The 57,671-nt window shown below is 38.9% G+C and carries 45 protein-coding genes and 4 pseudogenes (1 of these 49 running past the window's edge); 10 read left to right on the forward strand and 39 right to left on the reverse strand.

What is annotated here, in order from left to right:
• From FIM66_RS01200 to hopE, 5 genes and pseudogenes are all read right to left on the reverse strand, one after another.
• A pseudogene (locus tag FIM66_RS01200) lies at positions 1-732 on the reverse strand (hypothetical protein); the annotation flags it as partial.
• Positions 733-959: 227 nt separating this feature from the next.
• Positions 960-1,862 carry an SAM hydrolase/SAM-dependent halogenase family protein gene (locus tag FIM66_RS01205; protein WP_140492347.1) on the reverse strand — a complete coding sequence of 301 codons (903 nt, stop codon included), beginning with the start codon at positions 1,860-1,862 and terminating at the stop codon, positions 960-962.
• A gap of 202 nt (positions 1,863-2,064) precedes the next feature.
• Positions 2,065-2,409 carry a hypothetical protein gene (locus FIM66_RS01210; RefSeq protein ID WP_140548465.1) on the reverse strand — a complete coding sequence of 115 codons (345 nt, stop codon included), beginning with the start codon at positions 2,407-2,409 and terminating at the stop codon, positions 2,065-2,067.
• 21 nt (positions 2,410-2,430) lie between these two features.
• Positions 2,431-3,357, reverse strand: coding sequence for a 16S rRNA (cytosine(1402)-N(4))-methyltransferase RsmH (gene rsmH / locus FIM66_RS01215; protein WP_140479489.1), 927 nt, complete (start codon positions 3,355-3,357; stop codon positions 2,431-2,433).
• A 174-nt stretch (positions 3,358-3,531) separates the two neighbouring features.
• Complete coding sequence (gene hopE / locus FIM66_RS01225; protein WP_000395382.1) at positions 3,532-4,353, reverse strand: Hop family outer membrane protein HopE; 822 nt, start codon at positions 4,351-4,353, stop codon at positions 3,532-3,534.
• Positions 4,354-4,517: 164 nt separating this feature from the next.
• On the opposite strand from hopE, the gene uvrA reads away from it, so the two are divergent.
• On the forward strand, positions 4,518-7,343 hold the full coding sequence (uvrA, locus tag FIM66_RS01230; RefSeq protein WP_194149230.1) for an excinuclease ABC subunit UvrA: 2,826 nt from the start codon (positions 4,518-4,520) through the stop codon (positions 7,341-7,343).
• Between the two features lie 264 nt (positions 7,344-7,607).
• Here uvrA and FIM66_RS08365 read toward each other — a convergent pair.
• The 17 genes and pseudogenes from FIM66_RS08365 to FIM66_RS01320 all read right to left on the reverse strand — a co-directional run bounded on the left by FIM66_RS08365 (position 7,608) and on the right by FIM66_RS01320 (position 25,740).
• Positions 7,608-7,985: pseudogene (locus tag FIM66_RS08365) on the reverse strand (hypothetical protein).
• Positions 7,964-8,254: a hypothetical protein gene (locus tag FIM66_RS08370; RefSeq protein WP_423752420.1), complete on the reverse strand. Its 291-nt coding sequence runs from the start codon at positions 8,252-8,254 to the stop codon at positions 7,964-7,966. The pseudogene FIM66_RS08365 and the gene FIM66_RS08370 overlap by 22 nt, the downstream one beginning before the upstream one ends.
• Before the next feature lie 171 nt (positions 8,255-8,425).
• Positions 8,426-9,571: a transcriptional activator FlgR gene (flgR, locus tag FIM66_RS01245; RefSeq protein WP_140599821.1), complete on the reverse strand. Its 1,146-nt coding sequence runs from the start codon at positions 9,569-9,571 to the stop codon at positions 8,426-8,428.
• Complete coding sequence (locus FIM66_RS01250; RefSeq protein WP_194147136.1) at positions 9,568-10,041, reverse strand: hypothetical protein; 474 nt, start codon at positions 10,039-10,041, stop codon at positions 9,568-9,570. Before FIM66_RS01250 ends, flgR begins: the two co-directional genes overlap by 4 nt.
• Entirely contained in the window at positions 10,041-12,518 is a 2,478-nt protein-coding gene (gene gyrA, locus FIM66_RS01255) for a DNA topoisomerase (ATP-hydrolyzing) subunit A (protein ID WP_140599822.1), read from the reverse strand. Before gyrA ends, FIM66_RS01250 begins: the two co-directional genes overlap by 1 nt.
• Positions 12,519-12,537: 19 nt before the next feature.
• Positions 12,538-12,924: a diacylglycerol kinase gene (locus FIM66_RS01260; protein WP_140479478.1), complete on the reverse strand. Its 387-nt coding sequence runs from the start codon at positions 12,922-12,924 to the stop codon at positions 12,538-12,540.
• Positions 12,917-13,945: a hypothetical protein gene (locus FIM66_RS01265; protein ID WP_140599823.1), complete on the reverse strand. Its 1,029-nt coding sequence runs from the start codon at positions 13,943-13,945 to the stop codon at positions 12,917-12,919. The genes FIM66_RS01260 and FIM66_RS01265 overlap by 8 nt, the downstream gene beginning before the upstream one ends.
• A gap of 9 nt (positions 13,946-13,954) precedes the next feature.
• A complete protein-coding gene (locus FIM66_RS01270; protein ID WP_140479472.1) occupies positions 13,955-14,146 on the reverse strand; it encodes a DUF262 domain-containing protein in 192 nt (63 codons plus the stop codon).
• A 186-nt stretch (positions 14,147-14,332) separates the two neighbouring features.
• Positions 14,333-14,833 (reverse strand): acetone carboxylase subunit gamma, encoded by a 501-nt coding sequence (locus FIM66_RS01280; RefSeq protein ID WP_025275921.1) that lies wholly within the window; start codon positions 14,831-14,833, stop codon positions 14,333-14,335.
• Positions 14,834-14,849: 16 nt separating this feature from the next.
• A complete protein-coding gene (locus FIM66_RS01285) occupies positions 14,850-17,147 on the reverse strand; it encodes a hydantoinase B/oxoprolinase family protein (RefSeq protein ID WP_001285066.1) in 2,298 nt (765 codons plus the stop codon).
• Positions 17,148-17,158: 11 nt separating this feature from the next.
• Entirely contained in the window at positions 17,159-19,300 is a 2,142-nt protein-coding gene (locus FIM66_RS01290) for a hydantoinase/oxoprolinase family protein (protein WP_140599824.1), read from the reverse strand.
• A gap of 210 nt (positions 19,301-19,510) precedes the next feature.
• The gene (locus FIM66_RS01295) at positions 19,511-20,512 is read right to left on the reverse strand and encodes a lipid A deacylase LpxR family protein (protein ID WP_140599825.1); all 1,002 of its coding nucleotides are present in this window, start codon (positions 20,510-20,512) and stop codon (positions 19,511-19,513) included.
• 119 nt (positions 20,513-20,631) lie between these two features.
• Positions 20,632-21,996, reverse strand: a complete 1,365-nt coding sequence (locus FIM66_RS01300; RefSeq protein ID WP_140599826.1) for a TIGR00366 family protein — start codon at positions 21,994-21,996, stop codon at positions 20,632-20,634.
• A gap of 18 nt (positions 21,997-22,014) precedes the next feature.
• Positions 22,015-22,638 (reverse strand): 3-oxoacid CoA-transferase subunit B, encoded by a 624-nt coding sequence (locus FIM66_RS01305; RefSeq protein ID WP_140594084.1) that lies wholly within the window; start codon positions 22,636-22,638, stop codon positions 22,015-22,017.
• The gene (locus tag FIM66_RS01310) at positions 22,635-23,333 is read right to left on the reverse strand and encodes a CoA transferase subunit A (RefSeq protein ID WP_140599827.1); all 699 of its coding nucleotides are present in this window, start codon (positions 23,331-23,333) and stop codon (positions 22,635-22,637) included. The genes FIM66_RS01305 and FIM66_RS01310 overlap by 4 nt, the downstream gene beginning before the upstream one ends.
• A gap of 10 nt (positions 23,334-23,343) precedes the next feature.
• The gene (locus tag FIM66_RS01315) at positions 23,344-24,519 is read right to left on the reverse strand and encodes an acetyl-CoA C-acetyltransferase (RefSeq protein ID WP_140599828.1); all 1,176 of its coding nucleotides are present in this window, start codon (positions 24,517-24,519) and stop codon (positions 23,344-23,346) included.
• 408 nt (positions 24,520-24,927) lie between these two features.
• Entirely contained in the window at positions 24,928-25,740 is an 813-nt protein-coding gene (locus FIM66_RS01320) for a 3'-5' exonuclease (protein ID WP_140548447.1), read from the reverse strand.
• Positions 25,741-25,882: 142 nt separating this feature from the next.
• On the opposite strand from FIM66_RS01320, the gene feoB reads away from it, so the two are divergent.
• Entirely contained in the window at positions 25,883-27,811 is a 1,929-nt protein-coding gene (gene feoB, locus FIM66_RS01325) for a ferrous iron transport protein B (RefSeq protein WP_140599870.1), read from the forward strand.
• A gap of 247 nt (positions 27,812-28,058) precedes the next feature.
• Positions 28,059-30,362, forward strand: coding sequence for a TonB-dependent receptor family protein (locus FIM66_RS01330; RefSeq protein ID WP_140599829.1), 2,304 nt, complete (start codon positions 28,059-28,061; stop codon positions 30,360-30,362).
• Positions 30,363-30,400: 38 nt separating this feature from the next.
• Here FIM66_RS01330 and fliP read toward each other — a convergent pair whose 3' ends face one another.
• Both fliP and FIM66_RS08300 read right to left on the reverse strand, forming a co-directional pair.
• Positions 30,401-31,147, reverse strand: a complete 747-nt coding sequence (fliP, locus tag FIM66_RS01335) for a flagellar type III secretion system pore protein FliP (protein ID WP_001210273.1) — start codon at positions 31,145-31,147, stop codon at positions 30,401-30,403.
• Positions 31,148-31,182: 35 nt separating this feature from the next.
• Positions 31,183-31,278 (reverse strand): annotated as a pseudogene (locus FIM66_RS08300) (flagellar biosynthesis protein flip); the annotation flags it as partial.
• Here FIM66_RS08300 and glmU point away from each other — a divergent pair.
• The 7 genes from glmU to FIM66_RS01375 all read left to right on the forward strand — a co-directional run bounded on the left by glmU (position 31,235) and on the right by FIM66_RS01375 (position 38,440).
• On the forward strand, positions 31,235-32,536 hold the full coding sequence (gene glmU / locus FIM66_RS01345; protein WP_140599830.1) for a bifunctional UDP-N-acetylglucosamine diphosphorylase/glucosamine-1-phosphate N-acetyltransferase GlmU: 1,302 nt from the start codon (positions 31,235-31,237) through the stop codon (positions 32,534-32,536). The pseudogene FIM66_RS08300 and the gene glmU overlap by 44 nt on opposite strands.
• 219 nt (positions 32,537-32,755) lie before the next feature.
• Positions 32,756-32,995, forward strand: coding sequence for a pantothenate kinase (locus FIM66_RS01350; protein WP_140484362.1), 240 nt, complete (start codon positions 32,756-32,758; stop codon positions 32,993-32,995).
• 23 nt (positions 32,996-33,018) lie between these two features.
• Positions 33,019-33,501, forward strand: a complete 483-nt coding sequence (locus FIM66_RS01355; RefSeq protein ID WP_140499718.1) for a hypothetical protein — start codon at positions 33,019-33,021, stop codon at positions 33,499-33,501.
• Positions 33,502-33,675: 174 nt separating this feature from the next.
• Positions 33,676-36,042 carry a ribonucleoside-diphosphate reductase subunit alpha gene (locus tag FIM66_RS01360; protein ID WP_140479346.1) on the forward strand — a complete coding sequence of 789 codons (2,367 nt, stop codon included), beginning with the start codon at positions 33,676-33,678 and terminating at the stop codon, positions 36,040-36,042.
• A 61-nt stretch (positions 36,043-36,103) separates the two neighbouring features.
• Positions 36,104-37,051: a Gfo/Idh/MocA family protein gene (locus FIM66_RS01365; protein WP_140446425.1), complete on the forward strand. Its 948-nt coding sequence runs from the start codon at positions 36,104-36,106 to the stop codon at positions 37,049-37,051.
• Between the two features lie 111 nt (positions 37,052-37,162).
• Positions 37,163-37,930 (forward strand): sulfite exporter TauE/SafE family protein, encoded by a 768-nt coding sequence (locus FIM66_RS01370; RefSeq protein ID WP_140599831.1) that lies wholly within the window; start codon positions 37,163-37,165, stop codon positions 37,928-37,930.
• Between the two features lie 3 nt (positions 37,931-37,933).
• A complete protein-coding gene (locus FIM66_RS01375) occupies positions 37,934-38,440 on the forward strand; it encodes a methylated-DNA--[protein]-cysteine S-methyltransferase (RefSeq protein ID WP_140446427.1) in 507 nt (168 codons plus the stop codon).
• Positions 38,441-38,503: 63 nt separating this feature from the next.
• Here the strand turns inward: FIM66_RS01375 and xerH are convergent, their stop codons facing one another.
• From xerH to FIM66_RS01450, 15 genes and pseudogenes are all read right to left on the reverse strand, one after another.
• Positions 38,504-39,571, reverse strand: coding sequence for a tyrosine recombinase XerH (gene xerH / locus FIM66_RS01380; protein WP_140599832.1), 1,068 nt, complete (start codon positions 39,569-39,571; stop codon positions 38,504-38,506).
• A 7-nt stretch (positions 39,572-39,578) separates the two neighbouring features.
• The gene (locus FIM66_RS01385; RefSeq protein WP_140548437.1) at positions 39,579-41,519 is read right to left on the reverse strand and encodes a hypothetical protein; all 1,941 of its coding nucleotides are present in this window, start codon (positions 41,517-41,519) and stop codon (positions 39,579-39,581) included.
• A 158-nt stretch (positions 41,520-41,677) separates the two neighbouring features.
• Positions 41,678-42,850, reverse strand: a complete 1,173-nt coding sequence (locus FIM66_RS01390) for a pyridoxal phosphate-dependent aminotransferase (RefSeq protein ID WP_140490477.1) — start codon at positions 42,848-42,850, stop codon at positions 41,678-41,680.
• A 158-nt stretch (positions 42,851-43,008) separates the two neighbouring features.
• Positions 43,009-43,821: an outer membrane protein gene (locus FIM66_RS01395; protein ID WP_140479334.1), complete on the reverse strand. Its 813-nt coding sequence runs from the start codon at positions 43,819-43,821 to the stop codon at positions 43,009-43,011.
• Between the two features lie 53 nt (positions 43,822-43,874).
• A complete protein-coding gene (locus FIM66_RS08110) occupies positions 43,875-44,084 on the reverse strand; it encodes a hypothetical protein (RefSeq protein WP_140479332.1) in 210 nt (69 codons plus the stop codon).
• On the reverse strand, positions 44,041-45,843 hold the full coding sequence (locus FIM66_RS01405) for an SIR2 family protein (protein ID WP_140599833.1): 1,803 nt from the start codon (positions 45,841-45,843) through the stop codon (positions 44,041-44,043). Before FIM66_RS01405 ends, FIM66_RS08110 begins: the two co-directional genes overlap by 44 nt.
• A complete protein-coding gene (locus FIM66_RS01410; RefSeq protein ID WP_140599834.1) occupies positions 45,840-50,678 on the reverse strand; it encodes a DEAD/DEAH box helicase in 4,839 nt (1,612 codons plus the stop codon). The genes FIM66_RS01405 and FIM66_RS01410 overlap by 4 nt, the downstream gene beginning before the upstream one ends.
• A gap of 76 nt (positions 50,679-50,754) precedes the next feature.
• Positions 50,755-52,047, reverse strand: coding sequence for a (Fe-S)-binding protein (locus tag FIM66_RS01415; RefSeq protein ID WP_140599835.1), 1,293 nt, complete (start codon positions 52,045-52,047; stop codon positions 50,755-50,757).
• The gene (gene hemN / locus FIM66_RS01420) at positions 52,044-53,417 is read right to left on the reverse strand and encodes an oxygen-independent coproporphyrinogen III oxidase (protein ID WP_140499736.1); all 1,374 of its coding nucleotides are present in this window, start codon (positions 53,415-53,417) and stop codon (positions 52,044-52,046) included. Before hemN ends, FIM66_RS01415 begins: the two co-directional genes overlap by 4 nt.
• Entirely contained in the window at positions 53,417-53,932 is a 516-nt protein-coding gene (locus FIM66_RS01425; protein WP_101003056.1) for a DUF2603 domain-containing protein, read from the reverse strand. The genes hemN and FIM66_RS01425 overlap by 1 nt, the downstream gene beginning before the upstream one ends.
• 37 nt (positions 53,933-53,969) lie before the next feature.
• The gene (aroC, locus tag FIM66_RS01430; RefSeq protein WP_140599836.1) at positions 53,970-55,067 is read right to left on the reverse strand and encodes a chorismate synthase; all 1,098 of its coding nucleotides are present in this window, start codon (positions 55,065-55,067) and stop codon (positions 53,970-53,972) included.
• Complete coding sequence (rnc, locus tag FIM66_RS01435) at positions 55,064-55,783, reverse strand: ribonuclease III (RefSeq protein WP_194149231.1); 720 nt, start codon at positions 55,781-55,783, stop codon at positions 55,064-55,066. Before rnc ends, aroC begins: the two co-directional genes overlap by 4 nt.
• A pseudogene (rnhA, locus tag FIM66_RS01440) lies at positions 55,740-56,226 on the reverse strand (ribonuclease HI). The gene rnc and the pseudogene rnhA overlap by 44 nt, the downstream one beginning before the upstream one ends.
• Positions 56,213-57,229, reverse strand: coding sequence for a tetratricopeptide repeat protein (locus tag FIM66_RS01445; RefSeq protein ID WP_140599839.1), 1,017 nt, complete (start codon positions 57,227-57,229; stop codon positions 56,213-56,215). The pseudogene rnhA and the gene FIM66_RS01445 overlap by 14 nt, the downstream one beginning before the upstream one ends.
• 10 nt (positions 57,230-57,239) lie before the next feature.
• Positions 57,240-57,671 carry the end of a SurA N-terminal domain-containing protein gene (locus tag FIM66_RS01450; protein ID WP_140599840.1) on the reverse strand. 861 nt of this gene lie beyond the right edge of the window, so the window shows 432 of its 1,293 coding nt (coding positions 862-1,293); the start codon falls outside the window, past its right edge; the stop codon is at positions 57,240-57,242.

Here is a 57,671-nt window from a genome sequence, read left to right on the forward strand (position 1 = left end):
CCCTCCGCCTTTGTTAGTGAATTCAAAAGGAGCGTTTAAGATCGCATCGCCCCAAGATTGGGAGTCTAAGACAGCGATCATGTTCAACATTAAATTAGTGAATTCTTCTGCGGTTTGTGGGGTGAAAGCTTCCCAGTGGTTTTCGTGATCTTTAAATTTGTTTTCATTCCTATAATTTACGACCAAATTTGTTTTAATCTTATTGAGCGTTTCAAAGACCCTTTGCGTGTTAGCGTCAGAAACAGAAGTGCTAGTGGCTTCAATTTTTGGAAGAAATAAAGTATAAGGGTCAATTTTTAGACCATCAAACGCCTCCCCAGGTAAAACAATCTTAGAGTGTTTGGGGATAGTCTCTATCACGCCTAGATCGATCACATTGCCTTGAGCGTCTGTAAAACTGAGCTTAACATTGCTTAGATTGTAAGGTAGGAAGTTTTCTATAGTTAATTGACCATTATACATATACAGCACTCTAACAGGGGATAAAGATGAGAATTTTAATTTTGAAATCGCTTCAGCATTGGTGAATAAATTAGCTGCTCTTTTTAAAACGGCGTCTGTGGGTAAATAATTATAAGTCGCGTAAGTGTTTTTTGTGGTGGTGTGTCTTTTTTCTTGCGTTTGCACGCCTTCTAACAGCCCGGTTTCAAACCCGGCTTCTACGAAAAAGCCGTTTTTCTCATTAGCTTCTAAAGCGCTGAACAATAAAAGCGGGATGAATAGTTTTCTCATGGTTATCTCTTTTTATTTTATAGTGTCTTTATTATACAATTTAAGGGGATTGTTTGCTGTTTTTTTGAAATTTAAAGCTTTTACAAAGAATTGGTATTTCAAATGGAAACAAAATTTTAAAAACAAGCGTTTGTTTTAGGGATTATTTAAAAATTAATCAGGCTGTGTTAATGAAAGTTTGGTAGTGGGAATCTTTAACTCCCCCCTTAATTTTTCTCAAAAGCGCTTTACTTAGCGCACTTCTTTATATCAATATTCCAGTCAGCACCGGATTTAATTTGATATTTTTGCGCGAAATTACCCATATTCAGCGCCACGGAAACATTCAACAAGCTGTTTAGATAGACCAACGGCTGGCCTTTTAAAACACCGCCAAAGCTCGCAACATACGGCATTTTCCCTTCGTATTTTTTCTTAGAACCTTTAGAAATCGTTACACACAGCGTGTCATTGAGTTTGATTTTTGCTTGATTGAGTAATTTATCGCTGATATTGCTCCAAACATTGCCATATTGAATATCCAAAATCGGGATATTACCCTTTACTTCCCCTTTTGTGGCTTTCGCTTTTTGGTAAGGAATTTCAACGACTTTTGGGGGAAGCTCTGGCCCGACCTGCTCAAATGTGATCGCCCCAGAAGCTAGGCGTGCACCGGTGTAAGCATACACATCACGACCATGGAAAGTATAGGATTTTTCAGAACCTTTCAAGCGGTTAGTTTTTTCATCAATTTCACGCACGCTATCAATCCCAAAAGTTTGCACCACCAAAGTCAGCGTGCCGTTATCCGGCGAGACGAAATACTGGCCGTTTTTAGTTTTCAATACCACCGATTTACGATTAGTGCCTACACCCGGATCAACTACGCTTACAAATACCGAACCTTTTGGCCAATAACTAGCACTCTGATACAAGCGGTAAGCGCCTTCCCAGATGTTATACGGAGGGATTTCGTGCGTTAAATCAAAGATTTTAAGATTAGAATCAACGCTGAAAGCGACGCCTTTCATCGCCGAGACGGCCCCATCTTTTAGGCTAAAATCGGTTTGTAAAATCAAAGCGTTATCTGCATAAACAGACGATAACCCTATGCACGCTGATAAAAACAACGCTGAAATCGTTTTTTTCATCTATATTATTTCCTGAATAACAAAAGTGGAGTGAATCGTTTTCTCATGGTTACCCTTTGTTGGCTTAAAGTGTTTTTATTATACAATTTAAGGGGGTTGTTTGTTTGTTTTTCACAATTTAAAGTTTTTACAAGAGATTAAAATTTCGTATTGAAACAAAATTTTAACGCTAATTAGGCTCTCTTAAGATAGGGGGTTTTATTTAAAACGCAATATCGCCAATATTTTCACTATTCTCTATATAGTATTTAAAACGCTCTTTTTCTAATTCGTTTTTCAGGATTTGTTGTTCTTCTAAAAGCAGGCGTTTTTGATCTTCTAGGGTGTTGATTTTACGGCTAATATAATAGATATTATTGCTTAAATAGATTTTAGGCGCTAACAGAGCTAAAAACGCACCCCCAAAAACCAACACGCCTATTAAAGCCATTAAAGAAAGGCCGTGCGGATTTTCATCTGCAGTTCCAGCAAATAATTCTTTCTTTTCGTCCTCTTCTATGTGCACAAAGCGTTCTTTTTCATTTAAAGAATGGTTTTTTATGCTCATGGCTTACTCATAATGACTTGTTCATGGTTTGAATTGAAACACCCTCATTTTAGCGCTTCGTGAACGCCTGTTGTTTTTAATTTCTTCTGGGCTTGGAGTGATGGGCTTTTTGGTTAAAATTTCGCCTAAAGCGTGATTGTTAGAGCAAGCGCATTTGAAACTTAAAGGATCGCAAATGCAATTTTTAGCGTAATCTTTAAAAGCGTTTTTCACTAATTTATCTTCTAAAGAATGAAAAGAAATCACGCACAAAATCGCTCCCTTAAGGTTTCTAGCGTATTGTAAAAACTCTTTTAATTCTTCTAATTCGCTATTGACTTCTATGCGAACGGCTTGAAACACCAAAGTCGCTGGATGGATTTTCTTATTTTTAGAAAGGGAGCTTAAAAAATCGCTCAAATCCTTAGCGTCTTTAAAGGGTTTTTTAGCGCGTCTTTCTGCAATTTTATGGGCGATTTTTTTGTATTCTTTGATCTCGCCATAGTCTCTAAAGATTTTTTCTAATGCGACTACAGAATAAGAGTTGATGACTTTTTGAGCGTTCAAATCGCTCTCTAAATCCATGCGCATATCCAGAGTGTGCGAGTGGAAATTAAACCCTCTGTTATCATCATCAAGCTGCAAAGAGCTCACCCCTAAATCCACTAAAACCCCTTTAATCTCCTTGTTATGCGTTTCTAGGGCTTCTTTAAAGCGTTTGGCAAACCCCCCGCTTAAGAGATGGTAACGCCCTTCAAAGGCTTTCAATCGTTCTTTAGCGATTTCTTGAGCGAACTTATCCTTATCAATGCCAATGAGTTTCAGGTGCGGTTTTTGGGATAAAAGGGCTTTAGAATGCCCTCCTAGCCCTAAAGTGCAATCTATCAAAACCCCTTCTTCTAAAGGCGTGAACGCTTGCAAAACTTCTTGCAACAAAACGCTTTGGTGCAAACTCTCTATTTCTTGCAAACAATCCCCTTAAAACCCCTAGATGAATTTTCCAAATGCCCACTCAATGGTGTTGGTTTTGTTGGTTACGCTCAAAAGTTTCTTTATAATCAATTTCAGCTTTTTAAGATGCGAAAACCCAAACTAAAATCCTTTTTATAAAGACTAAAAAGGGTTGATACCCTTTTAAAGGGTTTAAAAAGTGTAGTTATACCCTAAATAAAGCGAATAATCCCGTTTCAAATGGTAATAAAGATTAGTAGCGTTAGGACCCGCACTCAAAAACTTGTTGATGAGTAGCGGCACTCTCACGCCAAACTCTACGCCATTATGCTTGTAGATATTGGCTCTCACCCCAAAATTCAACCATACCTGAAAAGCGACAGTGGAAGTGTTGGTGCTATAAGGAGCATTAGGGTTGCAATAAGTAGGGGTACAAACATCAGGACCTTTAGCTTCAATGATTTGCTCTTTCCAATAGTTTGCCGCTGAGCTTTTCCAAGTGTTACCGCCGATAGCGACCCCACCAAAAATACCAAAAGAAGCGTTGTCTTTATCAATAATATCGGCTAACAAATCGCTCCCCACACCCCAAGAAACCATATCCAACTGGATTTTATTAGGTGCATAAACCTGCTTACCTAAATCGGCATGCCCATAATCAAAAAGCCCATACACTCTAAAACCAAACCACTTGCTTGTCATATCTAACGACTTGAACTGGAAAAATTTCTTATAACCCACATTCAACCCAAAACCATTCAAAGCCCCATTAGCGTATTTAGAGTGCCAATTGATATTAGTGCCTCCTGGATTATGCTTATTAGCGGTAAGACCTGGGGGGCAACCTACAACACTCCCTGTGCAATCCCCTGTGTTATAAATATTGCTATTCAAACGGGCTTGTCCAAGCTGATAATTAGTCCCTATATAAACACCATCACCTTCGGCTAACAACGAAGAGCTTAAAACTGCGGATAGAAGCCCTAAAGCTACAAACTTTTTCATAAATTCCATTCCTTTACATTCCTATCTTTAAAATTGTCTCATAAAATAATAGCATGTTTATCCTTAATCAAGCAAATATTTTTAACTCTTATGAATAAGAAATGATAATAAAACCATTCTTTTTTGAAGTATAATAGCTCCTTTTAATCCACTTTCTTATTTTAAGGAAACTCTTGCAACATAAAACCATTATGGATAAGATCATTATTCAAGGGGCTAGGGAAAACAATCTCAAAAATATTTTTTTAGAAATCCCTAAAAACCAATTTGTTGTTTTTACCGGATTAAGCGGTTCGGGTAAATCCACTCTGGCGTTTGACACTTTATACGCTGAAGGCCAAAGGCGCTATTTAGAGAGTTTGTCCAGCTATGCTAGGCAATTTTTAGACAAAGTGGGTAAGCCTAATGTAGATAAGATTGAAGGCCTAACCCCAGCGATCGCTATTGATCAAAAAACCACTTCTAAAAATCCTAGATCCACTGTGGGGACAATCACTGAGATTTATGATTATTTAAGGTTACTGTTTGCAAGGGTTGGGGAGCAATTTTGCCCCACATGTTTAGAGCCTATTAGTTCTATGAGCGCGAGCGATATTATTTCTCAAATCTGTCATTTAGAAGAAAATTCTAAAATCATTATTCTAGCCCCCATTATTAAAGATAAAAAAGGTTCGTTTAACGATAAATTAGAGAGCTTGCGTTTAAAGGGGTATGTGAGGGCTTTTGTTGATGGGGTGATGGTGCGTTTAGATGAAGAAATCCATTTGCACAAAACCAAAAAACACACCATTGAAGCGGTGGTGGATAGGGTAGTCATTAATAGCGAAAATGCTTCACGGATCGCTAGTGCGGTAGAAAAAGCCCTTAAAGAGAGCTATGGGGAATTAGAAGTGGAAATCTTGCAAGACAACGCGCCAAGCATCAGGAAGCATTACAGCGAGCATAAGGCATGTTTTAAATGCAAAATGAGTTTTGAAGAATTAGAGCCTTTGAGTTTTTCCTTCAATTCGCCTAAAGGGGCGTGCGAGAGCTGTTTGGGTTTGGGGACAAAATTCAGCTTAGACATTAGTAAGATTTTAGATCCTAACACGCCTTTAAATCAAGGAGCGATTAAAGTGATTTTTGGGTATAACCGCAGTTATTACGCTCAAATGTTTGAAGGCTTTTGCGGATATAATGGCATTGACACCGCACTTTGTTTTAACGAATTGAACAAAGAGCAACAGGACGCTCTTTTGTATGGGAATGGCACTGAAATCAGCTTTCATTTTAAAAACAGCTCTTTAAAACGCCCTTGGAAAGGCATTATCCAAATCGCTTATGACATGTTTAAAGAGCAAAAGGATTTGAGCGATTACATGAGCGAAAAAACCTGTTCTTCGTGCGAGGGGCATCGTTTGAAAGCTTCAAGTTTGAGTGTCCAAGTCGCTGGCTTGAAAATGGCGGATTTTTTAACTAAGCCCATTGAAGAGGTCTATCACTTTTTTAACGATCCCACGCATTTTAGCTATCTTAACGAGCAAGAAAAAAAGATCGCTGAACCCATTTTAAAAGAGATTTTAGAAAGGGTGTTTTTTTTATACGATGTGGGGCTAGGGTATTTGACTTTAGGGAGGGATGCGCGAACGATTAGCGGAGGGGAGAGCCAAAGGATACGAATCGCTAGTCAAATCGGGAGTGGCTTGACAGGGGTTTTGTATGTTTTAGATGAGCCTAGCATTGGCTTGCATGAAAAGGACACGCTCAAACTCATCAACACCCTTAGGAATTTGCAAAGAAAGGGGAACACGCTCATTGTCGTAGAGCATGATAAAGAGACGATTAAGCATGCGGATTTTGTTGTGGATATTGGGCCAAAGGCTGGAAGGCATGGGGGTGAAGTGGTTTTTAGCGGGAGCGTGAAAGATTTATTGCAAAATAACCATTCTACCGCTTTGTATCTCAACGGCACTAAAAAGATTGAGCGCCCTAAATTTGAACTCCCTAAAGAAAAGCATTTTTTAGAAATTAAAAACGTCAATATCAATAACATTAAGAATTTGAGCGTTCAAATCCCCTTAAAACAATTGGTGTGCATTACTGGGGTGAGCGGGAGCGGTAAAAGCTCGCTGATTTTACAAACCCTTTTACCCACCGCTCAAACCCTTTTAAACCATGCTAAAAAAGCTCAGAGCTTGAATGGGGTGGAGATTGTAGGGTTGGAGCATTTGGATAAAGTGATTTATTTAGATCAAGCCCCCATAGGCAAAACCCCACGAAGCAACCCTGCCACTTACACGGGAGTGATGGATGAAATCAGGATTTTATTTGCCGAGCAAAAAGAAGCTAAAATTTTAGGCTATAGCGCGAGCCGTTTCAGCTTTAATGTTAAAGGGGGGCGGTGCGAGAAATGCCAAGGCGATGGGGATATTAAAATAGAAATGCACTTTTTGCCTGATGTGTTAGTCCAATGCGATAGCTGTAAGGGCGCTAAATACAACCCCCAAACTTTAGAGATCAAGGTGAAAGGCAAATCCATTGCTGATGTGTTGAACATGAGCGTGGAAGAGGCTTATGAATTTTTTGCTAAATTCCCTAAAATCGCTGTGAAGTTAAAGACGCTTATAGATGTGGGCTTAGGCTATATCACTTTAGGGCAAAACGCTACGACTTTAAGTGGGGGGGAGGCTCAAAGGATCAAATTAGCTAAAGAATTGAGTAAAAAAGACACAGGCAAAACCCTTTATATTTTAGATGAGCCTACCACCGGTTTGCATTTTGAAGACGTGAATCACCTTTTACAAGTCTTGCATTCTTTAGTAGCGTTAGGCAATTCCATGCTAGTGATCGAGCATAATTTAGACATTATCAAAAACGCTGACTACATTATAGACATGGGGCCTGATGGGGGGGATAAGGGCGGGAAAGTCATTGCGAGCGGCACGCCTTTAGAGGTGGCAAAAAATTGCGAAAAAACCCAAAGCTATACGGGAAAATTTTTAGCTTTGGAATTGAAATAGCTTGATCATGCAAGAGTTAGCAAAGAAGCCATGCCTTTAAAATCTATCGCATGAAAGCTTGAAAATAACTCAATTACAAGAGGTAGGTTTAAGAACCCCTAAACTCACTATTTTTAGTCCTATGCAAAAATTATTAATAAGGCTTTATAACCAATAGCAAAAGAGCTTGATTTTAATGGAGCGATAATTTTTGTAGTGCGGTCTTAGGGGTTAAAAAATGACTTTTAATTTAAAAAAATAAGAAGATTAAAACCCAACAAGATTTTATTTATTATTGTTTTCCTTCTGCATGATAATCGCCTGAATGGGATCTTTGCCGATGTGGTTGCCAAACAGAGACCCCTTCAACAACTCGTAAAACACCTTGCTTGTCATTCTAACGACTGTCTTCTTTGAGTCTTTAAGATATTTGGGGAATTGCATTTTAACTTCTCTATCAATCATAGATCCCCACTTTTTATAGCGGAATTTGATCACAAATTCCGTTCCTTATATCCGCTCTACCTTGCAACTCCTAAACCCAACCCCCAAATACTTCCTCATCAACCACTCAATGTTGTAAGGCCCTCTATCCAAAAAACGCCTGATATTTGCAGAAAACCCTAAACACTCATCAACCCCTAATTCCTTAACGATAAACAATCTGCAATTGATAAAATCACCATCCCTATCATTAAGAACATCAATGATTTTATAAGAGCTACCATTGCAGAATGTAAAGCGGTTTTGCTATTCAATCTAACCATCGTTTCCTTATTCAACTGAACAATAACTCCGTTAGTTTCTTTATCCACTCCAACACCAATCGCTCTATAGCCAAATTTATCCACTCTTTTACTCAATTTGTTACACAACAAACCATGCAACTCCTTGTTTTTTAATTTCTTAACCATAAAATCATTCGCTAACATAAAAACTCCCCATTAATTGAACCCCAATCTTTAAATCCCTTTTGAGCAAAAATCCCAAATTAAGCGTTTCTGATAAATGCTTTTTTTAATAACTCCATGAAATTATAGCGTGATCACTAAAACCTATTAAACTTATCTGGTTGCAGATGAATGATAAAGAAGTTTTACAAACTACCTTTCTAAAAACAAATCTTTTTCTTGGATTTCTGCTCCTTCGCTTAAAATCGCCGCTCTTTCCACGACGCCTAAAAGCTCTCGCACATTCCCATGCCAAGAGTATTCTAAAAGGCGTTTTGCGGCGTTTTTTGAAAAGGATTTTGTCCCTAAATGATACACATCGCACACTTCTTTAAGCTTGATTTCAGCAATGGGTAAAATCTCTTCAACCCTCTCTCTCAAGGGCGCGATAGTTATAGGCACAATTTGCAAGCGGAAGAACAAATCTTCTCTGAATTCTTTCGCAGCGATTTTTTCTTTCATGTTGGCGTTGGTAGCGGAAATGAAACGAACATCAATTTTAACGCTCTTATTATCCCCAAGGCGCGTGATTTCTTTTTCTTGAACCACTCTTAAAAGCTTGCTTTGCAATTGAAAGGGCATTTCAGCGATTTCATCTAAAAAGATCGTGCCTTTATTAGCGCTTTCAAAAAGCCCCATTTTAGGGGCTGTGGCGTCCGTGAACGCTCCTTTTTGATACCCAAAAAGCTCGCTTTCTAATAAATGCTCTGGGATAGCGGACATGTTGATCGCTATAAAAGGGTGTTTAGAGCGTTGCGAATGCTCGTGGATGAAATGAGCAAAAACCTCCTTACCTACCCCGCTTTCGCCCAATAGCATGACATTAGCGTCCGTGCTTGCGACTTTTAAGGCTTGCCGTTTACTCTCTTCTAACGCTTTTGAAGCGGCTAAAAAGCTGTGTTTGTGTGGTTTTTTTAAAGGTTTTTCTAAAGGGTGTTTTTTTTGAAATTCTAAAACTTTTTTGGTGCGGTAAATAGACTCTAAAAGCAATTCTGGTTTAAAAGGTTTTTGGAAAAAGTCTTTCACGCCTAAACGAATGGAATCAATGGCTTTATTCAAGGTCGCATTACCGGTAATCACAATGGATTCATACTTGCCCTCTAAAAGGCGTAAAAATTCTAAGCCGTCCATATGGGGCATGTTAATATCCGTGATGACTAAATCAAAGCTCTCATCAAGTTTGGCTAAAGCGTCTTTAGGGTTTTTAAAACTCACAATCTCCAAATCGTCTTGAAGCTCAAAAAAAAGCTCCAGACTTTTACGCATGTTAATATCATCTTCTACAATGGCGATTTTCATTCTTCTTCCTTTCTAAAAATATCTAAAAATAACGCATCTCCCACTAAACTCGCTCTAACGCTTAAGGCTTTGAGGTTAAGAATGCTTGTGGTGGTGGTGCCGTTTCTATAGCTGTGATCATAATGCGTGATAGCGACCTGGCTTTTTAAAATGCAGTCTATGACTCGATCTTTTTCTTTTTTCAACGCTATTTCTAAAAGGAAGCGTTCCAACTTTATTGGGAGCGAGGGGTCTTTCAAATTAGGTGGGTTGCGAGTGATGATGGAGCAATGATAGTCTAAGACATAGGGGGCTGTTTTGATGCGGCTAACGATAGGTTTAGAGACAGAATACGCTTCGCCCATCACTCTGGAATCAACGATTTTCAAGCGGTACGAAATTAAAAATTCTTGATCTTCTAGGGGGTTTAGAGCATGCAAAGAAACCCCTAAAAAACACAATAAAAAATAAAAGGATGAAAAGAAACGCATCACTCAAATAATTGTGTAGGAGAGTTTTCTAACTTTTCTGACTCTTCTTTAGGGCAAGAATTGACATACATGACTTTATCGGCGGTGTTTATGAGCTTTACCCCACTAGCGTTTCTTCCGGTTTCTCTAATATCTTTAATAGAAACTCTGATCATTTTCGCGCTTGCAGTAAGGATCATCAAATCCAAATTTTCATCATCCACGCTGATAACGCCCACTAGATTGCCGGTTTTTTGAGTGAGCTTCATGCCAATGATCCCCTTACCTCCACGAGATTGTTCTCTATACGCTTCGGCTAGAGTTTGCTTGCCAAGCCCGTTTTCACTCACGCTCAAAAGCTTGTTGCCATCATCGCTAATAACGACCGCGCCGACAACAAAATCGTTTTCATTCAGCTTGATCCCTATAACCCCACGAGCATTCCTTCCCATTTCGCGCACATCTTCTAAAGGGAATTTGATGAAAATACCTAAATGCGATGCGATGAGCAAATGCTTGGCGTTTTTATCCACAACTTTTGCGCTCACTAATTCATCGCCTTCATCTAAAACAATCGCTCTGACACCACAACTCCTGTTGCTCCCAAATTCGCTCAAATTGGTGCGCTTCACCACGCCATTTTTCGTGAAAAAAGCTAAAGAGCGTTCATCGCTAAAGTCTTTGGTGCTTAGGGTTGCCATGATCTTTTCATCCGGAGCGAGCGAGATTAAATTCACAACGGCTTTACCCATAGCGATCCGGCTCGCTTCTGGGATTTTATAGACTTTTAAATGATACAATTGCCCCTTATTGGTGATAAAGAGCAAAATATCATGCGTGTTAGCCACAAAAAAGTTTTCAATGAAATCTTCTTCATAAGTGCTGCCTGAAAGCTTGCCCTTACCGCCACGATTTTGCTTTTCATAAGCTTTTAAATCCACTCTTTTCACATAGCCTTTATAGCTCATGCTCACCACCATAGGCTCATTAGCGATCAAATCTTCTATGTCAATACTTTCGTAAGATTCTTGAATTTCAGTGCGCCTTGGAGAAGAAAATTGCTCTTTGACTTCTAAAAGCTCTGTTTTGACGACTTCATTCAAGCGTTCTTCACTCTTTAAAATGCCATTGAGATCAGCAATAAGCTCTAATAAGTTTTGGTATTCTTCTTTGATCTTATCCCTTTCAAGGCCTGTTAAGCGTTGTAAACGCATTTCTAAAATGGCTTTACTTTGGATTTCGCTCAAAGTAAAACGCTCCATTAAGGCGTTTTTAGCCGCTTCTGGGCTTTGGCTTGTTTTAATGAGTCGCACGATTTCATCAATATTGTCTAGTGCGATCAAATAGCCCTCTAAAATATGCACTCTAGCCTTAGCCTTTTCCAATTCAAAAATCGTGCGTCTTATAATAATGGTTTTTCTGTGGTTTAAGAAAAGGCGCAACAACTCTAAAAGCGTGAAAATCTTAGGCTCTTTATTGTAAATAGCGAGTAAAATAATGCTAAAAGTGGTCTCCATGGTGGTGAGTTTGTAGAGATGGTTTAAGACAATTTCACTCATCGCGTCTCTTTTTAATTCAATCACCACTCTAATGCCCTCTCTATCGCTCTCATCGCGCACTTCGCTAATGCCTTCAATTTGTTTTTCTCGCGCTAAATCGCTGATTTGTTCCACCAATTTGGCTTTATTGGTTTGAAAAGGCATTTCATCTAAAACGATGATTTCTTTATTTTTCGTCTTTTCCACATGCACTTTGGCCCGCACTTTCACGCGCCCTCGCCCCGTTTTATAGGCTTCAACAATGCCAGTCTTGCCATAGATGATCCCACCAGTAGGAAAATCAGGCCCTTTGACAAATTCCAAAATTTCATCTAATTCAGCGTTAGGGTTTTCTAAGACATGAATTAAAGCGTCTATGATTTCATCAATCCTGTGAGGGGGGATAGAAGTCGCCATGCCTACGGCGATCCCATTAGCCCCATTGACTAAAAGGTTAGGCAGACGGCTTGGTAAAATATCTGGCTCTTTTAAGGTGTCATCGTAATTAGGCACAAAATCAATGGTGTCTTTATCAATATCCCTTAAAATTTCTTCACTCGCCTTAGTCATTCTGGCTTCAGTATAACGCATCGCTGCAGCGTTATCGCCATCAATAGAGCCAAAGTTGCCCTGCCCATCCACTAATTCCAAGCGCATAGAAAAATCTTGCGCCATTCTCACTAACGCATAATAAACCGCGTTATCGCCATGGGGATGGTATTTACCAATCACATCACCCACGATCCTAGCGCTTTTTTTATAAGCGACTTTGGAAGTTAGGCCTAATTCATGCATCGCATACAAAATACGCCTATGCACAGGCTTTAAGCCATCTCTAGCGTCCGGTAAAGCGCGCCCTATGATCACGCTCATTGAATAAGCTAAATAGCTCTCTTCAATAGAAGAATCAATCCCCACTTCTACAATATTTTTTGTTTCATTGACTGAATTATCTTGCATGCGTCTCCCTAAAATTTAATTACTTCAAATAAAGCGTTAAAAGATAACGCCCCCAAATCAAAGCCCAAAAAATAAGCCCTATCAGTTGGGCTGAACTGGCCATGTCTTTAGCCTTTTTGGCTAAAGGGTGGAACTCTGTGCTGGTAAAATCCACAGCCTTTTCAATAGAGCTGTTGATTAGTTCAACCACCACCGATAAAAAACAAGGCAAGATCAATAGCCCCCATTCTAAAAAATCTTTGGCCAAATAGCTCGCTAGAACGATACAAAAAAGAGCCAAGACAATGATTTGTCTGAACGCGCTTTCTTCAGCCCATGCGCATTTAAGCCCATCTTTAGAATAAAAAAGGGCTTTAAAAAGGCGTTTAAACCCTTTAGCTTTGGGGGGGACTTTGAAATCACTCATGGCTTATTTTGTAAGATTGAAAGAAATTCACGCTAAGGCTTTCTAACAAAGCGTTAAAAGTCAGCTTGGCGTTGTCTTTAGCTTGGGCGTTAAGAGCGATCTGAGATCGTTTGTCTTTAGCCATAGAGACAAAGGCTTGCAACAATCCTTTAAAATTCTGTTGGAGCGCGGTATCGTCTTTAAAATGGGACTGGAACAAAGCCATAAAATAGTTTTCTAAAGAAACTAACGCGCTTTCATAAGAAACGCTAGGGGTTTGAGAACGCAAGCTAAAATAAGGGGAAAAAAAGCCCAAACTCTCTTTATTTTGGTGGTAAAAGGACTCTAAAATGTTTTTAAGATGGCGCACTTGGATAGAAACGCTCAACTTTGGCGCTAAGAAACGCAGTTTGTCTTGCAACTCTTCTATGGCTTTAGCGTCTTTAGAACTCAAGGTTTTGAAAATATTTTTAAGGGATAGATTTTCTTGCGCCTCCATTAAACCTTCTTGAAAAAAAGTGTAAGCAAGGATATTCTCTGCATTAGTCAAATCGCATTTTAAGTTGTCGTTTAAGGTTTTTTCATCTAGAGCGTTGAATTTTAAAGAGCAATTCAAGCGCATGGGTTTGAATTTTTCCAATAAGGCATTCAAGTTTTTTAAGGGGATTTGATGGATTTTTTGCTGAATATCTTGTTCTAAAATAGGGGATTGGATTTGAGAATGGACAGAAAGGATAAGAGAGCTTTTATCTAAAGAATGGAGCTTGATATTTAAATCTTTAAAATCCATAATAGGGGAGTTTTGAGAGTCTAAAAAATGAAGCTCCTTAGAAACGCATGCGATTTTAAAAAACCCTTCGCATTCAAAAGGAGCGCCTACAATCCCCATGCCCTTAATATGGGGGCGTTGATCCAAATAAGCGTTAAGATAAGCGGTTAAAGATTTTTTAACCGACATGCTGGTAAAGAAGATAAACACCCCTAAAAGCACGCAAATTAAAGCCCCAATAACCACCATCCAAGACATGAATTTTTTAGTCAAAAAAACCCTTTATTTTATTGAAAGTATAGTGATAGAACTCATAAAATGCGTTTTCTTATTTTTAGAGATATTGACAATATCTTGCAGTAATTTTCCACAATTTTCTTCTTCCCAAGTGTGGTTTCGCTGGTGTACAAGGATAGAAAACATCGTGTTTGTTAGGGCAAAAAAGTCGTTAGCAATGCCTTGTGTTACTTTCATAGCTTTTCCTTTTAGGTGGATTAAGATTATACCGAGTATTAAATCAAAAAAAAAGAAAAAAAGCTTAAATTTTTTAATTTGCAGCCAAATTTGTTAGGATTGAAGAAAATTCGCTTGAGTTAAATTAACCCAAGCTTTTAGCGCCAAGAGGCATAAAGCCTCTTTCATAAAAAGGATTGAGCGATTTTAGCGTCTTTCTGGGGGCTGTATGCCTAGCCAATCTTTATAAAACGCCTCTATATCAGGCTCAAAATCATGGATCACAGGATACCAAGGAGTTGGGGCTTCAACATCTAAAAGGATGCCGCAATCCGGGCAAATATACTCCCGATACACTTGCCAGTGAGTATCACTAGCTAAGAGTTTAGGATACACCTCTTCCATTTTTTCTGCTGTATCGCGCACATAGATGTTTGCATGCAATTTCCAGTTCTCCTCTGGAGCGCAAAATGCATGACCGCATGAACACTTAATCACCCACTTTTTTTGAGCATCTTGCACCACAAACAAATGCGGCCCCAAGGGTAAGACGATTTTGTCATCAAAATCTACCTTATCTTGCAACACCTTCAAATACATTTGGAACCTTTCATGATCTTTAGGCATGCTAAGCATTTTTAAGACAGTGTTCCAATCCAAGTTCCCCTCTACCAAATTTTTAATTTGTTCTTGTGTGTATTTTGACATAACCATTCTCCTTTCTTTATTTCTCATCAACCAACAGAACTGTGCGCACATCAGGCAATTTGCTCAAATCCATCCTGTATTTAGATCCATAGGTGAATACGCCAAGCTCATCTTCTTTCACGCTCCAACTCTTTGGCAAGTTCCAGAATGTTTTAAAATCGTTTAAAAACTTGGGCGAGAGATCAAAGCTAGTCGCATACATGTGCTTAACCTGTTTGGAAGCTTCTTTTTCAAGGATAGCGTTTCTTTCTTGCTCCATCCATTCTTTTACAGGGATGGATCTAGCCTTTCTGTTTTCAAGAATTTCTTTTCTTCTGGCTTTCGTTTTGGCTTCATCTCCTACCCAAATGCCGTCTTTATTCTGGCTCACAATCGCACCATAAACCTTGTAAGCGTATTCTGGCAATAGCTGTTTGCTGTTTAGATCTTCTAAAATCGCGTTCAAATCCCTTTCAATCGGATCGCCAAATCCAGGACCGCCTTTGATGTAGTTCAAATACAAGTCGTAATTGTCAAAGCAGTTCTCGGTGGTGATGCATTGCTTATCCCTTTTGACTTGAGACGCATGAGAAATGTGCTTTTCATAATCTCTATCCGTTGGGTTAAAATCGCCCCCCAAAGGCAAGCTGGCGTTATTTTTAATCCTGTTTTTCAAGTCGGTGTTGTGCGCTTCAAACCTATAGCCACTAGCCGCTGGATAGCCCCCCATCATACCCCAATCGCTATTCATATAGCCATTGCCCATAAAGAACATGGTCCAATCATGTGCACCCCACACCATTCTTAAGGTTTCAAACCCGTTACCGCCTCGATATTTCCCATACCCACCGGTATTGGCTTTGACATTCCTGCCCAAATAAAGAAGAGGCTCTGCCATTTCCCAAATTTCAACATCGCCCATATCGCCCTCTGGATTCCAAATAGCTGCTGCGTGATTCAAGCCGTCTTTTATCGCGCAAGCTCCAGTCCCACAAGAACTTGTCTCAAAGCTATTCACCGCATGGATTTCTCCATCTTGGTTGATACCACCGCCTTGCAGCCAATTGGAAGTGTTAGCGTTCCCGGAATTGACCTCTTCTAAATACCCTCGGCTGTAATACGCTTGAGACAAGCCTCTCCACAAAGCGCTCCAACCTGATACCAAGAAGTGCCACGCATAAGCATGCCCGGTGCGCCTGTCATCTGGATTCATCCAAGTCCCTTTTTTGAGTCTGAATTGAGTCGCAAAATAAGCGCCATCATTGATGCGAGAAGTGGGTATCAGCGTTTGAGTCATCATCACCCAAATACCGCTAGTGAAAGACACTTGGTTGCAATTGAAAGAGTGCCATCCCCACCTGGACGCACCATCAAAATCCAATTTCCATGTAGCGTCTTTATTGATAGTGATTTCCACAGGAGAGTGCATGATTGTGTCTAGCTTAGCAAATTCAGAGCACACGCCAATATCCTTATGTGCATAAGGTACATCCACAAACGCTACCTTTCTATACTTGCCCGGTATGGTCATGGATTTGATCCTAGAGATAAGGCCTCTTCTCCCCTCTTCAATCACCTCGTCAATAAATCGCATGTAAGAATCAATGCCATCTTCTTTAATGACTTCCATCACTAAATCCCTAATCATATGGCACCCTGCAATCCTAGTCCTTTCATCTAGAATCCAATATTTAGGCGTGCGAACCGATCTTTGAGATTCATGCAACCAATCTTTAAAGCTCTCATCATTCGCTCCTGTTTTACGGCAAGTGATCATGTATCCATCCCCAAATCTTTGAACCTGTCCGGTGCTCATTGATCCTGGAGTAACCGATCCGGTATCAATCACATGCGTAACACCGCCTACCCACCCAATCAATTTTTCATCGTGGAAAATAGGCACAAGAGTCATAATATCGCATGGGTGCACATTCCCGATCGCGCAGTCGTTGTTGGTGAAAATATCCTTATCGTTGATACCGGGGTTGTCTTCCCAATTATTCTCTACCATGTATTTGATAGCTGATCCCATAGTGCCTACATGGATAATGATACCCGTAGAAGTCAGCACGCTATCGCCCACAGCGTTATAAAGCGTGAAGCATAATTCCCCCTCTTGCTCAACAATAGGGCTTGCCGCAATCCTTTTAGCTGTTTCTCTGGCATGCACGATACCGCCTCTTAATTTAGAGAACATTTTCTCATAACCGATCGGATCTCTTTCTTTAAACTCTAGTTTTTTGAGACCATTATAATGCCCTGTTTTTTCTGTCCTGGCTAGGATTTCATCTCTAGCTTGTTTTAAAGTTTTGCCGTTTTTCAATAAATTTGCCATTTTGAACTCCTTTATTTAACTTCTTTCAAGTGGAACAATCGGTGTTTGTCTAGTCTTGTCGCAAAGCCCTTGGGTATCACGAAAGTGGTCGCATCTGATTCCACGATCGCAGGCCCTATGACCTCATTTCCAGGCAGTAATTTTTCCATTTGCCACACATCTGCATCCACCCATTTTTTATGCCGATAGAATTTTCTAACGCCTATTTTGGCTTCTTTTGGGGGCGTAGCACCATGCTCTTTTTCAACCGGAATCACAGGTTTTTGCGTAGCCACAACACCACGCATGATCACGCCGGTCACGCTAAAACCAAGCTCTGGAGAACACGCTGATTCAGAATAAACGCGAGCGTAGGTTTTTTCATATTCTTTGACAATCTCTTCCCAATCAGCCACGCTTGCAGCTTTTGATACAGGAGAAGTGATCTCTAAGTCATTCAATTGTCCCATATACTGCATTCTGTATCCAGGTCTTAAGATTACATCTTTTTGAGAAAATCCATTGATCTTGAACTCTTCAATCACTTTGAGAGTCAATTCATCCCATGCGTCTTGAATGATCTTGCATGCTTCTACTTTTGACTTGTCTGAAGAATACTGCGGAATGGCTATATCCACGCTCTTGTCGTATCTGTATTCAAAATCAGCGCAAGCACAACCAAAAGCGCTAAATCCAGCCGCCCACGCAGGCACTACCACATCCTTAAACCCTAATCCTTCTGTGTAGCCATAAGTATGCACAGGCCCCGCGCCACCATACGAAAAGCACACAAAATCAGATGGGCTATACCCTTTAGCGCTAATATTGGATCGCAAGTATTCTTTAAGCTCCAAATCAAGCAACTCAATCACGCCCGCAGCCGCATCTTCTACGCTAATGCCTAGCGGATCAGCGATTTGCTCTTTAATGTGTTTTTTAGCCCTATCCACATCCAATTTAATCAAACCGCCTAAGAAATTATCCGGATTCAAATAGCCTAAAACAATATGGCAATCGGTTACTGAAACCGTGTCTAATCCGCTGTCTTTCCAACAAGTGCCAACTCTATACCCCGCGCTGTCAGGTCCTAGTTTAACCGATTGGCTGTGCGGATCAATGCGTACAAAACTCCCAGCACCCGCGCCAACAGAATCCATAGCCACAAGCGGTAGAGATAAAACAAGGCGTGCCATATCAGGGTCAGAAGCGATGTTGAAATTGCTCTTAACGATAAGTGCCATATCAAAGCTCGTGCCGCCAATATCGCTGCATGCAATATTGTCATAACCAAGCGTTTCGCCTAGCAATTTAGATCCAATCACGCCTCCAATAGGGCCACTCACAATAGTCCTAGCGAGCTCTTTAGCTTTCCAGCTAATGGTGCCTCCATGCGTTGCCATCACACGAAGATCGAATTTAGCGCCATGCTCTTTGAAGCGGTTGCTGACTTTAGAGAGGGTTTGTCTGCTTGGCTCAGCCGCATAAGCTTCTAAAATAGTGGTGTTCATTCTGTGGCTTTCTTTTCTTTGAGGGTAGTAATCCACAGAAGCGAACACAGGAATATTTTTACCCAATTTTTCAATTTCTTTTAACGCTATGTCTCTAACGATCCGCTCGCTTTCAGCGTTTTTATGAGATTGCAACAAGCAAATCACAATGGCCTTTGCGCCTGCTTCTAAAAGTTCCTTAACAGCAACTTTAACCTCTTCTTGGCGCACTGGGATAACCACTTGCCCCTTGACATCGGTTCTTTCTGTAACGCCTCTAATCCTTTTTAAAGGAATCAGCGGATCATCATACTTGTGCGTGTTGATATGCAACCTTTCTTCTAGCGCATACCCCAAGTAGGATTGCAACGCCCTGCCCATAGAATGCATTTGCTCAAAACCCTTATTGCAAATTAGGCCCACTTCCATCCCGCGCCTTTGGACGACCCGATTGAGCATCGCCGTTCCCGAATACACGCAAGTGACCAACTCTGGATAAACCTTACTGACATCTGATTTCCAATGCGATAAAGCGTCCTGTGAGCTATTGTAAATAGCTAAGCTCTCATCTTCTGGGTTGCTTTGGGCTTTACCAACTACGAAACTGCCATTTTCTTTCACAAAAAATGTGTCCGTCATGGTGCCACCGGCATCAATACCCATCACCTGAACTCTTGCGTCTTTCATTTTTTAGACTCCTTGTATTAAAGTGTTGTTTAAGGTAACCTATCAAGGTAACCTGTTTGAATTATAGGACAAATTTTAAAATGGAAATCGTTTTTTTTTTTAAAGCCAATCAGTGAAAATTTAGTGTGTGAAGTGAATAATAGTAATAAGTTCATTCAAAAAAATATCATATAGGGATAAAAGATAAAAAATATTAAACCTAATATTAAATCAAAAGGCAAAATTCAATTCTAAAGTGCCGATTTGGTGGTGTTTAGGCTGGGATTGAAAGGTTTTACTAATATCAGTGATCGTGAAAGCCACCCTAAAGCTGCGCCACATCATAGCCGCTCCTATTTCACTGGCATAAACAAAGTATTCTAAATTAGCAATGCCCCTAGTTTCAGGGCTATTGCCTTGAATGAAGATGTTAAGGGGTTGGAAGCGCCCAAAAGCCCCTACAAAAAAATAGACGGAAAATTTATCGCTATAAGGCATGCCTCCATCAAAAGCGGTATTGACCTTATTGACCCCATAATCAGCGTCCAAGTTATACCCAGCCCTAAAGAGCGAGCCGAGTTGGAAATAATCCCTCGCATTCCCAAGCTCCACATTAAACCCAGGCATTAACTCCATAGAAAAAAAACGAGTCTTTAAAAGGGGGACTTTTTTGAGCAATTGGTAGTGCAATTCAAAGATAAATTCGTTTTTGAGCTGCGTGTTCCAGCCATAAAATTGGGGGTCATGACCCCATTTATGAATGAGACGCTGCGTTTGAGCGGCCAAAGAATCTTGCCCTGTTGTGCCTAAAGAAAGCGTGAACAATTCCATGAAAGTTTGATGGCGGTTATACACATTCAAATTCACCCTCAAATACCCCCCATAAGGGTGGTTGTCATGCAAATGCACCAGTTTTCTGTTTTCAAGTGAAGGGGTATACATGTCTTGGGCGAGAGAAACGCCAAAACGAGTAACCCTAGGGCTTTTATTGAAAAACCCTAAATACGAAGTCCATTTCATCGCTTTATTTTTAGAAAAATCAAACTCTTTAGTAGAAAAACCTATTTGATTGCCTGCGGTATAATACTCATCAATGTAAGGGTTGATATAGCCATCATTTTCAGTCATCAAATTGATAGAATAGCGTTTAGAGGGCGTTAATGGGGTAGGAATATCCTCTTTTGCCCATGCAAACGTTCCTAATAATAAACATAAAATAAATTTGAAAAACAAAACAATTCCTTAGGTTATTATGGGGTTATTGTAACGAAATAAGGCTTAATTACAAGAGCGTTTAAGGGGTAAAAAGAGAAAACTTTACCCCAAAGAGCGTGGTTTTAGGCGTGAAAAACTCACACTAAAAAATAAAACACCCCGCACACGACTAAGCCTACAAAAATTAAAGTCAAAACGCAATAGCCCATAATATCTTTAGCGCCCAAACCCGCAATGGCTAAAGCGGGCAAAGCCCAAAAAGGCTGTATCATATTTGTCCAAGCGTCTCCCCAAGCGATAGCCATAGAAACCACGCCCGGATCCACCCCCAAGCTCTGCCCAGCCGGAAGCATGATAGGAGCTTGAATCGCCCATTGCCCTCCGCCTGATGGAATAAAAATATTGACAACCCCTGCGCTCAAAAAAGTCATGAGCGCGAAAGTTTTTTCATTAGCGATATGCGTGAAAGCCAAAGAAAGCATTTGCGCTAAAGAATGACCTCCCACGCTATGGCTTGCCATCATTCCCATAATCCCGGCATAAAAAGGGAATTGCAATAAAATCCCAGCCACGCTCCTAGCGGAATGATTGATCGCTTTCACATAAGCTAAAGGGGTTTTATGGAGCAAAATCCCTAAAAAAAGGAAAATCGTATTGACAATGTTTAAACTAATCCCTCCCCCTTTAAAAAAATAAATACCAAGATACCCAAAACCCAAAAAAACCAAAAGATAAGAAAGCAAAGCGCTGTTTTCCAAAAAATGCGCGATCGTTTTGTCTTGTTGGTGGTCAATGAGTTCTGTTTCCTTGTATTCGTCTTTTAAAAGCTTTGCGTCAATCTCAATGATTTCTTCCTTCTTAGGGTGGATCATTGCCATTAAAAAGGGTAACCCTATAAGAATGATCCCTATGATGATTAAATTATATGCAGAAAAAATTGTCTGACTGATAGGAATAGCTTTTTCAATCACCCCAGCGCTTATTTTGGACAGATTTTCATTTTGGGTGGCAACGCTTAAAGGGATAGAGCCTGATAAACCCCCATGCCAGATGACAAAACCCGAATAAGCGCTAGCAATAAGCAGCCTGTAATCCACCCCTTTAACATTTTTGGCGATCTCTTTTGCAAAAATCGCACTGATCACTAAGCCAAAACCCCAATTGATCCAATTAGCGATTAATGACAGAAAAGTAACCAACCATAAAGCCGTGTAATACCCTTTAGGTAAAGACGCTAGATATTTTAAAAGTTTTTGGACTAATTTAGCACTAGCCAAAGCCTGACCCAACACCAAGATAAGAGCCATTTGCATAGAAAAACCTAAAAGCGTCCAAGCACCATTCCCCCAACTAGAAATGACAGAAAAAGCGTCTTGCCCTGTCAAACCATAAACAAGAACAAACACGATAAACGATAAAAGAGCGACCAAAACAAAGGAGTCCGGCAAACATTTAGACGCCAAAAACACGCACGCTGAAGTCAAATGCCTTAATAAAAACATAAACACCCCTTTTATAAGCTATAGGTGCACTTCAAATTTGGCTTCTGTTTTTTCTCTCACTTGATCAAGGCTGACTCCCTCTTGCAATTCCACCAATTTCATGGCGTTATGGGAAAACTCAAACACCGCTAAATCCGTTATCAATTGATGCACCACGCCCTTTCCTGTTAAGGGTAAGGAGCATTCTTTTTTCACTTTAGACTCCCCGTATTTGTTGCAATGCTCCATGATGACAATCACTTTTTTAGCGCCATGCACCAAATCCATAGCCCCTCCCATGCCTTTTATGAGCTTTTTAGGGATCATCCAATTAGCCAAATCCCCATTTTGTGAGACTTCCATCCCTCCTAAAATCGCTAAATCAATATGCCCCCCACGAATCATCGCAAACGAATCCGCGCTGTTGAAAAACGAAGCGCCCGGCACCACGGTCACGGTTTCTTTGCCCGCATTAATGAGATCCGCATCAACGCCCTCCTCTAAAGGGTAAGCGCCAATCCCTAACAGCCCGTTCTCGCTTTGGAAAACGATATTCATCCCGCTCACTTCATTAGCCACAAGCGTGGGCAAGCCTATCCCTAAATTCACATACATGCCCTCTTTTAGTTCCTTTGCCGCTCTTTTAATGATAGCCTCTCTCATTTCGCGCTCCTTGTTGTGATTTTTTCTATCCGTTTTTCAAATTTCTCGCCCTTATAGATGTGTTGCACATAGATTCCTGGCAAGTGTATTTCATCTGGGTCTAATTTCCCAGCTGGGACAATTTCTTCCACTTCAGCGACGCATATTTTTGCCGCCATCGCACACAAGGGATTGAAATTTCTGGCTGTTTTTCTAAATACCAAATTCCCAAGAGTGTCGCTTTTATAGGCTTTAATAAGCCCGTAATCGCCTGTGATCGCTCTTTCTAAAATATACTCCTTGCCGTTAAATTCCCTTGATTCCTTGCCTTGAGCGATCAGAGTTCCAACCCCGGTTGGGGTGTAGTAAGCGGGTATCCCAGCCCCTCCAGCACGCAAGTTTTCAGCCAGCGTGCCTTGCGGTGTCAAAACGACTTCAATTTCTCCGTTCAGCATTTGCGATTCAAAAATCTTATTCTCCCCCACATAGGAAGCGATAATCTTTTTAATCTGCTTTTTTTCTAAAAGAATGCCAAGCCCAAAGTCATCAACGCCGCAATTATTGCTCACGACAACCAGATCCTTGATGCCTTTCTTATAAATGTAATCAATGGCGTATTCGGGTATCCCACACAGCCCAAAACCGCCCACTAAAATAGTGTCTCCGTCTTTTAACCCGCTCAATGCTTTGTCTAAATCAGTTATAACCTTGTTCATCTCATTCTCCTTATTTTTGTTCCACTATTACTGATAGCCCTTGACCGCCGCCCACACACAATGACGCACAGCCCACGCCATGACCGCTTCTTTTCATTTCATGCAATAAAGTTACCAAAATCCTAGCGCCGCTTGCGCCAATAGGGTGGCCAATGGCTATTGCGCCTCCATTCACATTCACGATATTAGGGTTTAATTCAAGCTCTTTTAACACGGCTATGCTTTGCGCGGCGAAAGCTTCATTGAGTTCAAAAAGATTGATGTCATTGAGATTCATTTTGACATTTTTAAGATTGTTTTTAATTGCAATACTAGGGCATATCCCCATTATATCCGGACTGCAACCACCCAAACCAAACCCCCTGATAGTGGCCATGGATTTTAACCCCAATTTTTGCGCTTTTTTAGCGTTGCATAAAATGATAATACTCGCGCCATCATTGATCCCTGATGAATTTCCTGCCGTTACCGATCCGTCTTTTTTGAAAGCGGGTTTGAGCTTTGCAAGGGATTCTAGCGTCGTGTCTCTAGGGTATTCGTCTTCTTTAAAAACCACCACGCCTTTTTTATTCGCTATTTCAATAGGCGTGATTTCTTCTTGGAATTTCCCTGCATTAATGGCGGCTCTTGCTTTGAGTTGCGACTGGAGCGCGAAATTATCTTGATCTTCTCGGCTTATGTGGTATGCTTGAGCGACATTATCAGCGGTGATCCCCATGTGGTAATCATTGAAAGCATCCCACAATCCATCATGGATCATGGAGTCTATCATGTTTGCATTCCCCATTCTTTTCCCCTCTCGCATGTCAAACGACAAATAAGGTGCTGCACTCATGTTTTCCACGCCACCGCACACCACCACCTCATCGCACCCAAGCATGATGCTGTCATGCGCTAACTGGATAGCTTTCATTGACGATCCACAAACCATATTGACGCTAAAAGCGTTTTTGTCATTAGGGATGCCGGCGTCTAGTTGGATCTGCCTGGCGATATTTTGACCCAAACCAGCACCTAAAACATTGCCTAAAATGACAGAATCCACATCGCTAGGCTTAAGAGAGCTCGCATTCAAAGCGTCTTTAAGCACGCTAACACCCATTTCTCTAGCACCCACATTCTTTAGAGAGCCTAAAAAACTCCCTACAGCGCTCCGCTTTGCCGCCACTATAACCACTTCATTCATGTCTTTGCCTTTAAGTTGATTTACTCATCATAGTATCACTTTTAAGTGATTGAAACCCTAATAAGTTTTATTCTGTTTTAGGTTTTGTTTTGAATTGAGAGCGATCCGTTTATTTTTTTCACAAAAATATTATTCTTATCGTTCAATGGTTATTGCATAATTTTTGATATTCAACACAGATTAGTTTAAAACTATAATTATTAGTTGTTAGGCTATAGCCTATTTTAATGATAGACTATATTATTTATTAAAAACTAAAAGTTTTATTAGTGCGTAAATTAGTATAAATACCTATATTTTCATCTTTATCTTCTAGTAATAAATTAATGATGGCTTTGCTAACACTTGGTTTTATACTGATTGGTTTTGATTATCCAATAAGGTTTCAATAGGAGTTTAATAGGGTGTTTAAGCAAACTCCCTAATCTCTTTCTCTAAAGCGTTAGTAAAAACGCTTGAATAGGATTTTTCCTTAGGGAATTTGGCTAAAAAATCATTCAATAGCCCAAGGTATTGCTCCTTATTTAAAGCCCCTTTCAGCACTTCGTATTTTAAAAAAAGCCAGTAAGTGTTAAGCGCATCGCTTTGGCAATAGCTATCAATCTTCTCCTTTTTCTCATTTTGGCTTAAATTAGGGTTGTAATAAATCGCATGCACTAAATCCCCGCTCACATCAAATTTACCAGGAATATTTGTCATAGAGCAAACGCCATTGAGATTCAACCCCCTAACAGATCCATAATGGCTCAAGCTATCCATTAAATCCAAATGGAACTGCTCGCTATAACGCGCGCGGTAATTTTCCCATTTGTTTTCTTGGCTGTAAAAAGCGTCTAAAGTTAAATTGTATTTAAGGGCTTTGAGCGTAAGTAGGGGTATATCAAAACCTCTGCCATTGAAGCTTATTAGGCGCGGTTGCTTTTCGTTAAAGTATCTAAAAAAATCTTCTAAAAGCTCTTTTTCGCTTGTAAAATCCTCTTTATTCTCGTGTTTTTGACCAAAATTCCCCACTTTGATAAATTGCCCGTAATCATCGCCAATGACCGCTGCAATAGAGATAATTTCATGCAAATAAAGAGGCAAAAACTCGCTCCCGCTTTTTTCTTTTTGCTTTTCAAAACTCCGTTCACAGATTTTTAGCGCATCATTTTCTTCTAATTGGAAATGCTCTTTACACAAGCTCACGCTAGGAATGGTTTCTATATCAAACACGCACAACATCACACGCTCCTTTCGTATTTTAACATTCTTGTCTCGCTTTTATTATATAACAATTAGTCTTATAGCGCTATAGTGCCAAATTTTAATATCAAAACGATATAACCAAAAATTAAAAGGCTTTAATGTGGAGCATTCAAACCCAATAAAAGAAATCACTATCGCCCTTGTGGGCCAGCCTAATGTGGGGAAATCATCCCTCATCAACGCTTTGAGCAACGCCCATTTGAAAGTGGGGAATTTTGCCGGGGTTACCGTGGATAAAATGGAAGTGGATTTGATCCACAAAGAGCATCAAATCACTATCATTGATTTACCTGGCACTTACGCGCTCAATGACTTCACCACTGAAGAAAAGGTTACTAAAGATTTTTTAGAAAAAGGGCAATACGATCTCATTCTTAATGTGGTGGATTCCACCAATTTAGAGCGTAATTTAGCCTTAAGCGTGCAGCTATTAGACACGAATAAAAAAATGCTTCTTGCGCTCAACATGTGGGATGAGGCACAAAAAGAAGGCATTAAAATTAATACAGAAAAGCTTTCTAAAGAATTAGGGGTTGTGTGCGTGCCTACAAGCGCAAGATCCAAAGAAGATCGCTTGAATACAGAGCTTTTATTAGATGAAATTGTCAGGCTTTATTCTCAAAATACTATAAACAATGAAAGCATAAAAGTCCCGTCTCAAAGCTTTAAGGAGTCTCTAAAATACAGCCAGAGCGCTCAAAGAATCGCTAAATTAGTAATCAGTGAAAACCAACAAAACGCGAGTTTTGAACACACTTATAAGATTGATAAGATTTTAATGCACCCGCGTTATGGGATTTTCATTTTTTTAGGGTTCATGTTTATCATTTTTTCCTTGAGCTTTTTAATAGGGGGGGGAGTGCAAAAAGCGCTTGAAGAGGGGTTCAAGTTTTTGAGCGATAGTATTAAAGAAAATGTGGCTAATGAAGATTTAGCGTCTTTGGTGGGCGATGGCATTATTGGGGGAGTGGGAGCGACGGTTTCATTCTTGCCTTTAATTGTGGTGTTGTATTTTGGGATTTCTTTACTAGAGACAACGGGTTATATGAGTAGGGTAGCGTTTTTATTAGATGGGATCTTGCATAAATTTGGCTTGCATGGGAAGAGTTTTATCCCTTTAATCACCGGTTTTGGCTGCTCAGTGCCCGCTTACATGGCGACAAGAACCTTACAAAACTATAACGAACGACTGATCACGCTTTTTGTGATCGGCTTTATGAGTTGCTCGGCAAGGCTGCCTATTTATGTGCTGTTTGTAGGCTCGTTTTTCCCTTCTTCAAGTGCTGGGTTTGTGCTGTTTTGCATTTATATTTTGGGGGCGGTTGTAGCATTAGTGATGGCCAAATTACTCAAATTAAGCGTGTTTAAAGGACAAACCGAATCTTTTATCATGGAAATGCCTAAATACCGCTTTCCCAGTTGGAGAATGGTCTATTTCAGTATCTACACCAAATCGCTTTCTTACCTTAAAAAGGCCGGGACTTATATTTTAGTGGGAGCGATTTTAATCTGGTTTATGTCTCAATACCCTAAAAGCGGTGCGGCTATGAAAACCTATAAACAAGAAAGCTTGTTAGTGGATAAAAACACCACTCTTTCAAGCGAAGCCAAAGAAGAAAAATTAAAAGAATTAAAAGCCGAATTGGATAAAAAGAATTTAAAAAACAGCATTGTAGGAAGAGGTGGGTCGTATTTAGAAAAAGTCTTTAGCCCTATGGATTTTGATTGGCGTTTGAGTGTGTCGCTTGTAACCGGGTTTATGGCTAAAGAGGTGGTGGTTTCTACTTTGGGCGTGTTGTTTTCTTTAGGGGATCAAAACGAAAAATCGGACGCTTTTAGAGAGATCTTAAGAAAAGAAGTCAGCGTGCCTAGTGGGATCGCTTTTATCGTGTTTGTGATGTTTTATATCCCTTGTTTTGCAGCGACCATTACTTTTGGTAGAGAAGCTGGGGGGATCAAGTTTGTAGCGTATTTATTCATCTTTACAACCGTTGTAGCGTATGCGTTTTCCTTGATAGCTTTTTATGCGACTCAAATTTTGGTTTAAAGGCTAGCCATAAAAGGGTTGTTAAACCCTTTATTGGTTTAAAACTCACCCTATTAGAAATATTAAAAAATTTTTATTTTTCTCCCAATCTTTTCTATAAACATTCGCATCAATCGGCATTTTTGATAAAAAAAGCTATTAATTTAATTTAAATAATAATTGTCTCAAAATTTAAGCTAAAACTAATAATGGTTATTATAAATTACACCTTGTTGTAAAAATGAACATTTTTCATAAAAGGTGGTAAATGAAAAGAATTTTAGTCTCTTTGGCTGTTTTGAGTCATAGCGTGCATGCTGTCAAAACTCATAATTTGGAAAGAGTAGAAGCTTCAGGGGTAGCTAACGATAAAGAAGCGCCTTTAAGCTGGAGGAGCAAGGAAGTGAGAAATTATATGGGTTCTCGCACGGTGATTTCTAACAAGCAACTCACTAAAAGCGCGAATCAAAGCATTGAAGAAGCTTTGCAAAATGTGCCAGGCGTGCATATTAGAAACTCTACAGGTATTGGAGCTGTGCCTAGCATTTCCATTAGGGGGTTTGGTGCGGGAGGCCCAGGGCATTCTAATACGGGAATGATTCTAGTCAATGGGATTCCTATTTATGTCGCACCCTATGTTGAAATTGGCACGGTTATTTTTCCTGTAACTTTCCAATCTGTGGATAGAATCAGCGTAACTAAAGGTGGGGAGAGCGTGCGTTATGGCCCTAACGCTTTTGGCGGTGTGATCAACATTATCACCAAAGGCATTCCTACCAAGTGGGAAAGTCAGGTGAGCGAGAGGACCACTTTTTGGGGCAAATCTGAAAATGGGGGGTTTTTCAATCAAAATTCTAAAAACATTGATAAAAGCTTAGTTAACAACATGCTTTTTAACACCTATTTAAGAACGGGGGGCATGATGAATAAGCATTTTGGAATCCAAGCTCAAGTCAATTGGCTCAAAGGGCAAGGGTTTAGATACAACAGCCCTACCAACATTCAAAACTACTTGCTAGATTCGTTGTATCAAATCAATGATAGCAACAAGATCACTGCTTTTTTTCAATATTACAGCTATTTTTTAACAGACCCTGGGTCTTTAGGTATAGCTGCCTATAATGAAAATCGTTTTCAAAATAACCGCCCTAATAACGATAAAAGCGGGAGAGCGAAGCGATGGGGAGCTGTGTATCAAAACTTTTTTGGGGACACGGATAGGGTAGGGGGGGATTTCACTTTCAGCTACTATGGGCATGACATGTCAAGGGATTTTAAATTTGATTCTAATTTTTTAAATGTCAATACCAATCCTAAATTAGGCCCTGTTTATACCGATCAAAATTATCCAGGATTTTTTATTTTTGATCATTTAAGGCGTTATGTGATGAACGCTTTTGAGCCTAATTTGAACTTAGTTGTTAATACCAATAAAGTTAAGCAAACTTTTAATGTAGGCATGCGTTTTATGACGATGGACATGTTCATTAGATCCGATCAAAGCACATGCGAAAAAACAGATATTATCAATGGGGTGTGCCACATGCCTCCTTATGTCCTTTCTAAAACGCCTAACAATAATCAAGAAATGTTTAATAACTATACAGCGGTATGGTTGAGCGATAAAATAGAGCTTTTTGATTCTAAATTAGCGATAACTCCAGGGATTAGATACACTTTTTTGAACTATAACAACAAAGAGCCAGAAAAGCACGATTTTTCCGTATGGACTAGTAAAAAACAGCGTCAAAACGAATGGAGTCCTGCCCTTAACATCGGATATAAACCTATGGAAAATTGGATATGGTATGCGAACTACCGCCGCAGTTTTATCCCCCCACAACACACAATGGTAGGCATTACTAGGACTAATTACAACCAAATTTTTAATGAAATTGAAGTGGGGCAACGCTATAGTTATAAAAATCTATTGAGCTTTAACACGAATTATTTTGTGATTTTTGCCAAGCGTTACTATGCGGGAGGCTATAGTCCACAGCCTGTGAATGCTAGGAGCCAAGGGGTGGAATTGGAATTGTATTACGCGCCGATTAGGGGTTTGCAATTTCATGTGGCTTACACTTACATTGATGCGCACATCACTTCTAATGCTGATGATATTGCTTATTATTTTACAGGCATTGTCAATAAACCCTTTGATATTAAAGGGAAACGTTTGCCTTATGTGAGTCCTAACCAATTCATATTTGACATGATGTATACTTACAAGCACACGACTTTTGGTATTAGTAGCTATTTTTATAGCCGCGCTTATAGTTCTATGCTCAATCAGGCCAAAAGCCAAACCGTGTGCTTGCCCTTAAACCCAGAATACACAGGGGGGCTAGAGTATGGTTGTAATTCAGTGGGGTTATTGCCCTTGTATTTTGTGTTGAACGTTCAAGTAAGCTCCGTTTTATGGCAAAGCGGTAGGCATAAAATCACCGGGAGTTTGCAAATCAATAACCTTTTTAACATGAAGTATTATTTTAGGGGAATTGGCACAAGCCCTACAGGAAGAGAACCCGCACCAGGGCGATCCATTACAGCGTATTTGAATTATGAGTTTTAAACTGGTTTCAAGCTTTTATAGCTTGAATGTTTTTAATATCAAACCATTTTAAAACTCGCTACTAAATTTTCGGTCAATAAATTAAACCCATCTACCAGAATAAACACTAAAATTTTAAAAGGCAGAGAAATCATTACAGGCGGGAGCATCATCATGCCCATCGCCATTAAAATAGAGCTGATAACCATATCAATCACCAAAAAAGGCAAGTAGAGTAAAAAACCGATTTGAAACGCTGTTTTCAACTCGCTTATCATAAATGCCGGGATCAAAACGCTCAAACTCACCTCATCAGGGGTTTTAGGGTTAGGCAGGTTTCTGATCCTAAAAAAAAGCGCTAGATCCTTTTCTCGTGTGTTTTTGAGCATGAATTCCTTGAAAGGCAGAGCGCTTTTTTCAAACGCTTCGGTGTAAGAAATCTTTTTATCCATATAAGGCTTAATCCCTGTATCATAAGCCTTTTTTAGGCTAGGTTCCATGATAAAAAAAGTCAATATCAAAGAGAGCGAGACTAAAATTTGAGTGGGTGGGGTTTGTTGCGTGCCTAAAGCGGTCCTTAAAAAAGAAAACACCACGATCAAACGGGTGAAACTCGTCATCACTAAGATCAATGATGGGGCTAAAACTAAAAGCGTGAGCAGGGCGATGACATTAAGGGTGGTTACGAGCTGTTTAGGATCATTAGGAGCGTTTAAAGAGAGATTGACGCTAGGCAAAGCGCTATCAGCGCTCATTAAAGGGCATATTAAAGGGCAAATGAGAATGAAAAAAATGAAAAAACGCAAAATTCTAGCCTTAAATCTTTGATAAAACGAAGTCAAATTATAAGATAAGGCATGTTAAAATTCCCTAAAATAAGTTTAAGGATTTTAATGCTTTCTGTAATCATACTGGCCGCTGGTAAAGGCACTCGCATGCATTCTAGCCTGCCTAAAACTTTACACACCATTTGTGGGGAGCCTATGTTATTTCACATTTTAGAGACGGCTTTTTCAATCAGCGATGATGTGCATCTTGTCTTATACCACCAACAAGAACGCATTAAAGAAGCGGTGTTGAAGCGTTTTAAGGGCGTAATTTTTCACACTCAAATCGTGGAAAAATATTCAGGGACGGGTGGGGCTATCATGCAAGAAGATAAAACGCCTATCCCTACAAAACATGAGCGGGTTTTGATTTTGAATGCGGACATGCCCTTAATCACTAAAGACGCTCTCGCCCCCTTATTAGAAAGCCAGAATAACGCTATAGGCTTACTTTATTTAGCTGACCCTAAAGGTTATGGGCGCGTTATTTTAGAAGATCATCAGGTTAAAAAGATTGTAGAAGAAAAGGACGCTAACGATGAAGAAAAAACCATTAAAAGCGTGAACGCTGGCGTGTATTTTTTTAAAAGGAAGTTTTTAGAAAAATACTTGCCCAAGCTCCATGATCAAAACGCCCAAAAAGAATACTATCTCACGGATTTAATCGCTCTAGGAATCAACGAAAACGAAAAGATTGACGCTATTTTTTTAGAAGAAGAGTGCTTTTTAGGGGTGAATAGCCAAACAGAAAGGGCGAAAGCTGAAGAAATCATGTTAAAAAGACTGCGAAAAAACGCCATGGACTTGGGGGTGGTGATGCAATTGCCTAATAGTATTTATTTAGAAAAAGGCGTGAGTTTTAAGGGGGAGTGCGTTTTAGAGCAAGGGGTGCGTTTGAGTGGGAATTGCTTGATAGAAAACGCGCACATTAAGGCTTATAGCGTGATAGAAGAGAGCCAAATTGTCAATAGCAGTGTGGGGCCGTTTGCCCATGCACGCCCTAAAAGCGTGATTTGTAATAGCCATGTGGGGAATTTTGTAGAAACTAAAAACGCCAAACTCCAAGGCGTTAAAGCAGGGCATTTGAGCTATTTAGGGGATTGTGAGATAGGGAAAAACACAAATGTAGGGGCTGGCGTGATCACTTGCAATTACGATGGTAAAAATAAACACCAAACAATCATCGGTGAAAATGTCTTTATAGGGAGCGATAGCCAGCTAGTCGCCCCCATAAATATCGGCTCTAATGTCTTAATCGGTAGCGGCACCACCATCACTAAAGACATTCCTAGCGGTTCGTTGAGCCTTTCACGCGTCCCTCAAACTAACATTGAAAACGGGTATTTTAAGTTTTTTAAAAAGCCTTAAGGAGCTTGAAAAGAACTGCTGTTTTAAAACCTTATTGAGCGTATTTTTAAATAACGATTTATCTTAATCCTATAATTTGTGAATAAACAAAACACTTATTGAGTTTTTTGTGATATTTGGCTGATCTGTAACAATGCTTTTAATAGGGTTGTGGTATAAATATTCTTATCAAGGTGTGCCAAACATGCCTTGAATCTCCATTTTATAAAAGGATTTGTTATGAGTGGATTAAAAGCATTTAGTTGTGTAGTGGTTTTATGCGGTGCAATGGGTGGAATGATTGGGGCTCTCGGAGGTCCGTGGGGTACTGTGTTTGGTGCAGGCATTGGTGGTGGAATAGGGGCATATTCTGGGGCTGAAATAGGCGATAGGGTAGAAGATTTTATCCGTGGCGTTGATAGAGAGCCGCAAGCTCCAAGAGAACCCACCTATGATCGTCATTTCGTGTATGATAGGTAGCTTTGGGCAAGAAAGGAGAGAGCATGAATATCAAAGAGCGTTTGAGCGATTTGGAATATCGATGGGCAATGGCTCTAGTCTATGGAGGATGTATCTCCATAACCACTAGGATTTTTTATGACATAAATGGTTCAGCTAGCGATCCACTTTTTGACCCTAAATACAGCTATTATGTGTGGTTAGTGGGTCTAATAGCGGCTTTATTGTCTAACCTCTTGTTCAACCCAAAAGGCAGGTCGGTAGGTTATTTCATTATTGAAACTTGGCAAGGATTCCCCAAGTTTTTTAAAGCCATTTTTAAGGCTAGGTTTTTTGGTGCGTTTTATGACGCTGTGTTAGGAGCAAGACTAAGGGATTTTTATGTGATGCTTTTAACGATACCCTTTATTATCGCTATGCATGAGATTTCGGCGTATTGTGGGCATCCTAGCAATCTCCTTGTAGAGGGTTTGGTCATTGTAGGGTTTCAAGGTTTTCTTAAGCTTTGCGCTAAATGGGGGTGGTGATTTAACCCAAATAGCATTAAATGGAGGGGGGAATAAAAACATTAAAGAAACTTTAAAGCGCATTCTCATTAATAGAACAAATCCAACTTGAACTTCTCTCTTTCTTAAGTCTTAAGTTTTTTATTGATACAATGCCAAATTTAAAAGAAAACGATTTGATTTAAAGGAAAAATTTTGATTACGGTGGTTAAACGAAACGGGCGCATTGAGCCTTTGGACATTACCAAGATCCAAAAATACACTAAGGACGCTACGGACAATTTAGAGGGCGTGAGCCAAAGTGAGCTGGAAGTGGATGCGAGGTTGCAATTCAGGGACAAGATCACTACTGAAGAAATCCAACAAACTTTGATTAAAACCGCTGTGGATAAGATAGATATTGACACGCCTAATTGGAGCTTTGTCGCCTCAAGGCTTTTTTTGTATGATTTATACCATAAAGTGAGTGGTTTTACAGGGTATAGGCATTTGAAAGAGTATTTTGAAAACGCTGAAGAAAAGGGCCGCATCCTTAAGGGTTTTAAGGAAAAATTTGATCTAGAGTTTTTAAATAGCCAGATCAAGCCTGAAAGGGATTTCCAATTCAATTATTTGGGGATTAAAACCTTGTATGATCGCTATTTGTTAAAAGACGCTAACAATCACCCTATTGAATTGCCCCAGCACATGTTTATGAGCATTGCGATGTTTTTAGCACAAAACGAACAAGAACCTAATAAAATCGCTTTAGAATTTTATGAAGTTTTAAGCAAATTTGAAGCGATGTGCGCGACCCCCACTCTAGCGAACGCGCGCACCACCAAGCACCAATTAAGCTCATGCTATATTGGCAGCACGCCGGATAATATTGAGGGGATTTTTGACAGCTATAAGGAAATGGCGCTATTGTCCAAATACGGCGGAGGGATTGGTTGGGATTTTTCTTTGGTGCGCTCTATTGGGAGCTATATTGATGGGCATAAAAATGCGAGCGCTGGCACGATCCCGTTTTTAAAAATCGCTAATGATGTGGCGATTGCGGTTGATCAATTAGGCACACGAAAGGGCGCGATTGCGGTGTATTTGGAAATCTGGCACATTGATGTGATGGAGTTCATTGATTTAAGGAAAAATAGCGGCGATGAAAGGCGAAGAGCACATGATTTGTTCCCGGCTCTTTGGGTGTGCGATCTGTTCATGAAAAGGGTTTTAGAAGACGCGATGTGGACTTTGTTTGACCCTTATGAGTGTAAGGATTTGACTGAGCTTTATGGGCAGGATTTTGAAAAACGCTATTTAGAGTATGAAAAAGATCCTAAAATCATTAAAGAATACATTAACGCTAAAGATTTATGGAAAAAAATCTTAATGAATTATTTTGAAGCCGGTTTGCCTTTCTTAGCCTTTAAAGATAACGCCAATCGGTGCAACCCAAACGCTCATGCAGGAATCATTCGATCGTCTAATTTATGCACAGAGATTTTTCAAAACACCGCGCCCAACCACTATTACATGCAAATAGAATACACCGATGGCGCCATAGAGTTTTTTGAAGAAAAAGAGTTGGTAACGACAGATAGTAATATCACTAAATGCGCCAACAAGCTCACTAGCACCGATATTCTTAAAGGCAAGCCAATCTATATCGCTACTAAAGTCGCTAAAGACGGGCAAACGGCGGTGTGTAATCTAGCAAGTATTAATTTAAGCAAAATCAACACTGAAGAAGACATTAAAAGGGTTGTGCCGATCATGGTTAGGCTTTTAGACAATGTGATTGATCTGAATTTCTACCCTAACCGCAAAGTCAAAGCCACTAATTTGCAAAATAGAGCCATAGGGTTAGGGGTTATGGGTGAAGCGCAAATGCTCGCAGAACATCAAATCGCTTGGGGGTCTAAAGAGCATTTAGAAAAAATTGACGCTTTAATGGAGCAAATCAGCTACCATGCGATTGACACGAGCGCGGATTTAGCGAAAGAAAAAGGGGTTTATAAGGATTTTGAAAATTCAGAATGGAGTAAGGGGATTTTCCCCATTGATAAAGCCAATAATGAAGCCTTAAAGCTCACCGAAAAAGGGCTTTTTAACCACGCTTGCGATTGGCAAGGTTTGAGGGAAAAAGTCAAATCTAATGGCATGCGTAATGGCTATTTAATGGCGATCGCTCCCACAAGCTCCATTTCTATTTTAGTGGGCACAACCCAAACGATTGAACCCATTTATAAGAAAAAATGGTTTGAAGAAAATTTGAGCGGGCTAATTCCAGTTGTAGTGCCTAATTTGAATTTAGAAACTTGGAATTTTTACACATCAGCCTATGATATTGACGCTAAAGATTTGATTAAAGCAGCGGCCGTGCGCCAAAAGTGGATCGATCAAGGCCAAAGCATTAATGTGTTTTTACGCATAGAAAACGCTAGCGGTAAAACCTTGCATGACATCTACACGCTCGCTTGGAAATTAGGGTTAAAATCCACTTATTATTTGCGCAGCGAAAGCCCAAGCATAGATGAAAAAAGCGTGCTGGATCGATCGGTGGAGTGTTTTAATTGCCAATAATATAAGCTTAAATAAGCTAATCTTTGCTAAAATGAGATTTAAAATTATTTAAGGAAGATGAATGCTTTTTGCGATGATTGGTTCAGGGGGGTTTATCGCTCCCAAGCACTTGCAAGCGATTAGAGATACAGGGCATTTTTTGGATTGCTCTTTTGATGTTCATGATAGCGTGGGGGTTTTAGATGAGTATTTCCCACAATCAGAGTTTTTTACCAATATTGAAGATTTTGAAAAGCATTTAGAGCAATCTAGGGCTATGGGTAAAGAAATCAACTATTTGAGCGTTTGCACGCCCACGCACACGCATTTTGATCACATCCGTTTCGGGTTAAGAAACGGCATGCATGTGATTTGTGAAAAACCCTTAGTTTTAGACCCTGGCGAAATACAAGAATTGAAAGATTTAGAGGTGAAACACCAAAAAAGGGTGTTCAGTCTTTTGCCCTTACGCTTGCATTGCGACACGCTGGCTTTAAAAGGAAAAATTAAGAGCGAATTAGACAAAAACCCTGAAAAGGTGTTTGACATCACGCTCACTTATATCAGCGTTCAAGGGAAATGGTATTTTTCTTCATGGCGAGCGGATGTGAATAAGAGCGGAGGGTTAGCCACTCAAATGGGAATGAATATTTTTGACACTTTATTGTATTTGTTTGGAGGCGTTAAAGACAAGGTTATCAATAAAGAAGAGCCTGATTGCGTAGGGGGGATACTCTTTTTAGAGCATGCCAAAATAAGGTGGTTTTTTTCCATCAATCCAGAACACATGGGAGTGGCTAAAGAGAAAGTTTATCATAAAATGATCCTAGAGGGCGAAGAAGTCAATCTTACGCAGGGCTTTGATAATCTGTATATAGAAAGCTACAAACAGATTTTAGCTCAAGGGGGGTTTGGTTTAGATGACGCTACGGCGTCTATCAAATTGGCTTATGAATTAAGAAACCTCCCAGTCAGCGAACCCAATGAAGATTCGCATACTTTGTGTTGCAAAAACAAAACAGACCAATAAAAACATAACTTTTAAAAGCGTTGTTTAGGGGGTTTTGGTTATTGGTGTTTGATTAGAGTAGGATTATTTTTAATTTTTTTAAGAGGGGTTTTTACTTTTTTAAGGGTTTTTATGGATCTTTATGCGTTATACATAGCGATAGGGCTTTTTATTGGCATTTTATCAGGGATTTTTGGCATTGGTGGGGGGATGATCATTGTCCCTATCATGCTCGCAACCGGACATTCTTTTGAAGAATCCATTGGCATTTCCATTTTGCAAATGGCGCTTTCATCGTTCGTTGGCTCTGTTTTGAATTTCAAAAAAAAATCGCTTGATTTTTCTTTAGGCTTGTTGATAGGGGCAGGGGGGCTGATAGGGGCGAGTTTTAGCGGATTTGTTTTAAAAATCGTTTCCAGTAAAATTTTAATGGTTATTTTCGCGCTTTTAGTCGTGTATTCTATGATCCAATTTGTTGTGAAACCCAAAAAAAAAGATTTTATAGCGGATACTAAACGCTACCATTTGCAAGGTTTAAAATTATTCTTAATTGGCGCTCTCACCGGGTTTTTTGCCATCACTTTAGGGATTGGCGGGGGGATGCTCATGGTGCCTTTGATGCATTATTTTTTAGGGTATGATTCTAAAAAATGCGTGGCGCTAGGGTTATTTTTCATCTTGTTTTCTTCTATTTCAGGAGCTTTTTCTTTAATCTATCATCACATCATCAATAAAGAAGTGCTTTTAGCAGGGGCGATTGTGGGATTAGGCTCTGTTATGGGCGTGAGCATTGGGATTAAATGGATCATGGGGCTTTTGAATGAAAAAATGCATAAAGCTTTGATTTTGGGGGTGTATGGTTTGTCGCTATTGATTGTTTTATACAAACTCTTTTTTTAATTGATGGTTTTATACCACTACTATTTTAAGACCCCTAAGAGTTTCCCTTTAGAGTATTTGCATTTGTGCGCTAATGAGAGCCATTTATTAAGATTGGATTTTGATGCGACCAATTTTTCTCATAACACCCCTATGAATACCCCATTAAAACTCAGCGTTCAAGCCTTGGAGCGTTATTTCTTGGGGCAACTTTTTGAATTTAATGCGCCTTTAGACTTGATAGGGACTTTTTTTCAAAAACAAGTTTGGTCTGCGTTAATGACTATCCCTTATGGCAAGACAAAAAGTTACGACGAAATCGCAAAGCTCATTAATAACCCTAGATCTTGCAGAGCTATTGGCAACGCTAATCGCAATAACCCTATTTCTTTGATCGTGCCTTGTCATAGAGTGGTGCGTAAAAATGGCGCTTTAGGGGGGTATAATGGAGGCATAGAAGTCAAAAAGTGGCTGTTAGAATTTGAAAGCAAAATTTTAAACCAGCAAGCTAAAAACCCTTTGATTTCTTAAAAAATGAGGGTTTAAGTTGTTTTATGGTAAAAATCCTTTTCTTAAGGGAGTAGGGGGGTGTTTTTAATTTTCTTCCCAAATGCTCGCCGCTTCTTCTAAACGCTGCTTATCAAAATGCGTGTAAATCCTACTGGTATTCAAGCTCGCATGCCCTAGAGCTTCTTGAACCAAAATCAAATCATGGCGTTTTTGATAAAGCAAGGTCGCAAAAGAATGCCTTAACATGTGCGCCCCATTTTTTTCTCGCCTGAGTCCTGCAAAATTGATGATGCGCTCCACTTGCTTATACAAATACGCTTGCGTTAAAGCGCTGCCTTTTTGGTTGCAAAACAATAAATCGTTTTTAACAGGATACAATTCCCTTTCTATGAGCCATTCTTTTAAAAGGCTCTCAATGTGGAAAGCTTTGAGCATCACCGCTCTGTATTTATCGCCCTTGCCTTTAATCAAAATCGTGTAACAGCCATTTTCTAAAGTAAAATCCTTTATTTTAAGCTGCAAGGCTTCATTAGAACGCATGCCTGTAAAAACGATGATTTTAATGAGCAGGCGGTTTCTGGTGCGCACTTTAGCGGACATTTCTATTTTATCAATGCTCTCTAAAAATTTTTCTAATTCTTCATTGTTTAAATGAGTAGGGAGCTTGTTGCCCGCGCTTTGATTCACTCCGCTGATGTTTTTAAGCGTGATATTATAAATATAAGATTTTTCATTTTCATTTTGATTTTGCTTGTCTATGTAGCTAAAAAGCCCGAGTAGGGCGATCCTGTAATTTTTCTTAGTGGCTAAACTCAAACCTCCGGTATAAATACTCAAAAATTCAGCCAGCATGACTTCATCAATGCTTTTGAGCGATCTTAAAGAACGCTTTTGAGCGTATTCGTAAAATTTGAGTAGGGGCAGTGCGTAGGTGTTGATACCTAGTAATCCGGCGTTACGGGCTTTTTTACAGATTTTTTCCAAGTGGCTTGCACTGCACGCTTGATTTAGTTCGTTCAAGCATTCAAAAACCTTATTTTGGTCTTTCACTTGGGAACTAGACAGGCTTGTGCATTTGTAACGCAAAAAACGCCCAATCCACAGCAAAAGATTTTCTATAGGGTCTTTTAATTCTTCTAGGGGGTGTTTCATTTAGGGTTTAGTCATCTATCAAGTGCAAATCAATGATATAAGAACCTTTAGTAATAATATGATTAACTAAAGAACTTTCAGGAATAACACGACCCCTTAAATAACTACTATAACTAATATAGGGAGACTGCATAATACATTCAACAAGCTTATCAACATTCTCTAGATCTAACTCTTCTCTAGGCACTTCAACAATCAACTGACTTGACTCTTTTAACAAAGGATTACCAACATCAAAGATAAAATGAAATGTGTTATCAAGCAAATTATACTTGATATCGTTTATTAGGGCATAATCAAGTGCCACTCCCTCTTCTTTCTCATTAATAGCGTTAGTAATAGTGTCTGATAATGGAAATGCTTGAGTTTTTAATCGCCCCAACAAATCCTCAAGATTTAAATCATCAATAGTTTTATTGTTTTCTAAAAAAAATGAACTTTCATCATCAATACATGCATGGATATTTCCTATCAGTCTTTTGAATATGTTTTTTTTAGTGTTGGGTAACTCATCATTTTCTAAATACTTTCTAAGCACTTTAATAGCTAATTGAGGGGAATTATCAATATCAAAGATAAAATAAAACGCATTATCAAGCAAATTATACTGGATATCGTTTATTTGAGCATGATTGAGTACCACTCTTTGGTTGATAGCGTTGATAATATCTTGCTGTATAAATAATCGTTCTTTTAATAAATTCTTTAAGTCATCAGGAGTAATAAAACAATATCCAGCATTTAGATCGAACGCATTAGCAATAATCTTTTCACCAATTATCTTACCACTTTTTAAACCCTCAGCAATTTCATTGATCTTACGGTTTTGTTCAGAGCTTACTCTATGATTACAAAAAGAAGGATCTAATTTAATTTCTTCATTCACTTGCTCTTGTATTTTGGCTATCCTTTTCTCTTGTGGAATTTTAGAATAACCATGCCAGCAATAGCAATCAAAGGTATCTCTTACTTTTCTGTTAAATGCTGCATATGGAGAAATTGATGAATTCTTATTGCTTGTAAAATTAAATGAAATTTTTTCATTGGGGCTTTTTGAATTTTTAAAGTTTGTAAGAAATTGTGGTAGTTCATTGGGGGCTTGTGGTATATTCTCTAAAAATTCAAGCAATACCCCTTTAAAATCAGAATTATTACCAATCAATTCAATTTTATGTGTGTTTGCGTTTTCGCAATAGAAAATACCCGTTGGCTCAAACCCTAAGTTTGCTTTCAATCCTAACAAGTATTGCTTTAAATTGAATGGTCTGTCGTTCTTGTTTGGCTTGCATTGGAATACAAAACAGCTTTTTAGATTATCTAAAATTAAATAGTCCTCAGTTATAATTGGGAAGTAAGAAAAATCACTATTCTTATCACTACAAAAACATGATTCTAACTTTTTGGTTTTATCATCAATATCAATAGGGTCGTCAGAGTTGCTAGCGATGAATATAATCCCAAAAGGCAATCCGTTGTTATTAATTCTCTTATGGAAATAAGATTCAATTTGCTTATTCATTAAATTTGTAAGAAATTGCGGTAAATCATGCGGTAAATCATTATGATTGAAAACATCTTTATTGGAAGTATCTTTGACTATATCTAACACTTCTCCAAAATCATTTCCATTGCTCACCAATTCTATTTCTATATTATAAGTGCCCTCTTTATTGCGGACAAAGTTTTCACAATACCAAATATTTCTACTATTATTGAAATTTTTGGATAACACTAGCAAGTAGTTTTTTAAATTGAATATTGCATCTGATTCGTCTGTAAATACCACAAATGCGGTAATTTCAGTAATGCTACTATATAATTCATAAAACTTTATAGAATTACACTTTTTCTTGCGCTCTAAAATTGATCTTAATTGTTTGTTTTTATCATCAACAGAAATAGCTCTAAGAAAATCAACGATAAAGATAACTCCAAATCTTATTGCCATTTATTATTCCTTAAAATCTATTTAGTTATGAAAACTGCACTTTTCAAACTTTTAAATCCAACCATTATACCACGCTACACCGCTTAAACTACAATATAAAATCCCAAAATAAAATCCTAAACAAGATTAACCCCCCCTTTTTTTAAATACCAATTTTTTTATCCCTTTGATTTGACAAAGCGAGCGATGCGTTCAATCCCCTTTTCAATCTGTTCTTCTGAGCATGCAAAAGACAAACGAACATAACCTTCCAATCCAAAAGCCTTTCCAGGCACTAACGCCACGCCTTCTTTTTCTAACAACTCATGGCAAAATCGCATCGAATCCCCCCCACAAAGGCTACCAATATGGATAAACAGATAAAACGCCCCATCAGGTTTTAAAGCACTCAGCCCTTCAATCGCATTGATTTTTGCGTGGGCTAAATGACAGCGTTTTTCAAAAGCCTGACGCATCGTTTCAATTTCCTTATCTACCAACCCCTCAAGCGCCACAATAGAAGCCATTTGCGTGATAGAATTGATATTGGAAGTGCATTGGCTTTGCAAATTATTCATCAATTTGACTAATTTTTTATCCTTGCTCGCCGCATAGCCCATACGCCAGCCTGTCATCGCCACTGACTTGCTCAAGCCATTAATGGTAATGGTGCGTTTTTTCATCTCTTCGCTCACTGCCGCGCAAGAAACAAACTCCCCTTTATAGACAAGCTTTTCATAAATTTCATCGCTAAGCACCCAAACTTTTGTCTCTTTCAAAACTTCGCCCAAAGCCTCTAATTCCGCCTTACTATAAAGCATGCCGGTAGGGTTTGATGGAGTGGTGAGAATGAGCATTTTTGTTTTGGGGCTTAAGGCGTCTTTAAGCTGCTTGGGGGTGATTTTAAAATGGCTTTTTTCATCGGTTTGAATGAATTGACTCACCCCTCCGCTGTATTTCACAAGCTCAGGGTAAGTTACCCAAAAAGGCACAGGGATAACCACCTCATCACCCTCCCCTATTAAGGCTTGAATCGCATTGAACAAGCTTTGCTTAGCGCCATTACTCACTAGAATTTCACCCGGTTCATAATCCAAGTTGTTTTCTTTTTTCAATTTAAAAGCGATCGCTTTGAGTAATTCAGGGATGCCAGCCACTGGAGTGTATTTTGTAAAGCCGTCATTTAGGGCTTTTATAGCCGCATCTTTGATCGCTTGTGGGGTGTCAAAATCAGGCTCGCCCGCTGAAAAACTTAAAATACCTTTTCCTTGCGATTTCAATTCTTTAGCGAGTGTGCTGATAGCGATCGTTGCGGATTCTGAAAGGGATTGGATTTTAGAGGAATACAACATGCTTAATCCTTGTTAAATTTTTGAACTATCATAACATGATCAAAAAGATTTTAATTTTAATTTTCAAAAAACTTTTAAAAATGTTTCAAAAGAAAGCAAGAGATTGTGTAAGAAAACTCTAATTGAAAATTCAATTAGAGAAAAACAAGCGTTTTAAATCAGAAATTGTAACGATACCCTACATAAAGGCTGTATTGACGGCGGTAAGTGAAGCTCAAATTCCCATGGTTAAAATAATAAACATTGATAGTGGGAATCTTCACGCCAAAGTCAAATTCTTGGTGCTGACCAATATGAGTGCGAATCCCTAAATTAAAAAGGAATTGGAAAATCGCCGGATCAAGGCTGTAGGAGGTGTGCTTGTAAGGGCTTTTAGTTTCCAAAAAAGCTCCTGTCGTATTACCCCAAGAGTTACCCGCAATTTGAACCCCAAAAAAGAACCCTAGAGTCGCATCCTCTTTATTGATGACATTGTATAAAGTGTCAATACCCACGCCATAAGTGAACATGTCAGACAGATTGCCCATTGTCCCTACTTTGGTCGCACATGGTTCATTGAGTTTGCACACCCCACCATTATCCGATGTCAAAGCGTTCGCTCCAAATACGGCATGCCCGTAATCCATAAAGCCATAATAGCGTGCACCAAACCATCTCTTTTCCCCGAAAAACTGCTTATAACCCACAGTAAGCCCTAAACCTTGCATGACAGCCAGATAGTCGGTTTTACCCACAGGGAATTTAGGGTAGTTAAATTCACTGCTTTTGGGGGGGTTTTTAACGCTTTGCGAAGCCTGACCGACTTGATAGCTAATCCCCAAATACCAAGCGTTTTTCTCGCCTTTCACTGCTTTATACTCTTTTGGCTTTTCCAATTGCTTTTGCACTTCTGTGCTACCTTCTGCTGCCAAAAGACTATTACCTAACACTACCGATAAACAGAGCGTTTTAAACACTACAAACTTTTTCATACAACATTTTTCCTTCTAAAAGTCTACATTTCGTATAATAATAACATAATAATCTATAAAAAACCTAAATTCTTAAGAAAAACACCCCTAAAACTTAAAATTTTAAATTTTCTAGGGGGTTTTAGCGGTTTGGCTCGGTGATTTTTTCTGTTTTTGGGGGGTTTCTTAATAAAGTTTGATAAACTCCAATGTTTTAAATAATGAGTATTAGGAAATAATCTATTCTTTTTTAAAACCATTCTCACAATCTTTAAGCAAAGCAAGCATCCTATCAAGCGCATCTTCTTGCATTGCTTGTTTAAGTAGTTGCTCATGAATAGGTTGTTCATTATTGAACTTTTTCGCTGTTTCTCTATCCATGTATTTATTTTTTAGTTCCAAGAATATTTTTTGATATTGCTCGCTATTTAAAATGCCTATTCTGTGCATGTTGGATGTTAGAAGTAAATAATATTTATCTTCTTGTATTGTTTTTCTATTTTGATTCTTTTCCCAAATATTGAGCAGAAAATTTTTTACATTTTGATTGACACCATCGTTATTTTTTGTAATGGGAAATAAATCGCAAATGAGATAATTAGAAATGAATATCTGTGTGTCATTAGGAAGTTCCATTATTTCTTTAATAAGCGTATTGATTAGAGCTTGCTGCATGAGATCTAGATCAATATTATTATACTCAATATTGTATTGTTGCAAAATAAAGAGCAAATTTTGCATACAGCGTGGTGAACTTTCTAGGATCATTAAATACCCGCTAAAGTTCTCAGTCAGTTTTCTAATAAAAGAAAAGAGAATGCGATCCAAAATAGAAAACTTAATCTCTGCTTTAAGTTCTATTTTAAATTTATTCCATTGTTTTGTAATGAAATATCCCATCGAATCGTAACTATTCCGTAGATTGTTTTCATCACTATACCCATAAAATAGTGGTATATTGTACATATTATACAAACTAATATACCAAACATCATAGTTTCTTTCACGAAAGGCTTGTTTGGAATTTATTTTTAATGTCTCAAAAGATTGAATACCTTGTCCAAGATGGTAGAGTAAAAACGCTTTTTCTAATTCGTTAAGAACGCTAGAGCTTTTTAGTGATATTATTTCACTAATTCTTTTTTTCATTGCGTTATAATCAAAATTAAAAATCATTTTTCTTAGTTGCTTAGTTGAAGAAATAATTCCGCTGTAACTTTTAGAAATATCTTTTGGTTTATCTTTTTTTATCTCTTTTAGAAAGCTTAGCAGTTCCTCATAATGTCCTTGTTTTCCAAAATATTCTTGAGTATAAAGAATGTGAATGTTTTTATTTTTGTAAAATTCAAATTCAATCCTATCAAACTCTTTAGCTGTTTTAATAAAATAGATTGGTTTTACACTTTTTGAATGAGAATTTACCCAAGAAATAATTTGCTTTACATTTTGATCGCTCAATGAGTAGCCAAGCAAAATCACTGTATCCGTTGAAAAAACTCCCTTAATATAATTTTCAATCAAGGGAAAATTATTACTATACTCTAAATAATCTTGTTCTTTAAATACGATGTTGTTTTCATCTAAACTTCCGTGCATTTTAATAAACTTTGCAAAGCCGGTTGAACTCCCAATATCCTTATCGCTCTTTATGATATTGAAAAATCTTCCTTCTTCATTGATTGCCTGTTCAAATAGATTGTCCCAATTTGTTGTGATTAGATTTTTAATATTCAATTTGACAATTCCCAAATGCAAATCATTTGGCTTTGCGTTATTAGGGATTAGAGATTTTAAAGTTTGGTAATAAAAACTTTCCCCAAATTGATTGTAAAATTTTTCTGCAAGGACAAGATAATCCTCATTTTTTTTAGTATCACCATAAAGACACTTTTGAAGCTCATTGATCAAATCACCCCATTTAGGCAATTTTGATTCAGCGCTTATTCCAGCTCCTGCAAATATGCTTAAATAGTTTTCATTGTGAGCTTTCCTAATATTGTCTATTGATGTCTCAATAAACTCTTTGTATTGTTGATGATTCACTCAAACCTCTTCTCGCTGATCTTTTCTATCAAATCCACGCTTTTTACAGAGAGTGTGATGACCCTACAAAGGAGTTCAAAAACGTATTTGCCGCCGGCGTAATCGTTCGGGTTGTTTTCAATCAAGCTGTCTGTATCCGTAGTCTTTTGATAGCATTTAATCACCCAGTCAATCGCGCTTTTGCCATTCACCACATACTCAAAGGCTTTTTTGGGGATTTTGGTGATAGTGATATTTTTGTTATAGATGATGCGGCATTCCCCTTTTTTCATTTCTTTTATCATTTTTTCCACATCATAATAGCCTTTTTCTTCTGCGTTCATTAGCGTGGCGCGTTGAATGCTTGCATGCATTTCCCCCTTCTCATAGTTAAGGTGCAGTTGGGCCAATTCTTTACCAAGAATAGAGAGTTCTTTAAAATCCTCGCTCAAAGCGATTCGCGGCGCTTCTTTGGCGAGGGAATTTTTGTATTTTTCCAAATAGCCTTTATGGTGTAAAATCGCATAAATGTAATAAAAAATCTCTTCTTCAGTAATAGTATTATCTTTATAATGCCTCCTGAAGAGGTTGAGTGCATAGCCGCTGATGGCACAATGGCGATTCCCTAAATCATCGTAATAATACAAAGGGTAAGTGTTGGCATCGCCTATAAAATGAATATCGGTGATAGCGTCGCTCACCAGAGCGCTAAAATTCCTTATTGTGGTATTGATCACCACATTCTGAGCGTCTTTATCCGGGAAAATTTTTTTCATTAAATAAAAACTATAAGAAAGTTCTCGCTCATAGTAAAAATATCGTTTATTAAAAGGGCGATACAAACTAACAGAGATTTTTTCTTGTGAAAAATCATCAAGTTTTTTCCTTTTTATCAGTTGCATTTTAAGATTTTGAACCCAAGCAATTTTCGTTTTATCGGTGGTGATTTCGTTATCGTTGAGTTGTTTATACAGATCGCCTGATTTGACGCCTTTGGTGCGTTGTTTGAAAGCTTCCCTAAAAACCTCATTGAAGCGCTTCAAGTCAGCGTTGTAAGTGTCAATGCATTTTTGCACATTTTGGCTTAAAGCGTCTTTAGAAAAGTTATACACCCACGGATCACGGCCCGTTATAACGCCCATAGAATTGATGTCAAAAACGCTAGGGTTTTGGAGTTTTTTGTCCCTTTTTAAAGGGATGAGTTTTTCAAAAGCGTCTTCTCTTTGGTTGATCCAATCGCCTTTTTCATTCGGGGTGATTTCCTTAAAAGGCACAGATTCCAAATTTTCAAACGACGCCAGCCGGTTAAGCTTTTCCTCTCTTTTCAAATAATCCCCAATATCGTAGTAAGAAATCGCGCCATTTTTCACGCTTGCATCTTTCACAAAAAAGATGATCGCTATCGTCACTCTGGATCCGCTATCAAAAATTCCAACGCCTTCCTTTTTTTGCTGCTCCCCCGAAGTCCTGGTGTTCCCTCTCAAATTCAACACATAAAGATGCGCAAATTCTTTGGCCACGCATTTCCTGAACCCATCGCCGCTTTTAGAGTCAATAAAACCCCCGTTCACCACAAAGCCTACCACCCCCTTATCTTTAACGACATCGCTTGCCATGCAAATGCTTTGAATGAGCGTGTCTCGTGTGGTTTTCCCCACTTTAGCGGTGGAATTTTTGCAGTATTTTTCAGTAACCCTTTTTTCAAGCTTTGGGTGTGAAAGGTTTTGGTTGTTATCGTTTTGGCTCTTTGCGCCGGCTGAATAAGGCGGGTTGCCGATGATGACCCTGATGTTTTGTTTTTCCATAGTGGATTTGATTTCTTTGTTTTCTTTCAAATCTTCAAAAAACGGGAATGCCCCCTTATTCGTTTTTTCCTCATAAATATCCAGGCTGTCCGTGAGCGCGATATTTTTGAAATTTTTTAACGAGCTATCCCTATTTTGCGCCGCTTGGGTGATATTGATTAAAGCGATGTAATAGGCTAAAAGCACGATGTCAAAAGCGAATAAATGGTTATCAAACTTCTCTTTTAAGGCTTCATCGCTAATGAGATTATTTTCCTTAGAAAGCAAACGAGAGATAAAACTCCCGGTGCCGGTGAAAGGATCAAAAATCGTGATGTTTTTATCGTTAAAATCCGTGTTGAAATGCTTTTTCAAAATGCCGTTAGTGGCTCTTAAGATGAAATCCACCACCTCTATAGGCGTATAAACGATCCCTAGTTTTTCGCTTTGCTTTCTAAAGGCTACTTTAAAGAAAGTGTTGTAGAGGTTTTTGATGAGTTCTTGTTGGCTTTTTTGGCTTTTGGCGTGCACTGCTTCGGTTTTCACGCTTTCATAGAAGTTTTTAAGATCTTTAGTTTCTCCTTCTAAGCCCAGAGTGGAGAGTTTTTCTACCATTTTATTCAAGGCTTTTGCGATAGGGTTTTTAATATTGTCCCCAAAAATCGCATCAAAAATGGGCTTAGTGATGATGTGAGAAGTGATCATGTCTAAGGCTTCATCTTCTTTGATGTTTTGATGGATATTTTCCTTTAAGGAAGTTAAAAAGCCGTGGAAAAATTCAGGGTTTTTGTCAAAAATAATTTTCAAGCGGTTGTTCAAGGTCCTTGCGATATTGCCCGTTTTTTTGGTGAAATTTTCCCAATAATTCCTGTCCCCTAATTTAGTGGGCATGACATTATACACGGCGTCCGCTAGATTTTGCAGAAAGATAGCGTCAAAAAGGGTTTTTTGGGCTTGTTTGGGATCACCGCTTGGCTCTGTTTTATCTTTTTGTGGCTTTTCATCGCGCGAGTATTCATCGTCTTGATGTTTTTCATCATCGCTCCCAAAGATTTTGATTTTTTCTCTGAAAGTGGCTTCATCAACCAGGCTTGGGTCATGGCTTCTTAAGGCTTTTAGCACTTTCCAAATGTTTTTGAAATTGGTGTTATTGACGGCTTCGTTCAGGTTGTTTATTTCACTCTCTTCTAAAGCGATAGGCAAAATGATATAGCCTCTTTTCTTGCCTTTGCTTTTTCGCATCACCCTACCCACCGCTTGGATAATATCCACCATAGCGCTTTTGCCATCAAAAAAGACAATACTATCTAACGCCGGGACATCCACCCCTTCGCTCAAACACCTGGCGTTGCTCAACACCTTACAAGTGTTGTGTTTAAATTCATTGAATTGTTCTAATTTTTCAAGCCTGACCTTACAATTCATGGTGCCATCAATGTGATCGATGCTGATTGTTAGGTTTTTAGAAATCTTTTTCTTAAGATCTTCATCATAGCATTCCATGATCGTTTCAAAGGAGTCTTTAATGTTCTTACTCGTCTTAATGCTTCTACAAAAGCTTATGGCTCTTTGAGAGGGCTTGGTGTCTTCTTGGTTTTTCAAGTCGTTATCTTCTTTATTTTCATCGTCTAACGCGATTACATCCTGCTTGGCCAACCCTTTATGAGTGCCGACAATCTTACAAACAAATTCGTTATTGATGAGCTTTTTATCTAATTTAGTGCCTTGGGCTTCAAGCCGACTGATCTTTTGATTCACGCTGTTAGTAACGCCGCTTAAATTTTCTTTCCGCACCGCTAAAATCATGACTTTGTAGTCTGTCAAGAGATCTAAAGCAATCGCTTTTTCAAAATTGAGCGTATAGATTTCTTCGCCAAAAATACCCTCATCGTCCATAGAATAGATGACATTATCGCTTTCTTTGGCTTTAGCTTTGGAGCTTTCGCTATACACTTTAGGCGTGGCGGTCATATAAAGGCGTTTTTTAGCCTTGATGTTGTCATCGCTATGGCAAAGCGTGAAAGCGTTTTTATCGTCCCTTTCATTCGTGGAATACATAGCCCCTACCGTTCTGTGGGCTTCATCGCAAATGATGAGATCGATTTCACCCAAACCCGCTTCTTGCGCTTCTTTAATACGCAGTGCGCTTTGATAGGTTGAAAAAATGATGAAGCGCTTGTTTTCTTTTTGCGCTTGTTCATAAACGCTTAAAATGTCTTCAAGGCGAGTGGAAGGCTTTAAGGGGAGCTCAGAAAAATTAATATCGTCTATATCATCATCGCTTTTATTTTTCTTACCTTTCCCGACTTTATCATCGCTGCACACGATAGAAGCGTAAAAAGGATCGCTTTTTTCTTGCGCGTATTCTCTAAAAGTTTGAGAAAGCAAAGCGATGCTTGGCGCTAAAAAAAGCGTGATCTTGGGATCTAAAGCTTCCATGATTTTTAAAGAAGTGTAAGTTTTGCCTGTCCCGCACGCCATAATGAGCTTGCCTCTAGTGTTTTTAGGGTCAGAAAAATACTCTTTGGTGGCGTTTATGGCTTCTATTTGGTGAGGGCGTGGCTTTTTCTTGTCGCATAAGGGGAGTTCGCTTTGCGTGGTATCCAGCTTTTCCCAATCAATCTGAGAATAGATAAAATCCTCTTCAGTGATTTCATCAATATCAATACCCATTCCGTTGCTTCTGATTTGTTCAATGGCTTTAAGAGCGTTAGAGCTTAAGTTAGAAATGGAGATGATGATCCCTTTTTTAAACCTAATCTCCCCTACCCCGCTTTGTAATTGGGTCAAAAAAGTCGCAATGTCGTTAAGCGAGATGTTGTTTTGATGGTATTTGCATTGCACGGCGATGTATTCTTTTGAAGTCGTTGTAACCACCATATCAATCCCTCGATCGCCTTCTTTCCCCCTTAATTCCCAATCGTTCCAAAGATCAATAGACTCGTATTCATTAGCGCTGTCATGCTCTTTTAAAAAACGCTTAGAAATTTTTTCAAACAAGCTCCCTTTTTGGTTGGGGGGTATGGCTTGCAATTTTTCTTTAATGAGTTTATAAGTGCTGATTTCTGACATTGTCATTCCTTAAATAGCGGTATTAAAGTTTTGTATTATATAAAAAGATGTTAGAAAGCGGGGTTAAAAAGGCTTTTTATTCAGCGCTTTTTAAGGCTTTAGCGATGAGTTCTAAAGGGTGCAAAAATGATGGGGTGTTAGGGTCATCTAAAGACTTTAAAGCGTTGTTTAATTGCATGTGGCATGCCCCACATTCTGCACTTAAAATTGTAGCTTTGGTGTCTATGATTTCTTTAGCCCTAAGAAGCCCCACTTTTAAAGAAAATCCCGCCTTTTCGGTTTGCATCGTAATCCCCCCAAAACCGCAGCAATTGTCCGGCATTTCTTTAATTTCATAATGCGCATGGAGCAAGTTGCGCACTTCTTTATGAGCGTTTAGGGTTTTTTTGGCATGGCAAGGGTTATGATAAGTAATAACCTCTTTTTTTCCCTTAGGGATTTTTTCTAAAAGATTTTTTAAAGGGGTGTGTTTCTCTAAAAACACGCTCGCCAGATAGATTTTAGGCGTGATTTTTTCCAAGCGCTTCACATACAAATCCTTATCTTTTTCGCCTAAAAACACCTTGTAATAATCGTTGATGAGCATGCTAGCGCATGTGGCTTCAGGCACGATGATCGCATCCACTTCATCTAAATAGCTTTCAAAGCATTCTATGTTTTTTTTCACTAAAAAAAGCGTGGTGTCTTTATCGCCGGTAAAATACGCAGGCGCTGAGCAGCATTCTTGCTTAGGAATGATCGCTTGAATGTTGAGTTTTTCTAAAATATACAACAAGCTTTCCCCCACTTGCTGGTAATGGTAATTGCTCAAGCACCCTATAAAAACCGCCACTTTTTGAACGGGGTTTTCTAAAGGCTTCATTTTTGCATGCTTTTGTAAAAAACTTTTTTGATTTAAGGGAGGCAGTGCGCTTTTTTTAAAGCGTTTGAACAAGCCTTTAAACACCGCTCTAGGCTCTAAACTATCATCTCCTACTCGCTTGAAGATACAAGGGGCTAAAAAATGCGCAACAGAAAACACCCTATCCATTTTTTTGCGGTTTTTTAAAAGGGAAAAATAGGATTTTTTATACCAAGCAATGCCGTATTTTTGAGCGATTTTTTCTCTGGCTTTTTCTATTAAAGTGTCTATGGGCAAATGAAAGGGGCAAATTTCCACGCAAGCGGTGCATAAAAAGCAAGTTTCTAAAAGGTGTTTTAAATTCGTGTCTAATTGGAGCTTGTTTTGAGCGTTTAGGCGCATCAAATCTAAAAAGCCTCTAGGCGAAGTCGCCTCGTCTTTATGGATGCGGTATATGGTGCAACCTGGAACGCATTTAGCGCATTTGACGCAAGCATCCCCTACTTCTTCAAAAATATTCCCGTTCATAGCGTTTTACTGAAATGTTTTTCGCCCCCACGCAAATACGCGTCAAACTCCATAGCCATGTTTCTAACGAGCATGCCCCCTGTTTTTGTCATCTCAAAGCCTTTAGCGTTAAAAGAAAGCAAGCCCGCTTCTTCATAAGGCTTTAATTTTTCTAATTCTTTTTTAAAATGCGCTTTAAAATCAACAGGGAATTTTTCTTCAATCTTAGAGTAATCCAATTTTAAATTGCTCATCATGTGCATGATCACTTCTTTTCTTAAAATATCTTCTTTGGTGAGCGCTACACCCCTTTCTACCGGTAAATGCCCCAAATCAAGGGCTTTTTCATAGTGGTGCAAGTCTTTATAATTTTGCGTGTAATAATCGCTCCCTTCGCCAATGCTCGTAACGCCAATGCCAATGGTTTGAGTGAATTTTTTAGTGGTATAGCCTTGAAAATTACGACGCAACTCTGCTTTTTGAAGGGCCAGATACAATTCATTATCGCTTTTAGCGAAATGATCCATGCCTATCATTTGGTAATGGGCTTTTTCTAAAAAACTAATGAGAGCTTCTAAAATTTCTAGCTTATCCCTAGGGCTTGGCAATAAGGTTTCATCAATTTTACGCATCGTTTTTTTCACCCAAGGCACATGCGCGTAATTAAATACCGCTAATCGGTCCGGATCTAATTTCAAAACCCATTCCAAAGTTTTTAAAAAACCCTCTTTAGTCTGGTTGGGTAAGCCGTAAATCAAATCAAAATTAATGGATTTGATGCCGTAATCTCTGGCGAGCTTCACGGATTCTTGAACCATTTCAAAAGGCTGGATCCGGTGGATGGCTTTTTGGACTTCAAAATCAAAATCCTGCACCCCAAAACTCAAGCGGTTAAACCCCCTATCAAACAAGGTTTGCATGTGTTCTTTAGTGAAATGCCTAGGGTCAATCTCGCAACTCATTTCAATATCTTGGCTGAAATTAGGGAAAACTTCTTGAATGCTTTGCGTGATTTCATCTAATTGAATGGGCGAAAAAAAGGTCGGCGTGCCGCCTCCATAGTGGAATTGCGCCACTTCTCTGTTGGTATCCATCGCGTTTTTTAAAAGAGCGAGTTCTTTTTTAAGGTAGCTGATATAGCGGACTTTTTTCTCTTCTAAGCTGGTGTAAATGACTGAACAAGCGCAAAAATAACATGCGCTCCTGCAAAAGGGCAAATGCGTATAAAGCGATAAAGGCATGGGGTTTTTGAGATGGTCATGGTTAAAAAACGCCGTTTTCAAGCTCTCTTCATTAAAATTTTCTTTAAATTCCACCGCCGTTGGGTAGCTGGTGTATCGCGGACCAGGCTTGGAATATTGTGAAAATTTTTCAAAATCAATGGTTTGCATTAAAAATTTTCCTCATCGCTATTGTCAAAATTTTCAAAATGATTCTCATTGAAAGGGGGTTGTTTGAACATGTTGTCAAAATTAAAAAATAAATTAGGGTGTTCTTTTTTGATTTGTTTGACAAAGTTTAAGGTGTTGATATTAGGCAAATTCCCGTCTTTTTGGCGTAAATTTTCTAACAATTGCAAGGAAACTTCGCGCACGTCTTCAAAATCAATCGGCGCTTGGGTGATAATATCCCTTTCTAATTCCGCCCTAAGCCTGGCTTCAAAAGCCTTTCTGGCGTTTTCTGCCAAAAGAGAGATCACATTATCTGGCACCAAAACATAATTTTTATCTTCTTCATCAGAAATAAAATAAGCTTCATTTTTTTTAAACGCCCCTTTTTCCAATTCTAAAAGCATTTCATTAGTGCTGATTTTTTTGAGAAAGGCTCTGTTTTTTTGGGTGGTTAGGCTATTGATAAGTTTTTGTGATTTGGTTTTAGAAACTCGTTTTTTAGGTAATTTTTCCACTTTATATCCTTTTTAAACTGATTGTATCCAATTTCGTTTAATTCTCATTATAAATCGTTTTTAAATACTCTATTTTTGAAGTCAAATTGAGTAATACCATATCAGCCAACACCAATGAAAGCAAACTCTCGCACACCACGCTCCCTCTAATCGCAATGCAAGGATCATGCCTGCCCTTCAACAAGCATTCGCATTCGTTATTATTAATGTCTATGGTTTGTTGAGGTTGGAAAATGCTTGGCGTGGGTTTGAAATGCGCTTTAACAATAATTTCTTCCCCATTGCTCATGCCCCCTAAAACCCCTCCGCTACGATTGCTCAAAAACCCTTTTTGATCCATTAAATCATTATACTCTGAGCCTTTTAGTAAAGAGCTTTCTACCCCCTTGCCTATCTCAACCGCTTTCACCCCGTTAAGCCCCATCATCGCTTCAGCGATTTTAGCGTCTAATTTAGCGTATAGCCCTTGACCTAATCCAATGGGGAGCTTTTGATTTGTTTTCACACTTCTCGCTCTAATCAAAGCCACGCCCCCTATGCTATCGTGGTTTTTGATAGCGTTTTGAATGGCTGTTTTTTGCGCTTCTTCTTGTTCTTCATCTAGAGCAAAAATCTCGCTTTTTAAAGCGTGATTGAAATCATAGTTTTTGGCTTTAATGCCCCCTATTTCCATGATTCCGCTTTCACAAACAATACCAATTTCTCTTAAAAGCATTTTAGCAAACGCCCCAGCAGCCACTCTTATAGCGCTCTCTCTGGCCGAACTCCTCCCCCCACCCCTAAAATCTCTGATGCCGTATTTATGAAAATAAGTGAAATCCGCATGGCTAGGCCTAAAAAGGTTTTTAATGTTATCATAATCCTTGCTCCTAGCCCTTTGGTTATGGATTAAAAACCCTATGGGCGTCCCTGTGCTAAAATCTTCAAAAACCCCGCTTGTTATTTCCACTTTATCGTCTTCTTTTCGTGGCGTAGTGAAAACATTCCTCCCCCCTTGGCGGCGCTTCATTTCATTTTCTAATAGTGCATAGTCTATTTTAATCCCGCTAGGCATGCCGTCTAATACCCCCCCTATCACATCCCCATGCGATTCCCCAAAAGTCGTGAGCCTTAAAAAACGCCCCAAAGTGTTCATTTTGCTTCCTTAAGTTTTTGAAGCGCTTGATAAGCGCATTGCTGTTCGGCTTCTTTTTTACTCTTGCCTTTAGCGGTCGCATACATTTTATCTTGAATGTATAGAGCCATTTCAAATTCTTTATGGTGATCGGGCCCTTTTTCTTGAAGTAATTGGTAAGTGGGGATCACGCAAAATTGCGCTTGGGTCAATTCCTGCAAAGCGGTTTTATAGTCCATAAACAAATGCTCCAGATCCAAACGCTTGTAAGCGCGATTGAGTAAATTTTGCATGATTTTACGCACCTTAGCTAACCCCGCTTCTAAATACACCCCAGCCATTAAAGCCTCAAAAGCGCTCGATAAAATAGAGGGTTTTTCTCTCCCTTTAGAAATTTCTTCAGAAGAAGAGACGCGCAAATAATCTTGCAAAGCAATCGCTTTCGCTAATTTAGTAAAACCATGCGCGCTCACAATAGAAGCCCTTAATTTAGAGAGTTTGCCCTCATCGTATTGATAGAATTTATGGTATAGCAACTCCCCTATCACCAAGCCCAACACCGCATCGCCCAAAAATTCCAAGCGCTCATTGTTTAAAGCGAGCTTGCATGATTTATGCGTTAAGGCTTGCTCCAATAAACGATTGTCTTTAAAAGAATACCCTAAAGATTTTTCTAGCGTTGTATAAGGGTTATTAGGCGTTACATAAGGGCTGTTTTGAGAGCGTTTGTTTTTCATCATGTTTCCCTTTAAGTGGTCGTTTTGACCCGTTTTTGCGCCTCTAATTTAGCGAGGCTGTCGCATCGTTCATTCTCGGCATGCCCATTATGCCCCTTGATCCAAACAGCCACAATCAAATGCCCTTTAGAGACTTTTAAAAATTCTTTCCATAAATCCACATTTTTGACTTTAGAAAAATTCTTTTTTTGCCAGTTAATCAGCCACACATTGATCGCTTGGCACACGTATTGCGAATCGCTATAAAGCGTGATATGGCATGGGCGTTTCAAAATTTTTAACGCTTCATTGAGCGCTCTTAATTCCATGCGGTTATTCGTGGTGAATGATTCGCCCCCGCTGATGATTTTTTCTTTATCTTTGTAGCGTAAAATCGCCGCATAACCGCCTGGCCCAGGATTGCCTAAAGAAGAACCATCGCAAAAAATTTCAATTTCTTGCATTTAATCCACTCCCATAGCTTTCTTTAGAAATTTTAAGCACCATATCCATAAACGCTAACTGATAACACACAGGACACCTATGGCTTTCAAAAGGAAAGATTTGTTTGCAATGCTTGCAGCGGTATTCAAAAGTCAGACGCGCTTTCATAGGGCTATGCAATAGAGCGCGTAAAACCTCTAATTCAAAAACTTGGCAAGGTTTGTTATCCAAAAGCAGCCCTTGAGATCGTGCGATGTCTTGCAAAATGGCATGTTTTTCTAAAATAAAAGCAGGGATATTCATATTCCATAAAAGATCGATCACATTTTCTAGCCGTTCGGTTGCATCAATCTCTTGCCAAAAAAGATTTTCATCATAAGATTTTAAATGATTTAGGGCGATTTTTTTCAAATCTAACGACGCTTTTGAAACATGCAAGATTTTAGCCGCATCTTCCTTATTCTCTATTAAATGCATGAGATAAAGGTAATTTTTAATCGTTTCAATTTCAGGCGTTTCTAATTCTTCCAAACATTCCAAAGTCTCTAAAGCCTTTGAATAATCTTTTTCTAATTCATACGCATGCAAAAGTTTCAACAACGCTCCCACATTCCTTGGGGAAAAGCGCAAAATTTCTTTCACGGTGTCTTTTGTTTTTTGCAAATACCCCACACTAAAATAATTTTCAGCTAATAAATCTAAAACAGCGATTTTTTCTTCATCTTTTAGGGGGCGATTCAAAAGCCCTTTTAAGATTTCAATACTCATTTGTACATCCGCTTTAGAATACGCTCTGGCTAAAAACATCAAACTAGAAATTTTGGCATGCTTTAAAAGCTCGTCTAAATTCTCACTGCTCGCATAGGCGTTTTGATTTTGGGCGAATTTTTGTAAAAATTTTTTGTTTTTCTTTCGGGTGAAATACGCCCTAGCCTGTTCTAATAGAATGACAAGAGCGATAATGAAAGTAAATAAAGCGATAGAAAATAAAGAATCTTTATAGAGGAAATTGAAGTGTTGCACAATCTAAAAATCACTCTCTAATCATCACAATCCTAGACTTAACGCGCAATTTTTCAAAATGCTCTTCTAAAATCTTATCTTTAGATTCTTCCACTAATTTTTGAGCGATGAATTGCTTGGCCTGGCTGAAACTCACTTCGTTTTTACCCTTCTTTTCCTTGATATAAAAGGTGATGAACTGCCCCCCACCCCCATTCATAACGGGCGTGAAAGATCCTTGCTCATGCGAAATAAAGACTTGAGCGATTTGAGGGTTTAAGGTTTTCATCTCTATTTTTTCATTGGCCTTACTCACCCCTGGAATTTCTAAATTAGGATCTGCCATAGCCCTTTCTAAATCTTCTTGATTGGTGGAAGTGTAGCGCACGGTTTCTATTTCTGTGGGGATACTGAATTGCTCCTTGTGTTTGTTGTAATATTCGCGCATTTTGGTTTCAGAGCT

This window comes from Helicobacter pylori, assembly GCF_006439795.1.
GTDB lineage: Bacteria > Campylobacterota > Campylobacteria > Campylobacterales > Helicobacteraceae > Helicobacter > Helicobacter pylori_CR.

What these genes read in the sequence shown, in the direction of transcription:
- rnc (WP_194149231.1), bottom strand. Translation starts at nt 55,783, where the DNA reads ATGAAAAACAAACGCTCTCAAAACAGCCCTTATGTAACGCCTAATAAC.
- glmU (WP_140599830.1), top strand. Translation starts at nt 31,235, where the DNA reads ATGCTTTCTGTAATCATACTGGCCGCTGGTAAAGGCACTCGCATGCAT.
- FIM66_RS01310 (WP_140599827.1), bottom strand. Translation starts at nt 23,333, where the DNA reads ATGAACAAGGTTATAACTGATTTAGACAAAGCATTGAGCGGGTTAAAA.
- FIM66_RS01390 (WP_140490477.1), bottom strand. Translation starts at nt 42,850, where the DNA reads ATGTTGTATTCCTCTAAAATCCAATCCCTTTCAGAATCCGCAACGATC.
- FIM66_RS01330 (WP_140599829.1), top strand. Translation starts at nt 28,059, where the DNA reads ATGAAAAGAATTTTAGTCTCTTTGGCTGTTTTGAGTCATAGCGTGCAT.
- FIM66_RS01410 (WP_140599834.1), bottom strand. Translation starts at nt 50,678, where the DNA reads ATGTCAGAAATCAGCACTTATAAACTCATTAAAGAAAAATTGCAAGCC.
- FIM66_RS01370 (WP_140599831.1), top strand. Translation starts at nt 37,163, where the DNA reads ATGGATCTTTATGCGTTATACATAGCGATAGGGCTTTTTATTGGCATT.
- FIM66_RS01305 (WP_140594084.1), bottom strand. Translation starts at nt 22,638, where the DNA reads ATGAGAGAGGCTATCATTAAAAGAGCGGCAAAGGAACTAAAAGAGGGC.
- flgR (WP_140599821.1), bottom strand. Translation starts at nt 9,571, where the DNA reads ATGAAAATCGCCATTGTAGAAGATGATATTAACATGCGTAAAAGTCTG.
- FIM66_RS01250 (WP_194147136.1), bottom strand. Translation starts at nt 10,041, where the DNA reads ATGCGTTTCTTTTCATCCTTTTATTTTTTATTGTGTTTTTTAGGGGTT.
- FIM66_RS01350 (WP_140484362.1), top strand. Translation starts at nt 32,756, where the DNA reads ATGAGTGGATTAAAAGCATTTAGTTGTGTAGTGGTTTTATGCGGTGCA.
- FIM66_RS01270 (WP_140479472.1), bottom strand. Translation starts at nt 14,146, where the DNA reads ATGAAAGTAACACAAGGCATTGCTAACGACTTTTTTGCCCTAACAAAC.
- gyrA (WP_140599822.1), bottom strand. Translation starts at nt 12,518, where the DNA reads ATGCAAGATAATTCAGTCAATGAAACAAAAAATATTGTAGAAGTGGGG.
- aroC (WP_140599836.1), bottom strand. Translation starts at nt 55,067, where the DNA reads ATGAACACTTTGGGGCGTTTTTTAAGGCTCACGACTTTTGGGGAATCG.
- FIM66_RS01210 (WP_140548465.1), bottom strand. Translation starts at nt 2,409, where the DNA reads ATGAGCATAAAAAACCATTCTTTAAATGAAAAAGAACGCTTTGTGCAC.
- FIM66_RS01290 (WP_140599824.1), bottom strand. Translation starts at nt 19,300, where the DNA reads ATGAAAGACGCAAGAGTTCAGGTGATGGGTATTGATGCCGGTGGCACC.
- FIM66_RS01205 (WP_140492347.1), bottom strand. Translation starts at nt 1,862, where the DNA reads ATGAAAAAAACGATTTCAGCGTTGTTTTTATCAGCGTGCATAGGGTTA.
- hemN (WP_140499736.1), bottom strand. Translation starts at nt 53,417, where the DNA reads ATGCAAACCATTGATTTTGAAAAATTTTCACAATATTCCAAGCCTGGT.
- hopE (WP_000395382.1), bottom strand. Translation starts at nt 4,353, where the DNA reads ATGGAATTTATGAAAAAGTTTGTAGCTTTAGGGCTTCTATCCGCAGTT.
- FIM66_RS01355 (WP_140499718.1), top strand. Translation starts at nt 33,019, where the DNA reads ATGAATATCAAAGAGCGTTTGAGCGATTTGGAATATCGATGGGCAATG.
- FIM66_RS01395 (WP_140479334.1), bottom strand. Translation starts at nt 43,821, where the DNA reads ATGAAAAAGTTTGTAGTGTTTAAAACGCTCTGTTTATCGGTAGTGTTA.
- FIM66_RS01280 (WP_025275921.1), bottom strand. Translation starts at nt 14,833, where the DNA reads ATGTCAAAATACACACAAGAACAAATTAAAAATTTGGTAGAGGGGAAC.
- xerH (WP_140599832.1), bottom strand. Translation starts at nt 39,571, where the DNA reads ATGAAACACCCCCTAGAAGAATTAAAAGACCCTATAGAAAATCTTTTG.
- FIM66_RS01315 (WP_140599828.1), bottom strand. Translation starts at nt 24,519, where the DNA reads ATGAATGAAGTGGTTATAGTGGCGGCAAAGCGGAGCGCTGTAGGGAGT.
- FIM66_RS01260 (WP_140479478.1), bottom strand. Translation starts at nt 12,924, where the DNA reads ATGAGTGATTTCAAAGTCCCCCCCAAAGCTAAAGGGTTTAAACGCCTT.
- FIM66_RS01415 (WP_140599835.1), bottom strand. Translation starts at nt 52,047, where the DNA reads ATGAACGGGAATATTTTTGAAGAAGTAGGGGATGCTTGCGTCAAATGC.
- FIM66_RS01320 (WP_140548447.1), bottom strand. Translation starts at nt 25,740, where the DNA reads ATGTTGTGCGTGTTTGATATAGAAACCATTCCTAGCGTGAGCTTGTGT.
- FIM66_RS08370 (WP_423752420.1), bottom strand. Translation starts at nt 8,254, where the DNA reads ATGTTAGCGAATGATTTTATGGTTAAGAAATTAAAAAACAAGGAGTTG.
- FIM66_RS01285 (WP_001285066.1), bottom strand. Translation starts at nt 17,147, where the DNA reads ATGGCAAATTTATTGAAAAACGGCAAAACTTTAAAACAAGCTAGAGAT.
- FIM66_RS01300 (WP_140599826.1), bottom strand. Translation starts at nt 21,996, where the DNA reads ATGTTTTTATTAAGGCATTTGACTTCAGCGTGCGTGTTTTTGGCGTCT.
- FIM66_RS01375 (WP_140446427.1), top strand. Translation starts at nt 37,934, where the DNA reads ATGGTTTTATACCACTACTATTTTAAGACCCCTAAGAGTTTCCCTTTA.
- FIM66_RS01365 (WP_140446425.1), top strand. Translation starts at nt 36,104, where the DNA reads ATGCTTTTTGCGATGATTGGTTCAGGGGGGTTTATCGCTCCCAAGCAC.
- FIM66_RS01385 (WP_140548437.1), bottom strand. Translation starts at nt 41,519, where the DNA reads ATGGCAATAAGATTTGGAGTTATCTTTATCGTTGATTTTCTTAGAGCT.